This is a genomic window from Paenibacillus turicensis (assembly GCF_017873435.1).
Taxonomy (GTDB): domain Bacteria; phylum Bacillota; class Bacilli; order Paenibacillales; family Paenibacillaceae; genus Fontibacillus; species Fontibacillus turicensis.
Genome location: NZ_JAGGKG010000014.1, coordinates 1 through 57,671 on the forward strand (window position 1 = coordinate 1; position 57,671 = coordinate 57,671).

General features: G+C 38.8%; 54 protein-coding genes and 1 tRNA gene (1 of these 55 running past the window's edge). 37 read left to right on the plus strand and 18 right to left on the minus strand.

Annotation, left to right across the window (positions count from 1 at the left end):
• Positions 1-445 precede the first annotated feature (445 nt).
• Together J2Z32_RS14195 and gyrA are read right to left on the minus strand one after the other, a co-directional pair.
• Positions 446-1,534, minus strand: coding sequence for an HD-GYP domain-containing protein (locus tag J2Z32_RS14195; protein WP_210089844.1), 1,089 nt, complete (start codon positions 1,532-1,534; stop codon positions 446-448).
• Between the two features lie 241 nt (positions 1,535-1,775).
• Positions 1,776-4,331: a DNA gyrase subunit A gene (gene gyrA / locus J2Z32_RS14200; protein WP_210089845.1), complete on the minus strand. Its 2,556-nt coding sequence runs from the start codon at positions 4,329-4,331 to the stop codon at positions 1,776-1,778.
• A gap of 457 nt (positions 4,332-4,788) precedes the next feature.
• Here gyrA and J2Z32_RS14205 point away from each other — a divergent pair, with 457 nt between their 5' ends.
• Positions 4,789-5,574, plus strand: a complete 786-nt coding sequence (locus tag J2Z32_RS14205) for a YheC/YheD family protein (protein WP_210089846.1) — start codon at positions 4,789-4,791, stop codon at positions 5,572-5,574.
• A 10-nt stretch (positions 5,575-5,584) separates the two neighbouring features.
• Here J2Z32_RS14205 and J2Z32_RS14210 read toward each other — a convergent pair whose 3' ends face one another.
• Positions 5,585-6,226: a bifunctional 4-hydroxy-2-oxoglutarate aldolase/2-dehydro-3-deoxy-phosphogluconate aldolase gene (locus J2Z32_RS14210; protein ID WP_210089847.1), complete on the minus strand. Its 642-nt coding sequence runs from the start codon at positions 6,224-6,226 to the stop codon at positions 5,585-5,587.
• A 215-nt stretch (positions 6,227-6,441) separates the two neighbouring features.
• Here J2Z32_RS14210 and J2Z32_RS14215 point away from each other — a divergent pair, with 215 nt between their 5' ends.
• Positions 6,442-7,392, plus strand: a complete 951-nt coding sequence (locus J2Z32_RS14215; protein ID WP_210089848.1) for a sugar kinase — start codon at positions 6,442-6,444, stop codon at positions 7,390-7,392.
• Positions 7,393-7,522: 130 nt separating this feature from the next.
• Here the strand turns inward: J2Z32_RS14215 and J2Z32_RS14220 are convergent, their stop codons facing one another.
• Positions 7,523-8,329, minus strand: coding sequence for an MBL fold metallo-hydrolase (locus J2Z32_RS14220; protein WP_210089849.1), 807 nt, complete (start codon positions 8,327-8,329; stop codon positions 7,523-7,525).
• 71 nt (positions 8,330-8,400) lie between these two features.
• The gene (locus J2Z32_RS14225) at positions 8,401-9,423 is read right to left on the minus strand and encodes a LacI family DNA-binding transcriptional regulator (protein ID WP_210089850.1); all 1,023 of its coding nucleotides are present in this window, start codon (positions 9,421-9,423) and stop codon (positions 8,401-8,403) included.
• Positions 9,424-9,699: 276 nt separating this feature from the next.
• On the opposite strand from J2Z32_RS14225, the gene J2Z32_RS14230 reads away from it, so the two are divergent.
• Entirely contained in the window at positions 9,700-10,482 is a 783-nt protein-coding gene (locus tag J2Z32_RS14230; RefSeq protein WP_210089851.1) for a DeoR/GlpR family DNA-binding transcription regulator, read from the plus strand.
• A 133-nt stretch (positions 10,483-10,615) separates the two neighbouring features.
• Here J2Z32_RS14230 and J2Z32_RS14235 read toward each other — a convergent pair whose 3' ends face one another.
• From J2Z32_RS14235 to gntK, 10 genes are all read right to left on the minus strand, one after another.
• The gene (locus J2Z32_RS14235; protein ID WP_210089852.1) at positions 10,616-12,556 is read right to left on the minus strand and encodes a DUF2264 domain-containing protein; all 1,941 of its coding nucleotides are present in this window, start codon (positions 12,554-12,556) and stop codon (positions 10,616-10,618) included.
• Positions 12,549-13,721, minus strand: coding sequence for a glycoside hydrolase family 88 protein (locus J2Z32_RS14240; protein ID WP_210089956.1), 1,173 nt, complete (start codon positions 13,719-13,721; stop codon positions 12,549-12,551). The genes J2Z32_RS14235 and J2Z32_RS14240 overlap by 8 nt, the downstream gene beginning before the upstream one ends.
• Before the next feature lie 195 nt (positions 13,722-13,916).
• Positions 13,917-15,827 carry a DNA topoisomerase (ATP-hydrolyzing) subunit B gene (gene gyrB, locus J2Z32_RS14245; RefSeq protein ID WP_210089957.1) on the minus strand — a complete coding sequence of 637 codons (1,911 nt, stop codon included), beginning with the start codon at positions 15,825-15,827 and terminating at the stop codon, positions 13,917-13,919.
• Between the two features lie 50 nt (positions 15,828-15,877).
• Entirely contained in the window at positions 15,878-16,126 is a 249-nt protein-coding gene (gene remB / locus J2Z32_RS14250; protein ID WP_210089853.1) for an extracellular matrix regulator RemB, read from the minus strand.
• A gap of 15 nt (positions 16,127-16,141) precedes the next feature.
• Positions 16,142-17,254, minus strand: coding sequence for a DNA replication/repair protein RecF (gene recF, locus J2Z32_RS14255; protein ID WP_210089854.1), 1,113 nt, complete (start codon positions 17,252-17,254; stop codon positions 16,142-16,144).
• Between the two features lie 48 nt (positions 17,255-17,302).
• Positions 17,303-17,521, minus strand: coding sequence for a S4 domain-containing protein YaaA (yaaA, locus tag J2Z32_RS14260; protein ID WP_210089855.1), 219 nt, complete (start codon positions 17,519-17,521; stop codon positions 17,303-17,305).
• A 17-nt stretch (positions 17,522-17,538) separates the two neighbouring features.
• Positions 17,539-18,678 carry a DNA polymerase III subunit beta gene (gene dnaN, locus J2Z32_RS14265; protein ID WP_210089856.1) on the minus strand — a complete coding sequence of 380 codons (1,140 nt, stop codon included), beginning with the start codon at positions 18,676-18,678 and terminating at the stop codon, positions 17,539-17,541.
• A gap of 132 nt (positions 18,679-18,810) precedes the next feature.
• Entirely contained in the window at positions 18,811-18,936 is a 126-nt protein-coding gene (locus J2Z32_RS22575) for a hypothetical protein (protein WP_280921147.1), read from the minus strand.
• Between the two features lie 259 nt (positions 18,937-19,195).
• A complete protein-coding gene (dnaA, locus tag J2Z32_RS14270) occupies positions 19,196-20,542 on the minus strand; it encodes a chromosomal replication initiator protein DnaA (RefSeq protein ID WP_210089857.1) in 1,347 nt (448 codons plus the stop codon).
• A 449-nt stretch (positions 20,543-20,991) separates the two neighbouring features.
• Positions 20,992-22,518, minus strand: a complete 1,527-nt coding sequence (gntK, locus tag J2Z32_RS14275; protein WP_245251488.1) for a gluconokinase — start codon at positions 22,516-22,518, stop codon at positions 20,992-20,994.
• Positions 22,519-22,805: 287 nt separating this feature from the next.
• Here gntK and rpmH point away from each other — a divergent pair, with 287 nt between their 5' ends.
• The 12 genes from rpmH to J2Z32_RS14335 all read left to right on the plus strand — a co-directional run bounded on the left by rpmH (position 22,806) and on the right by J2Z32_RS14335 (position 34,777).
• The gene (gene rpmH, locus J2Z32_RS14280) at positions 22,806-22,940 is read left to right on the plus strand and encodes a 50S ribosomal protein L34 (protein WP_019914530.1); all 135 of its coding nucleotides are present in this window, start codon (positions 22,806-22,808) and stop codon (positions 22,938-22,940) included.
• A 223-nt stretch (positions 22,941-23,163) separates the two neighbouring features.
• The gene (gene rnpA, locus J2Z32_RS14285; RefSeq protein ID WP_210089859.1) at positions 23,164-23,505 is read left to right on the plus strand and encodes a ribonuclease P protein component; all 342 of its coding nucleotides are present in this window, start codon (positions 23,164-23,166) and stop codon (positions 23,503-23,505) included.
• A gap of 84 nt (positions 23,506-23,589) precedes the next feature.
• Entirely contained in the window at positions 23,590-24,474 is an 885-nt protein-coding gene (locus J2Z32_RS14290; protein WP_210089860.1) for a YidC/Oxa1 family membrane protein insertase, read from the plus strand.
• Complete coding sequence (gene jag / locus J2Z32_RS14295; protein ID WP_210089958.1) at positions 24,474-25,181, plus strand: RNA-binding cell elongation regulator Jag/EloR; 708 nt, start codon at positions 24,474-24,476, stop codon at positions 25,179-25,181. Before J2Z32_RS14290 ends, jag begins: the two co-directional genes overlap by 1 nt.
• A gap of 340 nt (positions 25,182-25,521) precedes the next feature.
• Positions 25,522-26,901 (plus strand): tRNA uridine-5-carboxymethylaminomethyl(34) synthesis GTPase MnmE, encoded by a 1,380-nt coding sequence (gene mnmE / locus J2Z32_RS14300; protein WP_210089861.1) that lies wholly within the window; start codon positions 25,522-25,524, stop codon positions 26,899-26,901.
• An 87-nt stretch (positions 26,902-26,988) separates the two neighbouring features.
• A complete protein-coding gene (gene mnmG, locus J2Z32_RS14305; RefSeq protein WP_210089862.1) occupies positions 26,989-28,875 on the plus strand; it encodes a tRNA uridine-5-carboxymethylaminomethyl(34) synthesis enzyme MnmG in 1,887 nt (628 codons plus the stop codon).
• Between the two features lie 15 nt (positions 28,876-28,890).
• Positions 28,891-29,604 (plus strand): 16S rRNA (guanine(527)-N(7))-methyltransferase RsmG, encoded by a 714-nt coding sequence (gene rsmG / locus J2Z32_RS14310; protein WP_425343008.1) that lies wholly within the window; start codon positions 28,891-28,893, stop codon positions 29,602-29,604.
• 527 nt (positions 29,605-30,131) lie between these two features.
• Positions 30,132-30,956 carry a nucleoid occlusion protein gene (noc, locus tag J2Z32_RS14315; protein WP_210089864.1) on the plus strand — a complete coding sequence of 275 codons (825 nt, stop codon included), beginning with the start codon at positions 30,132-30,134 and terminating at the stop codon, positions 30,954-30,956.
• A gap of 317 nt (positions 30,957-31,273) precedes the next feature.
• On the plus strand, positions 31,274-32,035 hold the full coding sequence (locus J2Z32_RS14320; RefSeq protein WP_210089865.1) for a ParA family protein: 762 nt from the start codon (positions 31,274-31,276) through the stop codon (positions 32,033-32,035).
• The gene (locus J2Z32_RS14325) at positions 32,028-32,870 is read left to right on the plus strand and encodes a ParB/RepB/Spo0J family partition protein (RefSeq protein WP_210089866.1); all 843 of its coding nucleotides are present in this window, start codon (positions 32,028-32,030) and stop codon (positions 32,868-32,870) included. The genes J2Z32_RS14320 and J2Z32_RS14325 overlap by 8 nt, the downstream gene beginning before the upstream one ends.
• A gap of 127 nt (positions 32,871-32,997) precedes the next feature.
• Positions 32,998-34,143, plus strand: coding sequence for an aminotransferase class V-fold PLP-dependent enzyme (locus tag J2Z32_RS14330; RefSeq protein WP_245251482.1), 1,146 nt, complete (start codon positions 32,998-33,000; stop codon positions 34,141-34,143).
• A 130-nt stretch (positions 34,144-34,273) separates the two neighbouring features.
• Positions 34,274-34,777 (plus strand): DUF4446 family protein, encoded by a 504-nt coding sequence (locus tag J2Z32_RS14335; RefSeq protein WP_210089867.1) that lies wholly within the window; start codon positions 34,274-34,276, stop codon positions 34,775-34,777.
• 18 nt (positions 34,778-34,795) lie between these two features.
• Here J2Z32_RS14335 and yyaC read toward each other — a convergent pair whose 3' ends face one another.
• Positions 34,796-35,395, minus strand: a complete 600-nt coding sequence (gene yyaC, locus J2Z32_RS14340) for a spore protease YyaC (RefSeq protein WP_210089868.1) — start codon at positions 35,393-35,395, stop codon at positions 34,796-34,798.
• A gap of 111 nt (positions 35,396-35,506) precedes the next feature.
• Here yyaC and J2Z32_RS14345 point away from each other — a divergent pair, with 111 nt between their 5' ends.
• From J2Z32_RS14345 to J2Z32_RS14360, 4 genes are all read left to right on the plus strand, one after another.
• Complete coding sequence (locus J2Z32_RS14345) at positions 35,507-35,755, plus strand: putative Se/S carrier protein (protein WP_210089960.1); 249 nt, start codon at positions 35,507-35,509, stop codon at positions 35,753-35,755.
• A gap of 89 nt (positions 35,756-35,844) precedes the next feature.
• Positions 35,845-36,714 carry a mechanosensitive ion channel family protein gene (locus J2Z32_RS14350; RefSeq protein ID WP_210089869.1) on the plus strand — a complete coding sequence of 290 codons (870 nt, stop codon included), beginning with the start codon at positions 35,845-35,847 and terminating at the stop codon, positions 36,712-36,714.
• A gap of 103 nt (positions 36,715-36,817) precedes the next feature.
• Positions 36,818-37,027, plus strand: a complete 210-nt coding sequence (locus J2Z32_RS14355; RefSeq protein WP_210089870.1) for a DUF951 domain-containing protein — start codon at positions 36,818-36,820, stop codon at positions 37,025-37,027.
• Positions 37,028-37,111: 84 nt separating this feature from the next.
• Positions 37,112-37,202, plus strand: a tRNA-Ser gene (locus J2Z32_RS14360).
• Between the two features lie 735 nt (positions 37,203-37,937).
• Here the strand turns inward: J2Z32_RS14360 and J2Z32_RS14365 are convergent.
• Complete coding sequence (locus tag J2Z32_RS14365) at positions 37,938-38,135, minus strand: YjzC family protein (RefSeq protein WP_210089871.1); 198 nt, start codon at positions 38,133-38,135, stop codon at positions 37,938-37,940.
• A gap of 353 nt (positions 38,136-38,488) precedes the next feature.
• On the opposite strand from J2Z32_RS14365, the gene rpsF reads away from it, so the two are divergent.
• The 16 genes from rpsF (at position 38,489) to J2Z32_RS14445 (ending at position 54,804) form a co-directional block, all read left to right on the plus strand.
• Positions 38,489-38,773 carry a 30S ribosomal protein S6 gene (gene rpsF / locus J2Z32_RS14370; protein ID WP_210089872.1) on the plus strand — a complete coding sequence of 95 codons (285 nt, stop codon included), beginning with the start codon at positions 38,489-38,491 and terminating at the stop codon, positions 38,771-38,773.
• A gap of 39 nt (positions 38,774-38,812) precedes the next feature.
• Positions 38,813-39,289, plus strand: coding sequence for a single-stranded DNA-binding protein (gene ssb / locus J2Z32_RS14375; protein WP_210089873.1), 477 nt, complete (start codon positions 38,813-38,815; stop codon positions 39,287-39,289).
• Positions 39,290-39,310: 21 nt separating this feature from the next.
• Positions 39,311-39,580, plus strand: a complete 270-nt coding sequence (gene rpsR, locus J2Z32_RS14380) for a 30S ribosomal protein S18 (RefSeq protein WP_210089874.1) — start codon at positions 39,311-39,313, stop codon at positions 39,578-39,580.
• A gap of 700 nt (positions 39,581-40,280) precedes the next feature.
• Entirely contained in the window at positions 40,281-42,029 is a 1,749-nt protein-coding gene (locus tag J2Z32_RS14385) for an ABC transporter substrate-binding protein (protein WP_210089875.1), read from the plus strand.
• Positions 42,030-42,098: 69 nt separating this feature from the next.
• Positions 42,099-43,061 carry an ABC transporter permease gene (locus J2Z32_RS14390; protein ID WP_210089876.1) on the plus strand — a complete coding sequence of 321 codons (963 nt, stop codon included), beginning with the start codon at positions 42,099-42,101 and terminating at the stop codon, positions 43,059-43,061.
• A 12-nt stretch (positions 43,062-43,073) separates the two neighbouring features.
• Positions 43,074-43,997 carry an oligopeptide ABC transporter permease gene (gene opp4C / locus J2Z32_RS14395; RefSeq protein WP_245251483.1) on the plus strand — a complete coding sequence of 308 codons (924 nt, stop codon included), beginning with the start codon at positions 43,074-43,076 and terminating at the stop codon, positions 43,995-43,997.
• A 33-nt stretch (positions 43,998-44,030) separates the two neighbouring features.
• Positions 44,031-45,020 carry an ABC transporter ATP-binding protein gene (locus J2Z32_RS14400; protein WP_210089877.1) on the plus strand — a complete coding sequence of 330 codons (990 nt, stop codon included), beginning with the start codon at positions 44,031-44,033 and terminating at the stop codon, positions 45,018-45,020.
• Entirely contained in the window at positions 45,017-45,982 is a 966-nt protein-coding gene (locus J2Z32_RS14405; protein ID WP_210089878.1) for an ABC transporter ATP-binding protein, read from the plus strand. The genes J2Z32_RS14400 and J2Z32_RS14405 overlap by 4 nt, the downstream gene beginning before the upstream one ends.
• Before the next feature lie 282 nt (positions 45,983-46,264).
• Positions 46,265-47,338, plus strand: coding sequence for an LCP family protein (locus J2Z32_RS14410; RefSeq protein ID WP_210089879.1), 1,074 nt, complete (start codon positions 46,265-46,267; stop codon positions 47,336-47,338).
• Between the two features lie 105 nt (positions 47,339-47,443).
• The gene (locus J2Z32_RS14415; RefSeq protein WP_210089880.1) at positions 47,444-47,869 is read left to right on the plus strand and encodes a CBS domain-containing protein; all 426 of its coding nucleotides are present in this window, start codon (positions 47,444-47,446) and stop codon (positions 47,867-47,869) included.
• Between the two features lie 97 nt (positions 47,870-47,966).
• Entirely contained in the window at positions 47,967-48,269 is a 303-nt protein-coding gene (locus J2Z32_RS14420; protein WP_210089881.1) for a MazG-like family protein, read from the plus strand.
• A 5-nt stretch (positions 48,270-48,274) separates the two neighbouring features.
• Complete coding sequence (locus J2Z32_RS14425) at positions 48,275-49,222, plus strand: DUF2232 domain-containing protein (protein ID WP_210089882.1); 948 nt, start codon at positions 48,275-48,277, stop codon at positions 49,220-49,222.
• Between the two features lie 11 nt (positions 49,223-49,233).
• On the plus strand, positions 49,234-51,213 hold the full coding sequence (locus J2Z32_RS14430) for a DHH family phosphoesterase (protein ID WP_210089883.1): 1,980 nt from the start codon (positions 49,234-49,236) through the stop codon (positions 51,211-51,213).
• Positions 51,210-51,653 (plus strand): 50S ribosomal protein L9, encoded by a 444-nt coding sequence (gene rplI, locus J2Z32_RS14435; RefSeq protein WP_210089884.1) that lies wholly within the window; start codon positions 51,210-51,212, stop codon positions 51,651-51,653. The genes J2Z32_RS14430 and rplI overlap by 4 nt, the downstream gene beginning before the upstream one ends.
• A gap of 1 nt (position 51,654) precedes the next feature.
• Positions 51,655-53,016 (plus strand): replicative DNA helicase, encoded by a 1,362-nt coding sequence (dnaB, locus tag J2Z32_RS14440; protein ID WP_210089885.1) that lies wholly within the window; start codon positions 51,655-51,657, stop codon positions 53,014-53,016.
• Positions 53,017-53,517: 501 nt separating this feature from the next.
• The gene (locus J2Z32_RS14445) at positions 53,518-54,804 is read left to right on the plus strand and encodes an adenylosuccinate synthase (RefSeq protein ID WP_210089886.1); all 1,287 of its coding nucleotides are present in this window, start codon (positions 53,518-53,520) and stop codon (positions 54,802-54,804) included.
• A gap of 62 nt (positions 54,805-54,866) precedes the next feature.
• Here J2Z32_RS14445 and J2Z32_RS14450 read toward each other — a convergent pair whose 3' ends face one another.
• Positions 54,867-55,076 (minus strand): hypothetical protein, encoded by a 210-nt coding sequence (locus tag J2Z32_RS14450; RefSeq protein WP_210089887.1) that lies wholly within the window; start codon positions 55,074-55,076, stop codon positions 54,867-54,869.
• Positions 55,077-55,265: 189 nt separating this feature from the next.
• On the opposite strand from J2Z32_RS14450, the gene J2Z32_RS14455 reads away from it, so the two are divergent.
• Together J2Z32_RS14455 and J2Z32_RS14460 are read left to right on the plus strand one after the other, a co-directional pair.
• Positions 55,266-55,856, plus strand: a complete 591-nt coding sequence (locus J2Z32_RS14455) for a hypothetical protein (RefSeq protein WP_210089888.1) — start codon at positions 55,266-55,268, stop codon at positions 55,854-55,856.
• A 575-nt stretch (positions 55,857-56,431) separates the two neighbouring features.
• On the plus strand, positions 56,432-57,671 hold the 5' portion of the coding sequence (locus J2Z32_RS14460; protein ID WP_210089889.1) for a M23 family metallopeptidase. Its footprint extends 212 nt past the window's final position; 1,240 of the gene's 1,452 nt are visible here — the first part of the coding sequence; its start codon is at positions 56,432-56,434; its stop codon lies off the right edge, out of view.

A 57,671-nucleotide genomic window follows, 5' to 3' on the forward strand; every position in this document is an offset into this window, starting at 1 on the left:
ACGCCGCCAGCGTTCGTCCTGAGCCAGGATCAAACTCTCCAATAAAGTTATTGAAAAGAGCGATAAGCTCATTTTGAATCTGACGAGATTAATTCATTGAAATTAATCTACTTATTTTTGAATTTCACTTTCGTGAAATTCACTCACTCGTTGTTTAGTTTTCAAAGATCAACTTTGTTGCTTTTTGTTGATTTGCTTACTTAAAAGCTTTGTTTCAGTGTTAACTGCGTTCTCAGCAGCAACTCTTATAATATATCACTTCCTGTTGAATAATGCAAGCCTTTTTTAAAAAACTTTTTTACTGAATGTAAAAGCAATGTTCAACAGTAAGCTTTATTATATACGATAATTCCACAAAAAGCAACATATTAAGAGATTATTTATTATTAGTATTATTAGTAAGTACTAACGTGTAAGGAAGCTAGCAATATTATTCAATTTTGAGTTACGATATGACTTCTTTTATATATAGCCCTTTTTGCACAACAAGATTTACAATGTTACCTCCAACTGAGACCATAGGGCGGGTTGGATGATCACGATCTGTAAATATAATCTCTCCTAGGCTATCATTACTCAAACGAACCTTCATTCCATTATGAAATTGTGTAACTTTGTCGATGAATGTCTGAACGATACTAGGATCAAGCTTACCAAATGCTTCTGACTTTATTTCCTCCAACACTAAGTACGGTGATTTAGCATCACGATATCTGCGTTGTAGTGTCATAGCATGAAAAATATCAGCTACCGCGACAATTTTAGCATAAATATGAATTTTCTCACCTGTCAATCTGAAGGGATATCCAGAACCATCTAACTTCTCATGATGCTGTAGCGCGGTTAGTCTAACTCCTTCATTAATTGCCGTTGTTTTACGTAGCTGCTGATAACCATAAGTGGTATGCATCTTCATTTCTTCAATTTCCTCAAGCTGAAGAGGACCTGGTTTGTATAAAATAGTAGGATCTACCTTTGTATTTCCGATATCATGAAGCAATCCAGCAAAAGCAACCTGCATCCAATCTTTTTGTGGCAGACCACACCACTGAGCTAAAGTGTAAGAGGTTAGTCCTGAAAGAATCGCGTTATGATATTGGTAGTCATACTCATTCATGTTTCGTGGGGTAAAGGTAAGAATATGATAATGCTTAATATGCTTGATTAAGGTTTCTAACTGATGGCGAAGCTCATATATAGGTAACTCTGCGGCAAATACAGATTGAAACGCACTTTTGGTTAAATGCAACATTCTATCATACTCCTGCTGAAACACAAGTGGAACATCCAGCGCTTCAGAACTACTTTGTACTGAACTAACTGGATTTTTACCTGACCGAATCGCAACACTATTAACTACTTCATCTTTACCATCATCAATATCAACAGCATGAATTAAAAAGGCTCTCAGTATATCCAAATCTCTTGGCAACAACACTTTACCTTTTTGAAGAAGTAATCCCCCAAGGGAAGTATGGACATGATTATATGTTTTCATTCCCGGCTTTAATTCAGCTAATGACAATGTAATCATAATGTGGCGCTCCTTCAATAAATTGAATTTTGTATACTCGATTCACTTTATATCATATTTTACAGGCTTTAAGAAGTATTCGTCACTTTAATTATTAATTTAAGAACAAATTAGCTTAACTATATTAGAAATAAACTCTAATGATTCAAAAAAAGCGACTAACTAAGAGAAAATCTCTTGTCAGTCGCTTCAATTATTAATTCATTTGTGTTCCTCATAGTAGAGGAGTAGGTTACTTAGATTACTCTATCTCGTCAGTACCCTCGTCAGAGCTTACATCGTTTACCTCTGTTGCATCGCTAGATACATTACCCTCGGTGACAACAGTGTTACCATCTGCTTCAATACTTTCGTCATCCAACTCTTCGGTTTCTTCTGTTTTGTCAGAACGGCACACCGTACCCACAGAATCATCCTCACGAATATTAATAAGCTTAACCCCTTGAGTATAACGACCCATTGTGGAGATTCCCTCCATGCTCATCCGAATCAAGGTGCCACTGCTTGTAATAATCATTAAGTCTTCATCATCTTTAACAACCTTCAGACTCACAACTGAACCATTTTTGTCCGTTACATTAATAGTTTTAATCCCTTTACCACCGCGGCTTTGAATACGATAGTCGGATACAGGCGTACGTTTACCATAACCTTTACTTGTAACGATCAAAATGTCTTGATCTGGTTGAACGATATCCATAGAAATGACTGAATCATCGCCACTCAGCGTAATCCCCTTCACTCCCGTCGCCGCTCTACCCATAGAACGCACATCACTTTCAGGGAATCGAATCGACAAGCCTTGGGAAGTACCCATAATTAATTCTTGGTTACCATCTGTCAGCTTAACATCAATTAAAATATCGTCTTCACGAAGGTTAACTGCAATTAATCCACCTTTGCGAATATTAATGTAGTCCTCGATTGGTGTTTTCTTAACAACGCCTTGACGTGTAGCAAAGAACAAATATTTATCCTCATCAAAGCGCTCAACAGGAATGACAGCATTTACCGTTTCCCCTTGCTCAATTTGAATCAAATTAATAATTGGAGTCCCTCGTGCGGTACGTCCAAGCTCAGGAATTTCATACGCTTTAAGACGGTAAGCCTTACCACGGTCAGTAAAGAACATAAGATAATGGTGAGAGTTCGTTACAAATAGATGCTCTACAAAGTCATTATCTTTGGTATCCATACCTACCACACCACGGCCACCACGTTTTTGACTGCGGTATGTCGTTACAGGCAAGCGTTTGATATATCCCGTATGGGTAATTGTGATAACAACTTCCTCTTGAGGGATTAAATCCTCATCTAAAATGCTATCTTCGCCCGCGATAATTTCTGTACGGCGATCATCTGCATAACGATCACTAATTTCTTGTAGCTCTTCACTAATAATATTCAATACAAGATGCTCATTAGCTAAAATTTCACGATACTCAGCTATTTTTTGCATCAATTCATTATATTCTGCTTCAATTTTTTCACGTTCCAAGCCGGTTAAGCGTTGTAGACGCATATCCAAAATAGCTTGTGCTTGTTCAAAAGATAAAGCAAATCGTTCAATTAAGCCATTACGAGCAATCTCTGCCGTCTGTGAGGCACGAATAAGTGCGATAACCTCATCGAGATTATCAAGTGCAATCCGTAAGCCTTCGAGAATATGAGCTCTTGCCTCTGCCTTCTTAAGATCATATTCAGTACGACGTCTAATGACTTCAATCTGGTGTTGTAAGTAATAATATAGTGCATCTCTTAGTGTTAAGATTTGCGGCTTTTTATTTACAATCGCCAGCATGTTTACACCAAACGTAGTTTGCATTGCAGTATGCTTGTACAAATTATTAAGCACAACGTTAGGATTCACGTCGCGTCGGAGTTCAATCACGATACGCATACCATTACGGTCAGATTCATCACGTAGATCCGTAATGCCCTCAATTCTTTTCTCACGTACTAGTTCAGCAATTTTCTCAACCAATCTAGCTTTATTTACTTGGTACGGAATTTCATTAACGATAATCCGTGCTTTGTTATTGTTTTCTTCAATAACGGCTCTAGCACGCATAGTTACAGAACCGCGGCCTGTTGTATATGCTTGACGAATACCTGAACGCCCAATAATAAATCCAGAGGTTGGGAAGTCAGGACCTTGAATATAATCCATCAATTCTAAGGAAGTAATGTCTGGATTTTCAATTAAAGCTTGTACCCCTCTAATCACTTCACCAAGATTGTGTGGAGGAATGTTAGTTGCCATCCCTACGGCGATACCAGAAACACCATTTACAAGCAAGTTTGGAAATCTTGAAGGTAATACCATGGGTTCTTTTTCTTCGCCATCATAGTTGGGTTCAAAGTCAACTGTTTCCTTGTTGATGTCGCGCAACATTTCCATCGCAATCTTAGAAAGTCTTGCTTCGGTATACCGCATTGCCGCTGCACCATCACCATCAATCGAACCAAAGTTACCATGACCGTCTATAAGCATATTACGCATTGAGAAATCCTGTGCCATACGAACCATCGTTTCATATACGGCGCTATCACCGTGTGGGTGATACTTACCGATAACCTCACCAACGATTCTAGCCGATTTCTTGTACGGCTTGTCTGGATACATCCCTAGCTCTGACATCGCAAACATAATGCGACGATGCACTGGCTTCATCCCGTCTCTGACATCTGGCAAAGCGCGACTAACAATAATACTCATTGCATAATCCATAAAGGATTCGCGCATTTCCTCACCAATATCTCGATCTATGATTTGCGGGTTCTTTTCTTCCGCCATGCTTCGAACCTCCTTCAAATATGTTTCATAAAAACTGACTTGAATCTATTTCACTAACTTGCATTAGTTTTTATTGAAATAACATTCATTGACTCTCATAAAAAACACACACTGAAGCTACGCAATTTATAATTGTCAGGTTATGTATGGAGAAATAAAAGATGATAATCTTTATGGTTAAGAATAAAACTCCACCTTTTATTATATTACTTTCACAAATCAAGCACAATTAAACGTAATGTGGTTACTCTTCTCCAATTAATGTAGCAAAAATGGGGATGTGTCCATTCCTATTTTGCTTTCTCCTCATACACTGCAATTATAGGCATTTGCGTTAATCACCAAAAAAGTAGGCAAATCACCATATCTTATAATTATATCATTGTTAATCTCTTCTGTCCTATGTTTTTCAAGTAGAAACTGTTCAAATTCATATTAGGAAAGGATGGAAACCTCATTGGCTATTCAAAGAATTGCGAGTAAATGGGAAAAAACAAAAGTACTGAAGCAAAATGATGACCTTGTCCCTTATATACCAGATACACGACGATATAATTTACAGCAGCTAGAGGATATGCTTCTAGAGCATAAGGTGGTATTTATCAAGCCAGATCATGGTACCTATGGGAATGGTGTGATGAGCGTTGAAGTGCACCAAGTAGAAGAAAATGATGAGCTCGCTATACAATATAAATTTAGACATGGCATACAAACTACTATTTTTCCATCTTTAGAGGAAACACATGCCGTCATTTCTGAGAAGATCGCAAACAAATTTTTTCTAATTCAAAAAGGGATTACAATGTTGACGTATGAGCGTCGTAAGTTTGATGTTCGTATTCTTGTACAAAAAAATCCCCAGAAAAACTGGGAATCTACAGGTTTTATAGGAAGAGTGGCTGCCCCGCAAAAAATAATAACAAATTATCATGGTGGTGGGACTACAAAAACGATTGAAGAACTATTAAAAGCGCATTTAACGCCTAATCAATATATAAAACTATATAAAGAATTGAAAATATTAGGTGTGGGTGTTGGGGAGCAGCTTAATCGTAAATTCCCAAGACTAAAAGAAATCGGTATCGATATTGCGATCGACGAGGATTTTCATCCATGGATTTTAGAAGTAAATACACTGCCCGCCCTTTTCCCATTTAAGCAACTAAAGGACAAAAATATTTATAAAAAGATTCGCAAATATGCTGTAGCTTATGGAAGATATAAGAGTGCTAGTAAAAGCTAAAACCTGAACCTTACTTATTCGTGAGCTGTTTAAATTTCTCCACATATTGACGTGCCAACTCAGTAATGAGATCATAACGCCCTTCTTTAGCTGGTGCAGTTAAGTTGCCACCAATTCCTACTGCAATTGCCCCGTTAGAAATCCACTGCTCCATGTTGTTCAAGTCTACACCACCAGTAGGCATAATGTTAACGTGGGGCAACGGTCCTTTCACAGCTTTAATAAAGTCAGGGCCAAATGCACTTCCAGGGAATAATTTTAATATATCTACCCCGTATTTCAAGGCTTCCTTCATCTCGTTTATGGTTAGACAACCAGGCATATAAGAGACACCATACAAATTACATATTTTTGCTGTTTCTTCATCAAACGTAGGGCTAACAACAAACTCAGCTCCAGCCAGTATCGCGATACGTGCAGTGATAGGCTCAAGTACAGTGCCAGCACCAATGACAGCAGTTTCTTTATATTTCTCTGTTAATTCTGCAATAACTTGATCCGCCTTTGGGGTTGTAAACGCAACTTCAATATTGTACAAGCCACCTTTGATACAAGCTTCTGACATTAAAATAGCTTCCTGAGCCGTATTTCCTCGGATTACCGCAACAACACCATTAGACGTAACTTTCCGCAACACATTTAACTTTTGCATTCTGAGCAGGCTCCTTTTAAAAAATATATTTAAAATATTTAATTAAAAAAGTTTAGTAAACTACTAATAACATTTATATATAAAATACTAATGTTGCCATGACAACAAGTCAATATGTTTATTAATTTATTGTAATAAACCGGTTTATGTGTTAAGTTCAAATTAATTATGTATATTTCATCTGAATCGACTTAATCAAGGAGGAAAGAAATGTGATGACAAAACAGAACAAGTTAGACGTTGTTACTTTTGGGGAGCCTCTAGTTATGTTTTATGCGAATGAAATTGGCGAACTTGATCAAATTAATTCTTTTTCTAAAGCATTAGCAGGGGCTGAAAGCAATGTAGCGATTGGCTTATCTCGGTTAAGCCATCGTACAGGATTAGTCGCTAAGCTAGGTAATGATAGCTTTGCATCATTTATTAAAGCTACGCTTCAGCATGAAGGTGTAGATATCAGTTCTATTTCGACCAGTGATGAACGACCAACAGGCATGCTAATTAAATCAAAGGTTGCCTCTGGTGACCCTAAGGTTGAATATTTCCGAAAATTCGCTGCGGCTTCTACGCTGAATTTGAGCGACTTTGATCATAGTTATTTCGAATCAGCTAGACATTTACATGCAACTAGCATCTCTGCTGCCTTATCTGACGAATGCTTTGAATTTGCAACCTTTGCGATGGAGCATATGAAGCGTCAAGGTAAAACAGTTTCCTTTGATCCCAATTTGCGTCCTGTGTTATGGAAAGATGAAAAAACGATGATTGAAGGCGTAAATAAGTTAGCGATTCTGAGTGATTGGTTTTTACCAGGGTTAGGAGAAGGTAAAAGACTTACTGGATACGATACGCCTGAAGCGATTGCAGACTTTTATTTAGAGCGAGGACCTTCGATTGTTGTCATTAAGCTTGGTCCAGAAGGTGCTTATTATAAAACAAAAGAAAGTCAAGGTATCGTTAATGGCTTTAAAGTAGAGCAGGTTATTGATACAGTAGGTGCAGGAGATGGTTTTGCAGTTGGTGTAATCAGTGGCTTGTTAGAAGGACTTACGCTTCCTGAAGCCGTAAAAAGAGGGAATGCCATTGGTGCTTTAGCCGTCATGTCGCCTGGAGATATGGATGGGTTGCCAGATCGAGCTAAACTAGAAGGATTTATGAAGATATAAGTTACGGGTCCAATATCGTATTATATAGAATAAAATAAAAAAGCCGATTAGAGCCTTACTACAAAAGTAAGAAGATCTGATCGGCCTTTAAATTTTTAAAAGTACCACACACTATACATGCGCCCCGCCCCTAAAATTGAAAGGAAATACGTCCATAATGATGTAGGCCTGTCCCCTGCTGAACAACCTCTCTTTTCCTCAAATCACGAACAGCCTCTCTAACATCATCAAAAATACTCACATCGATTCCAACCTCATTATGAGAGCCAAAAACGATAGATACTTGTTCAGAGATTGAACATATTTTTTCTAAAGAGTCTACTAGTCGCTTTGGATCCGTTGTCGGATAAAAAGCATAGATTGGTGTACCTACATATAACAAATCGCCCGTAAATAAATACTGAGTATGCTTATCGTAGATGCTAATATGTCCTGGTGAGTGACCTGGGGTATGATAAATAATTAATTCACGTTCCCCTAGCTCAATCCTGTCACCATCCTTTAAAGTATGGATATGCTCTGGATTCCCCCGATAAGGAACAAAGGTAGCGGAGTCAAACGTTTCTGGCGTAGGTTTAGTAATATCCCTGCCAATGTCTTTTCTAATTTGTGCCAACGGTAAGCCTGGCATTCCCTCCAACAGCCAATTAACCTCTGCTTCATGCACATAAATCTCATCAAATTGCCCATGGCTCCCAAAGTGATCCCAATGTACATGCGTTGTAATCACAACGATAGGCAAATCTGTTAGTTGATCTACTATTCTTTTAATATTATCGATCCCAAGTCCTGTATCAATCAAGGCAGCCTTTTTGTGTCCAATCAATAAAAACGAATGTACCTTCTCCCAGTGTCCATATTCACTAATCGCATAAGTAGAGTGATCAATTTGTTGAACTGTAAACCAATCGTCTTTTATAAATTCTAGTTGAGTCATTAGAAAGTCCCCCTATTATTTCTCAGGCAATAATTTGAAGTTTTAGCTCTCAGTTCAATTGCCAATGTCGTTTAATTTTCGATGCGTAAAACAGATTGTCCCTTTATGAGCTGAGGTGGAAAACGATACGTAATGGGTACAGATTGCCCTTGCTCAATACAAGACACGATAATTTGTGCTGCCTTCACCCCCATCTCATAAGCAGGCTGACAGACAGTAGTAATACAAGGGTTATAGATTTGGGCAAAGTCACCATGGTCGATCCCAATTACCGAAATATCTTGGGGGATACGAAGATGATGAACATTTACATATTTCAATATTTCTGCAAGCACAATATCGTTACTCGCTAATATTGCGGTAGGTGGCGTGGACAAAGAAATCAGCTGTGCGAGTGTATTCCCTAATTCCTCTTTTGCAGCATCCCGAATGTAATCTAAATGTACAGCAAGGCCTTCATTTTCCATTGCTCGTTTAAACCCACTTAATCTTTCCTTACGTGGAGTGATGCCATCCTTACCAATAGGGAGCGATAAGAAGGCTATTTTTTGGTGCCCATGCTGAACAAATTCCTGAATTGCAATTTTACAAGCCATCTCATTGTCCATAAGTAAGCTGTGCATTGCAATCCCATCCACTAACCGATCCAAAAATACAACGGGATAACCTTGTTCGATTAGCTTCGTATACATCGTAGGTGATTTACTGGTAGGAAAAATAATTAATCCATCCACTTGTCTTGCCTTTAGCATTTCAATATACTTTTGTTCCTTCTCAGGGCTTTCATCGGCATTACAAATAATAACGGCGATTCCATAGCTCTGAAGTTCATTTTCGATCGCCCGTATACAGGAAATAGACAAGGTGTAATTCAGATTAGCAACAATAATGCCGACCATATATGTTCTATTTTCCCTTAGTCCTAAGCCACGAGCTAAGCCACTTGGTTGATATTCCAATCGCTCTATGACCTCACTAATTTTCTGCTTTGTTGCTTCACTCATGTAGTGATAACGTTTGTTCAAAAACTGAGAGACGGTACTTTTAGAAACCCCTGCTTCTCTGGCAACATCTGCTATTGTTAACTTCTTCATCAAATTACTCCGATCTATCAGCAAAATATGTTATTTATTATAGACCGTCTAATGACAAAAGGCGATCTGCAAAGCCATCTTAAAAGTCATCCTATCAGCATACAATTATAAGTACAAAAGTACATATGTGAACTAAAATGAATGTATACAAACATAAATAATACAAAAAAAACATTTATAATATAGACCTAATTAGGTTATAAAGGATACAATAAAGCTACAATGTGTCTCTGGAAGTGAAATACTGATTGAACTATAAAGATGAGGGTGAGAAAAATGAATCCTATTCGACGTTATGAAAAAATCATGGAGGTCATGCTTCATCAGCGTGATGTCACTGTGGCAGAATTAAGTAAAAAGCTCCAAGTTACAGGAAAAACAATTCGAGAAGATTTGACGAAGCTTGAGGAGCAAGGCTTAATTCATCGTGTGCATGGTGGCGCGGTGTTAGCCCAAAGCAATCAACTCGGTATTTTGCCAACCCACGAATCCAAGCCAAAATTTTTAGAAGAAAAAGTAGAGATTGCCCAAATGGCATTAGCTCACATTCATCCTCATGATATTATCGCGCTTGACGGTGGAAGTACAACACTTGAGATTGCCAAGCTGCTCGATAATATTGAATTAACCGTAATCACCAATGATGTTCATATTATAAGCCAATTAGCACAAAAGGATCAAATTCGGCTCGTTGTACCAGGCGGTTCTCGTGTACGTAACATGTTAATCGGCCCTGAAGCGGTAACCTACATTCATAATCTTAATATTCAAAAGACATTTATATCTGCAACAGCAATTCACCCTGAGCATGGCCTGTCCATATACACTGGCGATCTTATTCCTTATAAACAAGCACTCATAACAACCGCTAGACAAGTATATACAGTCATTGATCATCATAAATTCGGCTCTACTGCACTACGGACGTTTGCTGCATTGGATCAAATTGATCTTATTTTAACCGATGGGGGTTTAACTGCTGAAAATGCTGAACTCTTTATAAAAACAGGAACAAAGCTAGAGATTGGCTTAAAGACGAATTTGAATTTAAAATCTTAATTTAGCCCTACCAAACTTAAATTAAAGCCTGAGCAATTAGACCTTGTTTATTTTAAATGCTATAGCATCAGGCTTTAATTTCCCCTCTTATTTTTAAATAGAGCCTCAATTCAACCTAAATCTATAACCCATTCTAAAGCTCAATCTTGTATTTCTCACCTTCATGTGTCTCAATCTTAATATGTTTATCGTTGATGATGACATTTAACTGATTTAACTGATTGTAGCTACTCCAAATGTCCTCGCTTTGACTACAATTTCGACTATCTCCAACGATCGCTGAAGCTAACCAGTGTATTCCTGGATCAAGTGTCGCTGTTAACGTAGGGATTACGGTTCTTGGATGGAGCAAATTCGTATTTGCTTGTGCATCTATCAGTTCAGTAGAGTCATATCCCAGTAAATTTAATACACCACTACTTCCTGAAGCACTTGATACTACAAGCATATGGATATCTTTCTCATGCAAATGAGATAGCATTGGCACAGCTAAACAGTGAGCGATAGCTTCTTTGCCTCCTACTATGTTTGTTGTCTCAAAGGGCTGCTCAATCGGAAAAGCATATCCTCCCTCAGCTACATCTAGACTCCGCTCATTCTCAATACGATGAATTCGAATATGACAAGGTAAACCCGCGATCACCCATGTCTGTATTTCAACATTACGCCAAGGTTGCCATTTTGAATATAAAATATTATCTTTAATCATCGATTGCTCATTTTTTCTTCGTACCCGATATAGTCGCTCACCTTGCTCAGACAAAGCTAACATCCCATCATACGCACCTTGAGCCAACCCCCATTCTCCACGTGGAACACTAAAGCCAAATGCAGTAGAATAGACAAATTTTTCGTATTTAGCTGAAGTATGTGTATGCTCATTCGTAGCGTGATGCCCACTATTAAATGCCACCACATGCCCTGTAGCTGGATCGGAACATAACACAAGGTGTGGTTGCTGCTGTACAGCATAAGGTTGTGATGGGGGTAAAGGTAACTCCTCTGCTTGCCAAAAGTGATGGGAAGCGGGCAACGCTGCAATTAAAAAAGTTTTTAATGCCCAATATGGAGAGCCAGGCGAGTTATAATTTTCCGCCATAACTAAATTCGGATAACGATACCCTACAGTCAAAATACCTTGATGATCAAAAATAGGCTGCTGGAACCACCAACGTAAATTACGCAACACAATCCCTTTTACAGCACCCCAAGGCAAAACCTCTAAAACCTCTACCTCTGCAAATGCAAGGGCACTCCAAAAAGCAGATTGTGAAAAGCGGTAACTCAAGCTACGACCATAAGGTAAAGCTTCTCCTTGTGGTGTAAACCAACAAATGAACTGCTGGGCAAACTCAGCCGCCCGCGCCTTCCATCTTCCTGCTCGCTCTGGATCCTCCTTCCCCATCAGCTTGGCATATAAGAGGGCATAATATTGGATCGCAAACGGAACATAATAATCGCTATGACCTTCGGGTCCATCACTATACCAGCCATCACCCAAATAAAAGTCGTCTAGCCGCTCCAAATTACGATGTAACTGACTTTGATCATAAGGCAACCCTCGCTTAGAAAAGCCGATGTTCACAAGCACATTAAAAAATAACCAGTTGCAGTCATAACAAGGATGTGAATTAATTTGATTAAGCCAATGATATAAATTTTGTTGTTGCTCCTGTGTTAGAGGCTCCCAGATCGCTTCAGGTATGAGCGCAAGGGCAAAACCAAACACCGCCATCTCAACCAGCCTCTGATCATAATCGCTCACTTCCCCGAAATATTCCTCATGTGTTGGATTCGTACCATTAATGATGCCTTGTAAGGTTGTTTCCCATAATGGATGATTAGTATCTGCTCCACCTGCAAGTAAAGGAACAAGTCCCCACATAACTCTAGAAAAGCCTTCAATCCCAGCTATGTTGGAGCCATAACCAACACCAGTCACACCTAACTCTAATCTTGCTTTTCCAGCAGAATAATACGGTTGCAGCGGCGTGATTAATTGCGTAATCGCTTTCATGATGTCTTGCTTGTCAACTAAAGGATTATTTTTAAGCTCAGCTAAGTAATTACTCATCTTGATCCCCCCTGACCGTTTTCTCCCAAAAGATCACTGGATAATCATGATGTAATCGATAGAGTGTCTCCACATAAAAGTAATCACCATATATTAAGGGTACATCAATATTTCGATTTTCAGGATAATGACTAGTGCCATGAAGTAGAAGGCCTTCCTCCTGAGGTAAATGCCAAGAGCCATAATGAGCATATAAGGATTCAGTAATTGCAACGCCAGATTGCCAATAACTGAAAGACTCCAACGGATTCACTAATTGACTTAGCAATATTAAGCCACTTGCCGCACAAGAAGCTGCTGACGTATCCTTGAGCCATCTCAAATCTTCAGGTACACGAAAATCAAAGCAAGGAACATAATCCTCTGGCAATTGGGACAAAAAGTAATGTGCAGCTTGCTTTGCTTTATCTAAATAAATTTGCTTACCTGTATGCTGAAAGGCTAACGCCAAGCCATAAATTGCCCATGCACTACCTCTAGACCAAGCAGACTCAGGGCCATAACCTTGCCCCCCTAACACCTCTAACTTCTCGCCAGTTTCAGGATCAAACACGACAACATGGTTGACGGAGCCATCGGGACGGATGAAATGCTCTACAACCGTATTCATATGAGCCTCAGCAATATGGCGATATCTTGGATCATTTGTAGCTTCACTTGCCCAAAATAAGAGTGGGACATTCATACAGCAATCAATAATCGCCCAACCTGCATTTTCATTTCCTTCATACCAAGGATTCCATGCGCGAATATAATTGCCTTTTATATTAAAACGTGCTGCCAAATAGTTTGCCGCCTTTAATGCTCTACGTTTGGATTGTAAATCCCCTGTACGCTTAAACGAGGCAACACTTGTTAAAATCCACATAAACCCGAGATCATGATCAAGCTTATCGTAACCATCTAACACTTTATCGAGTTCCTTTTCACATTGCTTTGCAATCTCTTGTAATTGATCTCCATCACCATCTTGATGATCGGATAACAGCCACAACATCCCAGGCCAAAACCCTGCCGTCCACCATGAAGGAGCCTCTAAAGTATACATACCCTCTTGACTTGCATGTGGAAATCTAGCACCGATACGCTTGGCATTTTGGATCGTTTTTTGAAAGGCAAGCTCCCACGCTTTAGGAACCCAATCTAATCTGAGGTCAGTCAATATGATCCCTACCTTTACAAATCATTTAGTAAACGTTTACATTACAATTTTACTCTCTTTGTATAGCTAGTAGCAACGATTAAAATTTATAGATTCTAAATTAGCATATGTATAAAAAGCATATGTACAAAAAATACCGCCATTTTAATGGCGGTATTTCTGTAACCTACTCCTTAGTAGCTTGGTAAGTTGGTTATATTAAACGTCTAAGTTCTTCACATACTCAGCATGTTCATGAATAAAGTCACGACGTGGCTCAACATTATCGCCCATCAGCGTGTCAAATATCGCATCTGCTTGCATCGCATCTGAAATTGATACCTGCTGCATAGTCCGGCTTTCAGGGTCCATCGTTGTTTCCCATAGCTGACCTGCGTTCATTTCACCAAGACCTTTATAACGCTGAATGTTGAATTTAGCATTTTCACCAAACTCAGCAATAATTTCATCACGCTCTCTCTCAGAGCCTGCGTAACGAATCGTTTTGTTACGTTCGATCTTAAACAAAGGTGGTTGGGCAATGTACACATACCCTGCCTCGATAATTTTACGCATATAGCGGAAAAAGAACGTCAGTAATAGTGTACGAATATGCGCACCATCGACATCGGCATCTGTCATTAAGATGACTTTATGATAACGTGCCTTCTCTATATCAAAATCCTCACCAATACCTGTACCAAGTGCAGTAATAATGGCGCGAATTTCCGCATTACCTAAGATGCGATCTAGACGTGCCTTCTCAACGTTAAGGATTTTACCACGAAGCGGTAGGATCGCTTGGAAATGACGATCACGCCCTTGCTTCGCTGATCCACCAGCGGAATCACCTTCGACGATATACAGCTCACTAATTGATGCGTCCTTAGACGAGCAGTCTGCTAGCTTCCCTGGCAGAGAGCTAACCTCCAAGGCACTTTTACGTCTAGTTAGCTCACGCGCCTTACGCGCCGCCTCACGCGCTCTGGAGGCCTGTAAGCCCTTGTCCAAAATTTTACGTGAAACAGCAGGATTTTCCTCCATAAATTCTTGAAGCTTCTCGGCAAACAAGGATTCAACAATACCACGAACCTCACTGTTACCTAACTTCGTTTTGGTCTGACCTTCAAACTGCGGTTCAGGAATTTTAACAGAAATAATCGCTGTTAAGCCTTCACGCACATCATCACCGGTCAAATTAGAGTCATTATCTTTAATTAGCCCATTTTTGCGAGCATAATCGTTAATAATACGTGTTAATGCACTCTTGAAGCCAGATTCGTGTGTACCACCCTCATGGGTATTGATATTATTCGCAAAAGAAAAAATATTTTCAGAATAACTATCGTTGTATTGCAATGCAATCTCAACCTGAATCATTTCACGTTGGCCTTCAACATAAATCGGGAATTCATGCATCACTTCGCGGTTTTGATTCAAATATTTGACGTATTCAATAATCCCACCCTCATAGTGGAATGAATCGTTAGCGCCTGTACGTTCATCTGTGATCGTAATATTAATTCCTTTGTTCAGGAACGCTAATTCACGAATACGTGTTAACAAAATGCTATAGTCAAACACAGTTGTTTCTGTAAAAATTTCTGGATCAGGATGGAACGTCGTTTTTGTTCCTGTTCCTTCGGTATTACCGATAATTCTTATATCGTATTGTGGGGCACCACGACGGTATTCTTGTTGATAAACGTGGCCATCACGACGCACCTCAACAACAACCTTTTCTGACAAAGCGTTTACAACAGAAACCCCTACGCCATGCAAACCACCAGAAACCTTATATCCACCGCCACCAAATTTACCACCTGCGTGTAATACGGTCATTACGACCTCAAGTGAAGATTTTTTCAGCTTAGGATGCTCACCAACTGGAATTCCCCGTCCATTATCAATGACGGTCACACTGTTATCTTCATGAACGATAACATCAATGGTATCCGCATAACCAGCTAACGCTTCGTCAATACTGTTGTCTACAACTTCCCATACTAGATGATGTAGACCTCTAGCGCTAGTTGAACCAATATACATCCCTGGACGTTTCCGAACAGCTTCAAGGCCTTCCAGTACCTGTATCTGGCTCTCATCATACGATTGTTCGTTCATCGACATGCCTTCACCTACTTCTATAGATTCCATTCCCTCATGATAGATCAGGGAGGTTACACCACAAAAATAATGTTAGCCTTCTTTTTGAGCGTTGCAGAGGAGATCGGAGAGTAATATACCTTGTCCTTCGTCACAACGATAGACTTAGGTGCTTCCTCACCAATGCGTACGACGATCTTTTGTTCTAGCGCTTGGCTAATAAACTGTTTGGAAATCTTCGAGGATTTCTCGATAGACACGTCAAAAATCGCAATCAATTCTGAAGAGAAAATAACCTTTTCCCCACCTAAATGAATGTACATTCTGCTCTCCCGCCCTTATAAGCTTACTTGTCCTTCTTGGACATGAAAAATGATGGCGTCCTTTAGCCGACTTTGATTAATGCTCTCGATGCCTGTCGCTGTTATGAACGTCTGTACTTTACTTTGAAAGGTCTCAATTAACTGGGTTTGACGGTCTTGATCAAGCTCTGACAAAACATCGTCCAGCAATAAAATTGGATATTCTCCTATTTCTTCGTTGATTAACTCGATTTCTGCAAGCTTAAGAGAAAGTGCTGTAGTACGTTGTTGCCCTTGAGATCCGTATACCTGAGCTTCATTTCCGTTAATATAAAACGACACATCATCACGATGTGGCCCAGATAACGTGAGTCCACGTCTAATCTCCTGATCTTTCATCTGTGATAACTTTATCATAAATTGGCGTAATAAGACAGCTTCATCTTCTTCCTCTGCTTCTCCAAACGTAGGAAGATAGGACAATTTTAGCTGTTCTTGCCCACCTGTAATTCCATGATGGATGTGCTGCGCCCATTTTTGCAGCTTCTTTATAAATTGTTTCCTTTTTATAACAATTTTAACACCATGCTCTGCTAATTGTTCATTCCATATTTCAAGCATGGTTGTCATATCGGAGGAAGCACCCCAGGATTGCTTTAATAGGTTATTTCGTTGAACGAGTATTTTCTGATATTGCTGAAGATGGTACAGGTAGCTAGGCTGTACTTGTCCAATCTCCATATCAAGAAATCGTCTTCTTATGCCAGGGGAACCTTTTACAATTTCTAGATCCTCAGGTGCAAACATCACTACGTTCAAGCAACCAATAAAGTTGCTTAGCTTTCGCTGCTCCATCCCGTTTATTTTCGCTCTTTTCCCTTGTCCAGATAAACGCAGCTCTAAACCTACATTCCCTAACCTTTTATCAACCTCTGCAGTAATGACCGCATGGTCTTGTCCAAATGCAATCAGCTCTTTATCCTTGGAGGTCCGATGAGATTTAGTTAATGCGAGCACAAACAATGCTTCTAGTAGATTTGTTTTTCCTTGCGCATTACGCCCAAGAATCAGGTTTACATTTCCAAAGGCATTCATAGAGAGCTTCTCATAATTACGGTAATGGCTTAAATGCATATTTTTGATATACATGGGTTCACCCTTGCCCCCTTAGCCTGTTGACACAGTCACTCACAACGGTTACTGCGCTGAAGTAACCTGAAAAGCACCATTGCCTTCTACTTCAACCCTATCACCAGCATATAACTTTCGTCCACGACGATCCTCATTTTCGCCATTTACTTTGACAGCCTGATCCTGTAATAATGCCTTTGCCATCCCACCTGTTGGGACACAGTCTGCAAGCTTAAGAAATTGATCAAGCTTAATATAAGGTGTTGAAATCGTAATTGTTTTCATGTGCATGAGCTTCCTCTCTAGTTACTTGTGCGATAAGGCAAAATTAAATACAAGCTTTGGCTATCATCCATTGGCTTAATAATGATTGGACTCATTGCCCCTGTGAAACCAATATGAAGCTGCTCGCTTTCGACCACTTTGAGAATATCCAGCATATAACGAGAGTTAAAAGAGATTTTTAATGGATCGCCTGAAAATTGAGATACAGCCAGCTGCTCAGTTACTTTACCAAGCTCAGATGAACTGGAGGAAATTTCGATACTTCCATCCTCTAATGTTTGAAGGCGAACGATATTTGTTTTTTCTTCTCTTGAAAGTAAATACGCACGGTCGATCGATTCACTCAGCTGTTTTGTATCAAGAACAAGTTCTGTTTTGAACGTAGTTGGAATAATTTTAGAAGTGTCTGGATAGGTGCCATCTAAAATTCTGGAATAAAACAATACACGATCAATTTTGAACAATACTTGGTTATCTGCAACAACAATATCGACGACTGTATTTTGATCAGGAATAATTTTGCTTAATTCATTCAGTGTTTTCCCTGAAATAACGATGTTGCTAAAACGTACATCCTCACTTTGCAAGGCGATAGCTCGACTTGCTAAACGATGTCGGTCTGTAGCTACAAATTTAAATTGCCCTTCACTCAAATTCCATAATACCCCTGTCAAAATAGGAGAGGTTTCGTTGGAGGAGATGGAAAAGGTAGTGCCCTTGATCATATTTTTAAGTAGATCTCCTGGCATCGAGATCATTTGATCCTCTTCAATCGCTGGTAAAATCGGGTATTCCTCTGGATCAAGGCCAACGATGACAATTTCTGTAGACCCGGAGCGGATTAAGGTTTGAAAACCTTCTTGAACTTCCATTTCGATTTCTTGAGAAGGTAGCTTTTTTATAATTTCCACAAAAAATTTAGCTGGTAACACCACACTGCCAGCACGCTCAACCTTCACAATTTGCTTATTGTTATCTTCAACAGGAATAAACGCTTGAATAGACACGTCTGTATCACTTGCAGTTAAGGTCATCCCTTGAAAGTTAACGTCTAATTTAATACCAGTCAAAATAGGGATGGTGGTTCTGCTGGAGATTGCTTTGGATACGTGTTGAATTGATTCATTAAGCTCATTTTTTAAAATACGGATTTTCATACCTTCCACTCCTAAAAATTTAATTTATAATTCACAATAACTTTTTCGCATATATAAATGATTATCCACATACAATAAATCATAAAAAATAAAGTTTAGTGATCCAACTTCATTATCCACATGTTTATAACTTTAATTTAAAAGTAAAATTGCTCCACTATCTATTTCGGATGAAAAAGCTTGTATTTTTACAGTCAATAAAATCGGTCTTCTCCCCTTATTATTTTCAATACATAAATGCAATATAACCTTATCCATTTTAAATCTTCTCCCCTATATTAAAAAACACATTAAAAATTGGCAGAAATTAAAGAGAAATCTCCTTAATACAGAAGCTACTGCCATTGGGGAATGTGTTGTGGGATGGATCATGGAAATGTTGGCTTTATGATGAAGATAATATCTTTTAAAAGATAGAAGTAGTAGTAGGGGCACTGAATATGTGGATAACAACCAAAAATAGATGAAATGAAGCCTATTCACATGTTGATAGAATGTGCATAGGCTTACACCTTATTCAGGATGAATTTTTAATTTTCTCACTAATCGTATTAATGACTTTATATAAATCTGGATCATCCTTTATCATCTGCGTAATTTTCTCATGAGCATGAATAACGGTAGTATGATCACGTCCACCAAAGGCATCGCCGATTTTTGGCAATGAAAAGTCCGTTAATTCCCTGGAAATATACATCGCAATTTGTCTAGGGAAAGCAATCGCCTTTGTACGTTTCCTCGCTTTGAAATCCTCCAACTTGAGATTGTAATACTCGCCAACCTTCTGCTGAATATCTTGAATCGTAATCATTTTAGGACGACTGGATGGGATAATATCCTTTAGTGCCTCGGCAGCTAAATGAGTGGTCACATCCTGATTAATTAAGGATGAATAGGCGACAACTCGAATGAGAGCACCCTCTAGCTCACGAATGTTGGAATCAATCTGATTCGCAATGTACATCATGGCTTCATTTGGTATATCTAGGTTCTCAGCCTTCGCTTTTTTACGTAAAATTGCAATTCTCGTCTCTAAATCCGGTGGCTGAATATCTGTAATAAGTCCCCATTCAAAGCGTGATCTAAGCCGTTCCTCAAGGGTTGGAATTTCCTTAGGCGGTCTATCACTCGAAATAATAATTTGCTTACGTTCTTCATGCAGCGCATTAAAAGTATGGAAAAATTCCTCTTGTGTTGATTCTTTTCCAGCCAAAAATTGAATATCATCAATAAGAAGAATGTCGATATTACGATATTTGTTACGGAAGCTCTCAGCTCGGTTATCACGAATAGAATTAATAAATTCATTTGTAAACTTTTCCGAGGAAATATAGACAACCTTGCTGCTTGGACTATGCTCCAAAATATAATGTCCAATGGCATGCATTAAGTGTGTTTTCCCAAGCCCAACTCCACCATACAAAAACAGAGGATTGTAAGCTCTAGCAGGTGCTTCAGCGACAGCTAAAGAAGCGGCATGTGCAAAGCGATTGCCGGAACCAATGACAAACGTATCAAAAGTATATTTTGGATTTAGCATATGGGAAACGTTTTCTTCGATTTGGACAGGTGCAGGGGGTTCCTTCTGCATTTGAATCTGTTCTGGTGGTTCAGCTTCCTCGATGACGAAGGATACATTAACTTGTTTGTCCAAATATTCGTAAACTGTAGTTGCAACAAGCTTGGTATAGCGGCTTTCGAGCCATTCTACAGCAAAGGTGGTAGGTGCTGAGATCACGATGGCATGATCGGTGAGCGAAACAATCTTCGTCGCCTTAAACCACGTGTCAAAGCTTGGTTTGCTTAATTTTGTATTAATGATAGATAAAATATGCTGCCATATTTCAGAGGTATGGCTGTCCACAGACTGTCACTCCTTTTAAATCTTCCAATTGTGGCTTGAGCCATGCAGAAAGAGTCGAAAAACATAAATAAAGGGGACAGGTATCCCCAATAGTAAGTTAAATAGAATCATTATAAACAGGTATAATTGAAAATTGTTCACAATCTTATCCACAGGCTGTGTATAATTATATTTATTGATTAACATATACACAACAAAAGCATTATTATCATAGCAAAATAAACCCCATATTTCAACGTACTCTTAGAAATTATCCACAAATTCAATAACTTGTGTATAAATTTCATCAACACCACTACATATTGTTTATAAAATGTTAAAAGTTCGACATAAAGATTAAAAATGATAAAAAAATATACACAGTTTATTGACGTTATTTACGAAAATATGCGTCATAAATCTGTGTATAACTTATTTGGCTACTTTTTATTAAACCTTGTTATGTTTTGTTAGCTGGAAGTAAATTGTCGTTGAAATTGGGAGATCGCTTCATATTCTGGACCTAGTTTGCTGGAAATCGATAAAAATATCGGTAATAGTTGTTTGTAGATTTGGGCTGATTCAGGATTTGGATCATATTGCTGTGATTGTTCGGTAATTAATGTAGCCTCCTGTAAATTTTCAATAAAACCTAAGGCGTATAAACCTAAAATACAGGCACCTACACAAGAGCTTTCATGATGAGCAGGAATGGAGACGGGCTGATCAAAAATATCTGCAAGCATTTGGCGCCATAAAGAGGAAGAGGCAAATCCACCTGTTGCTTTAATGATGGCAGGTGTGCCAATTTGTTCTTGAATCGCTAACATGACGGAATATAAGTTGAAAATTACGCCTTCCATTGCAGCTCTAAGCATATGTTCCTTGTGATGATGTAAGGCAAGCCCAAAAAAAGATCCACGTGCATTGCTGTTCCATAAAGGAGCTCTTTCTCCTGCTAAATAAGGGTGAAAAAGTAAGCCCTCTGAACCTGCAGGTACTTGCGAGCAAATTTGGGAGATCAAATCATAAGGATCAATGCCTAATCTTTTAGCTGTTTCAACCTCCGCGCCAGCTAATTCATCTCTCATCCAGCGAAGAATGTGTCCTCCATTGTTGACAGGTCCACCTATGACATAATGCTTATCCGTTAAGACATAACAAAAGGTTCGCCCTTTTTCATCAAGAACAGGTCGATCAACCACAGTACGAATTGCTCCACTTGTGCCGATTGTAACGGCAACTTCACCAGGTGACATGGCATTTAAACCTAAATTAGATAAAACCCCATCATTTGCACCAATCACAAAAATCGTTTCTGGCGTAAGTCCCATTACATTTGTGTATTGTAGCGCTGCACCCTTTCTATAGTAGGTTGTAGGTACAATCTTGGACAATTTGCTTTCATTAATTTCCGTTGCTGCAAGCGCTGCTGTATCCCATTTTAATTGCTGTAAATTCATGAGCCCTGTGCAGGAAGCGATGGAGTAATCCACCTCATAGGTTGAAAATAGCTTCGCCCAAATATATTCCTTAATCGAAATAAATTTATAAGCGGTACTAAAAATATGGCCACGCTCCGCACGAAGCCACATTAATTTGCCCAGTGGACTCATAGGATGGATTGGTGTTCCGGTCCGAAAATAAAGCTCATGCCCCTTTTGCTCTAGTAGTAGCTTCGTATAAGGCTCACTACGATTATCTGCCCATGTAAGGGCATTCATTAATGGGTTTCCGTTTGAATCAATCGGAATGATGCTATGCATCGCTGCACTAAAGGAAACAAATTTAATTTGCGTGGGTGAGCTGACATGTTCACGCATGAGTTGTGCTGTAGTTTCTAACACAGCCTGAAAAATTTCATCAGGATCTTGCTCCGCGGCTGCTACCTCTGGTGTATATAAAGGATAATGTACGTGTGCAGAGGACACTATACCTCCATTAATGTTATACAATACCGCTTTAGTGCTTGTTGTGCCAATATCAATGCCGATCATATAAGAAGTGAAATCCACGTTAGTCCTCCTTATGACTTTTTTATATATTATATAGTAATCCACATGTGAATAACTTTTTAAATATTTTTTTGAAAAGGGGAGCTGTGGAAAACTTTTAAAAGTGTTATTCAGTGTGTATAATGAAGGAAGGGAAAGCTTGATTATAAAAATTACAAAATTTTCGCTCATTGACTTTTAAAAGGGTTCATGGTTAAATGTAAAAAGGCATTTTCTGTGCGTAGTGAAAATGGTGAATATGTAGTTATTCCTGTAAGGGGGTGCAATAAATGAGACCAACTTTCAAACCAAATGTGAGCAAACGTAAAAAGGTTCACGGATTCCGTAAAAGAATGAGCACAAAAAACGGACGTAAGGTTCTCGCTGCTCGTCGTCTAAAAGGCAGAAAAGTACTAAGTGCTTAATGACTGCATAAGGCCACTGTCAGTGGTCTTTTTTTAACATAGATAAGGTTAAATGTTAATCTTACATTGTCGTCGTACATGTTCTTTACTTCACAAGGTGGAGATGTAACGATATTTAAAAATGGTAGGCCTGAACTCTTTAGATGCAGGGTTACCATTTTTGACGTTGCTTAAGACAAATTGGACAAAGTAGTTTGAACCAAAAGTTAGGGAGTTTGCGCCAGTGCAAAGAAAACTTCGATTAAGAAATCGTGCCGACTTTGGTCGAGTATATCGATCAGGTAAGTCCTTTGCAAATCGTCAATTAGTTGTGTATTGGTCCATAAGACCAGAGATTGAACGATTTAGACTTGGGATTTCGGCAAGTAAAAAAATTGGAAATGCTGTGGTCAGAAATCGAATGCGCCGCTTAATTAAGGAAATTGTACGTTCCCATGAGCCTAAAATTCGTGATCACGTTGACATAATTATAATTGTACGTAATGGAGCCGTTGGGATGAATTATCACGAGCTGGAGAAAAGTGTTCTCCATGTGCTGAAAAAATCCTCGCTTACTAAAGTGTAAAGGCTGTCATAAGCTTTGTTTCTTTGTATGTTTAATTATGGTATCATTTACAATGACGTATAAGGTTAAGAGAGGAGTTTTGAGGTGTCACGAATTAAAAACAATAGAATAAGATGGACTCTCCTCGCACTATCAATAGGTTTAATGACTATGTTAGCAGGTTGTGGAGTGCCAAATGCATCAGTAGCTACAACAACGGAGGATATGGCGAATAGTACGTCATTTTGGACACGTAATGTCGTCTATTATTTCTCTTATGCACTCGACACATTTGCTGATTGGTTTAATGGTGCATATGGAATCGCGATTTTGTTATTAGTGTTGATTGTCAGAACATTAATTTTGCCATTAACTTTGAAGCAGGTCAAGAGTACAAAGGCGATGCAAGCACTTCAGCCTGAGCTGCAAAAAATTAAAGAGCAATATAAAGATAATCCACAAATGCAGCAACAAGAAACAATGAAGATTTTCCAAGAAAACAAAGTTAATCCAATGGCGGGTTGCTTTCCTTTACTGATTCAAATGCCAGTGTTCATCGCTTTATATAACTCGATAACACATAACTCAGCGATTAGTGCACATTCATTTTTATGGTTGCAGTTAGGTGAGGCGGACAAGTACTTTATTTTGCCGATCGTCGCTGCAATTACAACGTATATTCAAACGAAAATGATGTCTACGATGAATTCTAATCCAAATGGTATGCAGGGACCAATGCAGTTCATGATGTATGTATATCCGATTTTGATCTTCGTCATGGCGTATCAGTTCCCAGCAGCATTACCGCTTTACTGGATTTACAGTAATATTTACACGATTGTACAAAACTATCTCATTTATCGTAAAAAAGATCCTGTAGCTGTCGTTGGTGGACAAGCAGCGAGCACATCGGGTTCTAAACGAGGCGGATCAAATTTAAAAGCCGGACATCCTGGTAAGGGTGCTAAGGAGGCCAAAAAGCGCAAATGATGAACAGTATAGTGACGTCGGGAAGAACTATTGAAGAAGCTGTAAGACAAGGATTGGCCATACTCGGGGTTACCGAGGATCAAGTCGATGTAAAAGTGTTAGAGCAGCCGTCAAAGGGATTTCTGGGGCTGATTGGCGTAAAGGCAGCTAAGGTTGAACTTACTTTAACCACTAATGCGCAATCAGAATCACCGCAAAGGACAAAAACCGAAACCAAACAGCTAGAGGTCGGTGATCATCCAAATCATTTGGTAGATCCTTATGAAGCGGCGGCGTCATTTGTTCGTGATGTTGCTCTTAGCATGGGGCTTGAAGTGGAAGTAGAGATTGTCACCAAACGTGACAATACGGTCTTAAATATTTCCGGTAGTGAGCTTGGTTTATTGATTGGGCGTCGGGGACAAACATTAGACGCTTTGCAATATTTAGTTAATATTATTGCGAATCGTCATTCAGATAGTTTTTTGCGTATTATTTTGGATGCAGAAAACTTCCGTGAACGCAGAAGAAAGACGTTAGAACAGCTAGCGATGCGATTAGCTAGCAAGGTGATTCGTTCTGGCAAGGAAATGGTGCTTGAGCCCATGTCTCCGCAGGAACGTAAAATCATTCATTCCCGCTTACAGGATCACCCTGAGGTGAAGACGTTTAGTAAAGGTGAGGAACCAAATCGCAGAGTAGTTATTGCGCTAAAGAATAATAAGTAGGCTCTTATAGCCTGAAGAGACGCTCGTGATGGTTTGCCTTAGCAAACGTTGCTGGCGTCTTGTTTTTATAAGAGTCAATTAAATATTTAGCTCTATATAAATCATTACTTGACAGCATCAGGAGGGTGGAAGCTACGATACAGAGAGTTCTTACGATTGTTGTTAAAACCAAATTTCCTTTTATTGAATTAAGTATATTGTTAGAATTTGATTTTAAAAGACAATCTTCAGAATCCCTCTGTTCCTCCGCTACTGTGGGTTGGTTGTTAATCTATGATTTCTAGATTGAGCTAAACATTTAAATATATTGGAAAAATATTAGAGTAGAGGTGAAGATAAAATGTTAAGTGACACAATTGCTGCAATCGCGACAGCAGTAGGAGAGAGTGGAATTGCAGTTATTCGTGTTAGTGGTCCGGAAGCAATAGCTGAGGTCGATGTCTTGTTTAAAGCTAAAACCAAGCTAAGGGATGCGGACAGTCATACTGTTCATTATGGATATATTGCTCATCCTGACACTGGAGAGAAGCTAGAAGAGGTACTGGTGTCCATTTTCCGCGCGCCTAGATCGTTTACAACAGAAGATGTGGTTGAGATCAGTACCCATGGCGGAATCATTTCTGTTAAGCGAGTGATGGATTTATTGTTAAGTGGACCATCTATACGAATTGCCGAACCAGGGGAATTTACGAAGCGTGCCTTTTTAAATGGTCGGATTGATTTGTCACAAGCAGAAGCTGTAATCGATCTAATTCGCTCAAAGTCAGATCATGCCTTTTCGCTTGCATTAAAGCAGGTCGAAGGTGTATTGTCTCATCAAATTAAAGAACTACGTCATAAAGTAATTGAAACCTTGGCTCATATTGAGGTGAATATCGATTATCCTGAGCATGATGTTGAGGATATGACGTTTTCCTATATAAAACAACAGTGTCACGATGTATGTATTGGGATTGATCGGTTGCTAACCCATGCGGAGCAAGGCAGGATTTTACGTGAGGGGATTACGACAGCGATTGTAGGTAGACCTAACGTTGGTAAATCGTCATTGCTTAATAGTCTTGCCCATGAAAATAAAGCGATTGTAACAGACATTCCAGGTACAACAAGAGACGTAATCGAGGAGTTTGTCACAATTCAGAACATCCCACTTAAGCTGTTAGATACTGCTGGAATTAGAGAAACGATGGATATCGTTGAACAAATTGGTGTAGAACGCTCCAAGGCTGCTGTGAATGAAGCTGATCTTATTTTACTTGTGTTAAATAGTGCAGAAGCTTTACATGAGGATGAAATTCAGTTGATGGAGCAATTAAAGGATCGCCAAGTATTGGTGTTGCTTAATAAGGTTGATTTACCGCGTCAGCTTGAATTGGATATGGTTACTAAGTACTTTAAGCAGGAATCTATAGTAGAATTATCGGTGGTGACACATCATGGTTTAGATCATTTAGAAGAGGCTATTGCGAAATTATTTTTTGGTGGTAAGCTTGAATCTGGTGATTTAACTTATGTGAGTAATGTAAGACATATTGCACTGCTGAAAAAGGCTAAGCAATCGCTAATTGATGCTTATGAGGCGGCGGATACAGGCATTCCAATCGATATTTTGCAAATTGATGTAAGACTTGCATGGGAACAGCTTGGTGAGGTCATCGGAGATGCTGCGCCAGATGCACTTATAGATCAGATTTTCTCTCAATTTTGTCTAGGAAAGTAAGTTGTGGACTTGGGAAAATAGTTAAAATATAAGCAATAATTTAGTTGTATAATTAGTTTAAAATTTAAATATTAGGAGGTTGAGTAAATGGGATACCTAGCAGGAAGCTATGACGTGATCGTTGTAGGTGCTGGACATGCGGGTAGTGAAGCTGCTTTGGCTGCTGCTCGTATGGGCTGTAATACGCTAATGGTCACGATCAATTTAGATATGATTGCCTTTATGCCATGTAATCCTTCGATCGGAGGACCGGCTAAAGGGCATGTAGTGCGGGAAATCGATGCGCTTGGAGGAGAAATGGGGCGCAATATCGATAAAACCTATATTCAGATGCGAATGCTGAACACAGGTAAGGGACCAGCGGTTCATGCATTACGTGCCCAAGCAGATAAATTTCTGTATCAACATACGATGAAGGAAACGATGGAGAAGGAGCCCAATCTAACACTTCAACAGGGGATGGTAGAACGCCTTCTCGTTGAGGGAGATCAATGTGTGGGTGTTGTTACGATGACAGGGGCAGAATATCGTGCAAAAGCCGTCGTATTGACAACAGGTACGTATTTGCGGGGGAAAGTGATTATGGGTGAGTTAACTTATGAGAGTGGCCCAAATAATCAACAGCCTTCTGTCCAATTGTCTCACCATTTGAAGGAGTTAGGCTTTGAGCTAGTACGCTTTAAGACGGGAACACCACCACGTGTTCATAAGGATACGATTGATTTTTCACAGACTGAGATCCAGCCTGGTGATGAAAAGGTGAAATTTTTCTCTTATGAAACTAGAGATTCAGATAATGAACAGTTACCTTGTTGGTTAACCTATACTTCAGAGTCAACGCACCAAGTTATTAATGAAAACTTACATCGTGCGCCGATGTTTACGGGAATTATAGAGGGGACAGGGCCCCGTTATTGCCCATCTATTGAAGATAAAATTGTAAGATTTGCAGATAAACCTAAGCACCAAATTTTCCTAGAGCCTGAGGGTAAAAATACTTCTGAATATTATGTACAAGGCTTATCAACAAGTATGCCTGAGGATGTACAATTAAAAATGCTACGGTCCATTCCTGGCTTACAAAATGTAAAAATGATGCGAAATGGCTATGCAATCGAATATGATGCGATGGTTCCAACACAGCTATGGCCAACATTGGAGACAAAACGTCTTCCTGGCTTATTTACAGCTGGGCAAATTAATGGCACAAGTGGATATGAGGAAGCAGCAGGACAAGGCATTATGGCCGGTATTAATGCAGCCCGTAAAGTGTTAGGGAAAGAGCCGGTTATATTAGATCGTTCCCAAGGTTATATTGGCGTTTTGATCGATGACCTTGTAACAAAAGGAACCAATGAGCCTTACCGACTATTAACATCACGTGCAGAATATCGTTTGCTACTTCGTCATGACAATGCAGATATGCGTTTAACTCCGATTGGCTATGAAATTGGGCTGATTAAAGAGGATCGTTACCAACGCTTTATAAATAAAAAAGAGATGGTTGAGCAGGAAATTGAGCGCTTGCGTAAAACTTCTGTATCACCATCAGATATTAATCCTTTACTAGAAGAGATTGGATCATCCAAAATTCAGGATGGCAGTCATTTAATTTCTATTTTGCGTAGACCAGAGGTAAGTTACGAGCATATTCATAGTTATTTCCCTTCTGAGTTAGAATTAGATGAATTCATGATGGAGCAAGTTGAAATTCAGGTAAAATATGCTGGATATATAGAAAAACAACTAATTCATGTGAATAAGCTTCAAAAAATGGAAAAGAAGAAGATTCCAGATTCTATTCAATACGAAGATGTACATGGTCTGGCGATTGAGGCGAAGCAAAAGCTAATGAAGATTCGTCCGATTTCTATCGGCCAAGCTTCTCGTATTTCAGGGGTTACACCAGCTGACATTTCAATTTTGCTTGTATATCTTGAGCATTATAACCGTGTTACTGCGGCAGGAGGGTAAACAGCTTTGGATCAAATTAAGGATAATTTTCAAGCATTATGCTTAGCTCGTAATATTGAATTATCAGAGAAGCAGCTGGAGCAATATGAGTTGTATTTTAAGGAATTAGTATCATGGAATGAAAAGATGAACTTAACGGGAATTACTGAACGAAGTGAAGTATATTTAAAGCATTTTTATGACTCGCTTACTTTATCCCAATATGTAGATTTCACCAAAGTGGAAAGTATAGCAGATATTGGATCGGGGGCGGGATTTCCTGGTATTCCATTAAAAATTTGTTTTCCACATCTTAAGCTTATGATTGTTGATTCCTTAAATAAGCGGATTCAGTTTCTTCAGCATGTTGTAGATACATTAGAGTTACAGGATGTGCAGCTTATTCATGGTAGAGCAGAGGATGTGGCCCGCCAAGCTGGTATTCGTGACTCCTTTGATTTAGTGACAGCAAGAGCAGTAGCGAGATTGGCAGTACTCAATGAGTTTTGTTTACCTTTTGTAAAAACAGGTGGGATTTTTGCTGCGATGAAGGGGACTGACCTTAAAGAGGAAGTTAAGGAAGCTGCACGTAGCTTAAAGGAGCTAAAGGGAAAAATGAAGGCTTCTTATCATTTTCAGCTTCCTCAAGAAAATGCGGATCGGCATATTATTATAATAGAAAAAGTAGGGGATACACCTAAAAAGTATCCACGAAAAGCAGGTACACCATTAAAGTCACCAATAATGTAGTAATATTTTTCCTTCCAGTATTGTTTCACGTGAAACAATAACTGGGAGGTTTTTTTATGCCTTTTTTGTACATAGAATTATTTACTAAATTTCTTTTAATATTTTTATGGTTAATTCATGCAATTAGTGGTTGAGAGGAAGCCCAAATAGCGAAGGGGTAGAGGGATGGTGGAGAAGTGAACACGTCCGCCTTTACAGCCTGTTTTTCAACCGATAACGATCTCATTCAAGAAAATCAGGCTGTAACAGGGGTCGAAGCCACCCTCTGCACCGTAGCTGCTTTCCTTGGAAGTTAGCAACCACTAATTTTTGTATTGAGCCATGAAAATCAAAAACATTTTCATAATGTAAAAGATAGGATTATAGTCAGAAAAGTGGTAGAATAAATTATAGTAGAATCAATTTTCAGTAGAGTGCTAGTTTAGACATATGTTAATTGATTCAGTTTGAAATGACATTTTCTGTTTGGCTGGATAGCCCATAAGGAATTCCTTATGTCACTATGAAACTAGGTGGTAATCTACGGAATGAAAGAACAATTTTCTAAATTGTTTGGTTTAACCGAACGAAGCAGTGGAGACGAAGTGAAACAAATTTCCGTTGAAGAGGTTGTCAGCAGCCCATATCAACCGCGGACTATTTTTGATGAAGAAAAAATTGATGAGTTATGCCAAACGATTAAAACGTTAGGTGTAATCCAACCTATCGTTGTGCGACAACGTAATGGAAAGTATGAAATCATTGCAGGCGAAAGACGTTGGCGAGCAGTTAAAAAACTAGGGAATGATACAATTCCTGCTATTGTTAAAGATTTTAATGATTCTCAAGCAGCTTCGATTGCATTGATTGAAAATCTCCAGCGTGAAGGCTTAACTTCAATTGAAGAGGCAGTAGCGTATCAGAATCTGATTGACTTACATCAGCTTACGCAAGAAAGTCTTGCTCAGCGATTAGGTAAAAGTCAATCTACGATTGCAAATAAGATTCGCTTGCTCCAACTTCCTGATGTAGTGAAAACTGCATTAATGGAACGTAAAATTACAGAACGCCATGCAAGAGCGTTATTGTCTTTAGATACCGAAGAATTGCAGTTAAAGGTTTTAAACGAAATTATTGCTAAAGACTTAAATGTTAAACAAAGTGAAGCAAGGATCGCTTTTTATAAACAATTGTCTCAAAATAAAAATAAAAAGAAACGCATTTCTTTTACTAAGGATGTTCGTTTAGCATTAAATACGATTAGACAATCGATAGATATGGTATCAGATTCAGGGCTGGAAATTAAAACGGCAGAAAGTGATCATGAGGATCACTATGAAATTGTGATTAAAATTCCTAAAAATAAATCATAACTATTTTCAATTTTGAGCGTTAATTATATGTAATGACTATTTTCATTAATGAATATTTTCATTTATATGTGCAGAGTAGTAGGAGCATAGCTGTTTATCATCAGGCGCTTGTTTAATGAAGTGACATATGCCATCCCCAAAGCGAGCGTGATTGATGATATTACGCTTGTGTCTTTTTGTAGCGACAGCTTAAGAGGATGGGAGAAGCCCTCTTTGTTTGACAACTTGATTATAAGAACTACAAAAAGATTTCTAACGAAGGTAGAGCAGTTATAATTTTATGATTGTGTTACCGGAATTATATTGAGGTGAAAAGTTTGTCTAAGATTATTGCGATTGCAAATCAAAAGGGAGGCGTCGGTAAAACGACAACTTCTGTAAATTTAAGTGCGGGGTTGGCATCAATAGGTAAACGTGTTTTACTGATTGATATTGATCCGCAAGGGAACACAACAAGTGGGGTTGGCGTTAATAAAGCAGACGTTGAGAATTGTATTTATGATGTTTTAATTAATGAAGTTGATCCTAGGGAAGCGATCGTACCCACGATGGTTGATGGCCTATCGATTATTCCTGCAACAATTCAATTAGCAGGTGCAGAAATTGAGCTTGTCCCAACAATTTCAAGAGAGGTACGCTTAAAAAGGGCAATTTCACAGGTGAAAGCTCAATTTGATTATGTCATTATTGATTGTCCACCATCATTAGGTATATTAACCATTAATTCATTAACTGCTGCTGATTCAGTCCTTATTCCTATTCAATGTGAATATTATGCGTTGGAGGGATTAAGTCAGTTATTGAATACAGTACGCTTAGTCCAGAAGCATTTAAATACTTCGTTGCAAATTGAAGGTGTTTTATTAACAATGTTTGATGCACGGACAAACCTTGGTATTCAAGTTATTGAAGAGGTTAAGAAGTACTTCCAACAAAAGGTATATAAAACAGTTATTCCTCGTAATGTAAGATTGAGCGAAGCGCCTTCACATGGACAATCCATTATTACGTATGATCCAAAATCTAAAGGTGCTGAAGTTTATTTAGAGTTGGCAAAGGAAGTGGTTTCCTATGAATAAGCGTTTAGGTAAGGGATTAGATGCATTAATTCCGTCACTTTCTGTTAAAGAAGATGACAAGGTAATAGAAATACCTTTGAATCAATTGCGTGCCAACCCATACCAACCTCGTAAATCTTTTGAAGAAGATGCTATTCGAGAATTGGCTGAGTCGATTCGTGAGCATGGGGTAGTTCAACCAATTATTGTTCGAAGTGTATTGAAGGGTTACGAAATTATTGCAGGTGAACGGAGATTCCGTGCATCACAATATTGTGGAAATACAACAATACCTGCAGTGGTTCGCACATACTCAGATCAGCAAGTGATGGAAATTGCACTAATTGAAAATTTACAACGTGAAAATTTAAATGCAATGGAAATTGCGGTTGCATACCAAGGATTAATGGATCAATTCAAATTAACTCAAGAAGAATTATCTTTAAAGGTTGGGAAATCACGTTCTCATATTGCTAATTTTTTACGTCTACTGTCTTTACCTGAAGAGGTGAAGGATAATGTTTCACGTGGAACACTATCAATGGGACATGCACGTGCATTAGCTGGTTTAAAGGATACTGAGATCATAAAAGATTTAGCAACACAATGTATAGATCATGAATGGAGCGTTCGTCAGTTAGAGGATGCTGTGGGGCAGTTAGATCGTAATAAAAAACAGAAGACAAAGGTTCAAAATAAAAAACGTGATCCATATATTGATGAAGTAGAGGAATATTTGAGAGAGCGTTACAAAACAACAGTCAAGATTAAACCAAATAAAGATAAGGGTAAAATTGAAATTTCCTATTATAACCAACAGGATTTACAAAGATTATTAGATCTATTGAACGGATAAGTTTATTATAATGACATAGCTATCTTGGTTATAGTATTTTTTTCCAAGAGGTTATGTCATTCTTATCTCGAAAAGAAGTAAAATTTTTTGGAGGTGAAACTTCCTGAATAAGCAATCCGTTATATATTTGGATCATGCTGCAACCTCTTGGCCAAAACCTCCGACTGTAATTCAAGCAATTACTGCAGCGATGGAAGCACCAATCACAAGTTCGGGAAGAGGGAGCCATAGTATGGCGTTAAGTGCTGGTAGAATATTGCTGGAAGCACGAATGAAAATAGCGCAATTATTTCATGTAAAAAATGAAAACCAAATTGTGTTTACAGCAAATACTACAGAAGCACTAAATTTGGCCATTAAAGGATTTTTAAAGCCGGGTGACCATGTTGTTACTACGATGTTGGAGCATAATTCAGTACGGAGACCGCTAGAGTTTTTGCATAGAACACAAGGGGTTATAGTGGACTATGTTGAGGTGGATGAAGAGGGACATCTAGATTTGGAGAAGGTTAATGCGGCCTTTAAACCAAATACAAAGATGTTAATTTGTTGCCATAGTTCTAATCTGCTAGGAAGCATTTTGCCGATAGGCGATTTGGCACAGATTGCACACCAACATGGTGCAGTAATTGCAGTAGATGCTGCTCAAACAGCTGGAATTTATCCTATTGATGTACAGCAGTTAGGGATTGATTTGCTTGCTTTTCCTGGACATAAAGGATTGTTGGGTCCACAAGGTACAGGGGGATTATATATTGCACCACAAATCGAGCTTCAGCCACTCATCCATGGGGGGACAGGGAGTCAGTCAGAGGAGCTTGAGCAACCAAAGGTATTGCCTGATCGTTATGAAGCAGGGACAATCAATACAGCTGGAATTGCAGGATTAAAGGCAGGTATAGAGTTTGTTTTAAGCTATGGAGTAGACAATATATATGACCATGAATGGAAACTAACACAATCTCTTATGGAAAAACTGATAGAAATACCTAATATTTCCTTAATTGGCCCTCGAATAGGAAAACCAAGAACAGGCATTGTTTCTTTTAACCTATTAAAAAGGGATGCGTCAGAGGTTGCTTTTCAATTAGATCGATATCATCAGATTGCAGTGAGAGCGGGTTATCATTGTACTCCATTAGCGCATCAATCTGCACATACTACTCATGCAGGTGCTGTACGTGTTAGTGTAGGTTATAATACTACAGAAGATGATATTTCTAGACTTGTTCAGGCTGTCAAATGTATTGAAGCAGGGGAACAATTTTACTAAAGAATCTCATAAAAGAATTGTATATAATAGTTGTATGAAAATAGTGATATAAAAATAGTGATATAAAAAGTTGTATGGAATATCGTATGAGCAGCATAACCACCTTAATGCTAGAGGAGAAGAAGTTGGAATGTCAGATTTGAATCAATTAATTTCAGAGCAGTTGTTTTTGATACTTGGTGGTTTAGTTGTTGTTGTATTTTTAATGTTGATATGGAATTTTGTACAGGGTCATAAGCTTCGTAAATTGAGAAGAAAATATGAGGCAATGATGAAAGGTACAGGCGTTGAAAACTTAGAGGATTTACTTGTGGATCTGAAGATACAACAGGATAAAATTGAAGATCGACAGGAAGAGCAGGGTAATCAGCTTCGTTCTATATTTAATTGGATTCCGAAACAGCACACTAAGGTTGGGATAAAGCGTTACAATGCATACGGTGAACGTGGAAATGACTTGAGTTTTTCGATTGCATTGTTAAGTGAAGAACAGGATGGCTTTGTAATTACTGGTTTATATAATCGTGATGGTAGTTATGTATATGCCAAAGCAATAGCTAACGGTGAATCAAGTCATACGTTGTCACCAGAAGAGAAGGAAGCAATTACTTTGGCTCAAACGAGTGGGAAATAATTGTAGGCTTCATTTATTCTACAATGCAGATTTACGCAAATTATAATTCCATTGCTTCATTGCTGAATGAAGGCTAGCTGCGATAATTTCGGAAAGTGTCATAACGAGGCTAAGCCTTGTATTTTGCAAAACAAAATACTCCATAAAACCGCCGACATTAACGATGCCTGTAAGATGGATATCGCCAACCGGCGGTAATTGTTTATTTACACCTGCTCCAGGTTTAAGCGGGCCTTTAACCACTTGGATTGAACCGACACTGCTGCTTTGTCCAAGGCAGGCATCAATTCCAATTATAAATGGATTAGTGAATTTTTGTTCAATTTCATTTATTGTTTCACCCAAATTTACGGCATGGACGGGTTGATCAAGCGTACCGTATAAATGGAAAAATGAGCTATTGTGTTTTGCTAATGAGGTGCCAACTAATGGACCAAGACAATCTCCAGTGGAGCGGTCTGTTCCAATACAAACGACGACAACCTGTTGTCCAGGTGTAACTTGTGATAGATGGAGTAGTAGTCGATGTGCAACAATAGAATGAACGTCTGGTTCAGTATGTGGAACTTTTAAGCAGCTTAATTCAGATGGATTATTTCTAGGGAATATTGGTGACAATGTGATCACTCCTCTTCTTTGGACAATTGTTTATGGATTATTAGTATATGGAAAAAATATGAATTATATACTGTGACTAAAGGAGTGGGACTTGTGGAAGAGTGGTTAGTCATGGCATTTGACTCTACACAACAGGCGCTCAGGGCTGAAATGCTACTAGAGTTTGCAGAGATTGAAATAGATTTATGTCCAACACCAAAGGAAATAACTGCTGCATGTGCATTATCAATTAATTTTCCAGCTCATTATTTAAGTAAGGTAAGGCAAATTATAGAGGAGCAGGAAGTAGAGATTCGGGGTATTTTTATAAAGCAGGCTATAGATACAGATAATATAGACAATATGTATGCTGAACTATAAACGATGTTCACATAGATTTATGATGGAATTATGATGAAATCTAAATCGATAAATACACCTTAATGTGGATGTGGAGTGAGGAGGGGAGTATGTATAAGCTACTTAGTAGTGGGACAGACGGGGCAGACCCGTTAAATGAAGTTACAAAATGGTCTGATACCTTATTTAAATCCTTCACGAATGCGGAGATGTGGGAGAGAATAATGTTCTCAAGCCTTCGCATTGTTCTCATCTTTATTTTGACACGGATCGCGATTCGTATTATTTATAAAGTGATTGATCGCTCTTTAAAGCGAAAGGATAAGAGTCGGTTGAAAATGAACCGTAGGCGGTTCGTGACTCTAGGTAAATTACTTAAAAACGTAACCTCGATCGTAAGTAATCTAATTATGGTTATGCTCATTTTTGGCGAGTTTGGGTTTGATGTCAGACCACTTTTGGCGGGGGCAAGTGTGCTTGGCTTAGCAATTGGTTTTGGTGCACAAAGCTTAGTGAAGGATGTAATGACTGGATTTTTTATCATTTTAGAGGATCAATTTGCAGTTGGCGATGTTATCCAGACAGGTACCTTAAGAGGAACGGTAGAAATGATTGGATTACGCTCTACACGACTTGTAAGCTCAACAGGGGAAGTGCACATCATTCCTAACGGAATATTTACGAATGTCACTAATTATTCTGTGGGTAATTCGGTAGCGATTGTTGATGTTCCTTTTAGCACTGATAAACAATATGAAGAAACTACAGCTTTAATGAAGAAAGCTATGCAAAAGTTAGCGGAGGAAAATGAATATATTACTGAAATGCCGACGGTATTGGGAATTCAGACGTTAAGCACAACCGAATTTATGCTACGTATTATGTGCAAGTGCCCAGTGGGTGCAAAATCAGAGATTGAGCGGTTAATTCATAAATATGTAAAGCAAGCGTTGGAGCAGCAAGCAGAGGTTAGCGTATAAAGGTTAGTATTTAGAAATACTAAAAATTATGCTGTTAAGTTAAGGCTTGAATATTAATCTAAAATGTGAGTTTAATTTGAACGTTGAATGGTGGGGGATTAAAATGGAACGGAAGCAGTTTCAATTAGGTGATATTGTACAAATGAAAAAAAACCATCCTTGTGGCAGTAATGAGATGGAGATCATTCGGATGGGAATGGATATTAGAATTAAATGTGTAGGCTGTAAACATAGTGTCCTTGTACCGAGGGCAAAATTTGAAAAAAATATGCGTAAGGTACTGCGTTCGGCTCCACCAGAAAATGATGCTTAGAGAATAAATGAAGTCGTTAAATTATTGCATTGAAATATTGGAGATGATATAATTTTAGTTACGTGTTTAAGTAAATAATTAGCTGGAGAAGTACCCAAGAGGCTGAAGGGACCGCACTCGAAATGCGGCAGGTCGGGCAACCGGCGCATGGGTTCAAATCCCATCTTCTCCGCCAGCATGAGGTCGTTAATTTAACAGATTAACGGCTTCTTTCTTTTTATCTTTGCCAAGAAGGAAAAGTCTTAATTTTCTAACTTAAAATTTTGATGCAGAGTAGCTACATATATAATAGAAGAAACTCGTTTTAACTTTAGTAAAAAGCACTACATTTGTGACCAAATATAATATGCTAGAAGCTGAATGCAGCAATTAGGTCATTACAATATTATGTGATTATTTATCATGTTACATAAGCTTAGCTTATCTAAAACAATAAATGAGAAAAATGACCTTTTTTAAGGGTCCTTTTTTTCAACGTAAAAGATAATCTTTTACGATTTATAAAGTAAAGTGTACACTCCAGGGAGACACACTCCACTTGTACGAGACGACGGAACTGATTTGGATGATAACACTGATTTGAAACATCTGAGATTAAACACGTCTTAAAGGAAGAGGGGTCTTCTTTTTGAAACGCAAGTAGTTATTGACCATTTGCATGGCTAAAGCTACTTACGATTTAACGTGCTTCATTTTCTTTAGCTTCGAAATTTGAGTGAATAACAATCCTGATCTTGATGGCGTTTCGCTACGTTGTCCAACGGAACCACACCTCTCTTGTCCGTCGTCTCTAAAGGTATTATGCTACAGGCTTATGCCTTTTATGCATGAAAAAAATAATAAAATTAGTTTTGACTTAAATTATAAATGCGACTCTAATATAGAGCGAAGGTAGGCACACTTAGGCACATTAATGAACACGTGCTTTCTCTGCCTTTTTCCACTTCCGATCTTTATTGCTTGTTTCAGGGAACTTTTCACCACGTTCAAGTTTTATCCGTTTTGGATTTTGAATTTCAGTGTGGAAGCTTCTTGCTTCACCCACTTCCGTATATATACCTGGGTTAGGAGCTTTGTCACCTGGTTCAAATTCTGTTTGTTCACCCATATAAATCCCCTTTCTTGTCATTGTTAATTTGTAAAACCTAATTTAGTGTTTCTATTATGAAGAAGCTTCATGTACGATTATTTTTAACTGGAAAGCAAGATACTGTTAATGAAAGTATTTAAAAATTTAAGATTGGATTTATTTAACGAATTTATGTTGAAGCTTGAAGTCAATACTTTAACGCACATTGGCTTATAGAAATATGTCATAATCGATTGTATTGGAAGAGAACATTTGCTTGCATTCACTAATAAAATTTGATATATTTATATAGTTCGAGTGTTTATAAACCCTCGATCCTTGCTCCCAGGCTTTACAGATTGGGGGCCATAGTCCATAAGGAGGTGAAAATTATGCGCAAATATGAATTGATGTACATTATTCGTCCAGAGCTAGAGCAAGAAGCTCTTCAAGCTGTAGTCGATAAGTTCCAAGGCATCATCCAAAACGGCGGTGAAATCACTAAACATGATGTTATGGGTAAGCGCCGACTTGCGTATGAGATTAACAAGATCCGTGATGGAGTTTATGTATTGGTAAACTTCACTGCAACACCTGATGTTGTTGCTGAGCTTGAGCGGATTCTTAAGATTTCCGATGAGGTTATCCGTTATCTCATTACAAGAGACGAAGCCTAAGTTTAGGTGATTAACACGTAACCGAAGGAGGGGAATACCTTGTTGAACCGTGTCATTCTTATTGGACGTCTCACTCGTGATCCTGAGTTGCGTTATACACCTTCTGGTGTTGCAGTAACTCAATTCACTATCGCAGTGGACAGACCGTTTACATCGCAAGGTGGAGAACGTGAAGCTGATTTTATTCCTGTCGTGACATGGAGACAGTTGGCTGAGACTTGTGCAAATTATTTGCGTAAGGGTCGTTTGACTGCAGTGGAAGGACGTATTCAAGTACGGAATTACGAAAATAACGAAGGCAAACGTGTATACGTAACCGAAGTCATTGCCGATAATGTCCGTTTCTTGGAATCCAATCGCGAAAGCGGTGGAGCTGGCAACGGACCAAGAGAAGAGCAAAGCTTTGGTGGTGGCAACACCAACCGTAGCAATAATAACTTCTCTAAGGGCAATCAAGATCCATTCTCTGACGACGGTAAGCCGATTGATATATCGGATGATGATTTGCCATTTTAAATATGGAAAGGACTGAATCGAATGAGCTTTAAACCAAGAGAAGGCGGAGACGATAAAAGACCGGCTCGCCGTGGCGGACGTAATAAACGTCGTAAAGTTTGTTACTTCACAGTAAACAAAATTACTCACATTGACTATAAAGACACTGAGCTTTTGAAGAAATTCATTAGCGAGCGTGGTAAAATTTTACCTCGTCGTGTTACTGGTACAAGTGCGAAGTATCAACGCCTTTTGACAATTGCAATCAAACGCTCTCGTCAAATCGCATTGCTACCGTACACTACTGAATAATAAGTATCAAAAAGCTGACTAAGCAGGGTAACCTGTGAAGTCAGCTTTTTTTATGTTTATGTTATGCTTCTTTAATCTTGCTAGAATGTCATTACAAGTATTCAATAAGCAGTAGGAAATAGACTATTTTACGGCTTAAAATAAAGAAAGCGCTTTTGCTATGAATAAAAAAAACATCAAATATACATTACACTCAAATTACAATTCATGTGATATATAAAATAGATGTTAAAAAATATATCATGCATATATCAAAAAGTACTTGGAATATTGATGGATATGGGTTATATTATTAAATAATTCAGAATCGCACCTAGGAATACTTGAAAGTCAAGGTATTTTATTTTTTTAAATTAATTTGACCCTTGGTTATTTATACGAAATTGTGAATAAAATAATCATTTTGTTGCATTTACAAATTTATATAAATTGATAGTAGTCCGATAGTAGTCAAGGAGCAACTAATTTTATTTATTTTTACACTTTATGTAATATGTATGAAAAATTAATATGTTTTGTAAATTGCAAGTGGAGTTGGTTCAAAGTTAGCGTCATAATTATGTAATATATTATTTATTTATAATATATATTTCTGCTAAACAAAGAAGTAAAAAGCTTTGAGGGGGTCTTACCTAATTTAGCAGGCAAAGTAACACAGGATTAGGTCTTGAGAGAACATTAAAAATGAGGAGGATTATGAATGAAGAAAAAAGGTACAGCATTACTAGCTCTAGTACTCATGATGTCAATGGTATTAGCTGCATGTGGTGGTAAAGCAGAGACAAAAACTGAAGGAAGTACACCAAGCAATACCAGCACAAATGCAGAAAAAGGAAATGCAGGAAATGAAAGTGAAGCTGAATCAGGACTTATTAAAGCTACTGATCCAACCAAAGTTCCAGATGCTGCTAAGGCACGTAAAGATACTTTAATCATTGCAACAGTTGACCCTAAAGGTGTATTTAACCCAATGTATCAACAAACCGCTTATGACTTCTTCATTAACTATACCTTGTTTGATACTTTCGTAGAGGTAAAAGCAGACGGTACTTATACTGAAAGTTTAGCTTCTAAAGTAGATGTATCCGAGGATGGCTTGAAATACACTTTCCATTTGAAACCAGACGTTAAATTTACTGATGGTACACCAATGACAGTTAAAGACTATGTCTTTACTTTGAAAATGTATTTAGATAAAAGCTATGATGGTGATTCGGATTTGATGGCTTACAACATCGTTGGTGCTAAAGAATACAACGAAGGTAAAGCTACTGATATCTCAGGTGTTAAGGTCCTTGATGATCAAACGGTTGAAGTTACTGTAAGTGAAGCTACCGCATTAACTTACTCTACATTAGGAACTGTTCCTATTTTACCTGAGCATTACTATGGTAAAGCTTATAAACAAGGTAATTTAGATGGAGTTAAAGCACTTAACGCAAAACCACTTGGTAGTGGACAATATGTACTTAAAACCTTCAAGCCTGGTCAAGAAGTAGACCTTGAAGCAAATGCATCATATTTCAGAGGCGCACCTAAAATTAAAAATGTTATTTTCAAAACAGGCACTGATACTACTCATTTAACAAATATGACAACTGGTGCAACTGACCTTAATGGAGATATCGCTGTTACAGAAGATAATGTAGAGGAGTTAAAAGCTTTAGGTTTTGCTAACATCAACCTATTGCCAAACAATGGTTATGGTTATATTGCATTTAACCACAAGCTGGATAAATTTAAAGATGTAAAAGTACGTCAAGCGTTAACCTATGGTCTTAATCGTGCTGAAATCGTAAGTGCAATTTATGGTCCTTATGCTAAAGTAATCAACATTCCGCAATCTAACGTATCTTGGTCTTATACAGATGAAAATATTGAAAAGTATGACTTTGATATGGAGAAAGCAAAACAATTGTTGGATGAAGCTGGCTGGAAGGTTGGCTCAAATGGTATTCGTGAAAAAGATGGTAAACAATTCTCTATCAACTTTACGGCTACAGCGGATAACCCAGTTGTAGATGCCTTGCTTCCTGTAATGACACAAAACTATCAAGAGCTTGGTATTAAGCTTGAAAAAGAAACACTTGATTTCAACGCTATTATTGATAAGCAACAAACTGGTGATTTTGAAATGTTCTTCGCAGCTTGGGGCTTAACTCCTGATCCAGATACAACTACCTTAATTACAGATGGTGCTCAAAATAGAATTGGCTACTCTAATCCTAAAGTCGATGAGTTGACTAAAAAAGGTAAATATGAGTTAGATTTAGAAAAACGTAAAGAAATTTATAAAGAGCTTTACCAAGAAATCAATAAAGATGTACCTACGATCTTGATGTACCAAAGAAGTAACATGGTAACTTATAGTGCCCGTGTTGATGGCTTTGATATTTCACCGTATAAAGATTACCCATATAGTTTGTTCCAAGCACAATTGCAACAATAAACAAGTGAGGGTGTGCCCAGTTGATATAGGCTGGGTACACCCGTATTTTGAGCCAGGAGGAAGTTTATAATGAAGCAGTATATTATTAGACGGCTGCTGCAAATGATTCCAACAATGATAGGAATATCTATCGTTGTATTTGCAATTTCTGCGATGGTCCCTGGAGATTACATTACCGCAAAGCAAAGTCCAAATATGACTCAGGAAAAAATCGATCATTTGCGTAGTGTATATGGACTTGATCAACCTGAATATTTACGTTATTTTACTTGGGCAGGTAATATGATTACAGGGAATATGGGTGATTCCTTTCAACATCAGAAGCCAGTTACTGAAGTTATTTCATCTTATGTATGGAATTCATTTGTTATCGCCTTTGCGAGCTTAGTATTAAGTTGGATGATTGCAATTGTAACAGGTGTTTTCTCAGCGAAGTTTCAGTATTCATTATTTGATCGAATAATCACGATGATTGTTTTTATATGTATGTCATTACCATCCTTTTTTATAGGACTTTTATTAGTTAAAGTATTTGCACTTAACCTAGGCATTTTACCAGTCAGTGGGATGACCACTGCCGGCTCTACAGCGACAGGACTAGATTATGTCCTAGATGTCGCGAAGCATAGCGTACTTCCTGTTGCAGTGTTAACGATGATTAGTACAGGTAGCTTAACCCGTTATTTCCGTACAAGTATGTTAGAGGTAATTAGACAGGATTATATCCGAACTGCAAGGGCAAAAGGGTTAAAGGAACGTACCGTTATTTTCAAGCATGCATTGCGTAATGCGATGATTCCAGCTATTACTTTGCTTGGCTTTGAGCTTCCTGCTTTATTTGGTGGCGCAATGATTTTAGAGCAAATTTTTGTATGGCCAGGGATTGGTCACATTTATCTAGGTTCCATTAATATGCGTGACTATCCATTTATGTTAGGTTTCACTGTATTTATCGCTGGATTAACATTAATAGGCAATCTGATCTCGGATGTATTGTATGGTATAGCTGATCCGAGAATACGCTTGAAGTAGGGGGAGATTATTTTGTCCGCAGAAGTAGCCTCTGTGAATAAGAAAGCAATGACTAAGCCACCAGCACCAGATTCCATGTTGAAAATCACTTTAAGACGTTTTGCTAAAAATCGGTTAGCTGTGGTTGGTTTTATTATAATTATATTCATGTTTTTACTTTGCTTTATTGGTCCCATGTTATCACCATATAACTTGTATGATGTCACCGTAAAGGATAAAAATTTGGCACCTTCCATGGAGCATTGGCTGGGGACTGATAAGTTAGGCCGTGACATTCTGTTACGTGTAATGTTAGCAGGTCGTATATCTTTATTAGTAGGTTTAGTAGCTACTGTAGTTACAGTGGTCATTGGATCCACTCTAGGAGCATTAGCTGGTTTTTATCGTAAATGGGTAGATGCAGTTATTATGCGTATTTGTGATATTTTTATGGCATTACCATCACTGCCTATTTTAATTATTTTAGGTGCCGTGCTATCTGACTTGAAAGTTTCTTCAGATTATCGTATTTACTATCTTATGTTGATTATTGGTATACTCGGTTGGACTGGATTAGCTCGTTTGGTTCGTGGACAAATACTTACGTTACGTGAGCAGGAGTTTATGCAAGCAACAGAAGCGCTTGGTTTAAAGGATAGACGCAAAATATTTCGTCATTTATTGCCAAACACAATTCCAATTATTATTGTGTCCGCAACGTTGTCTGTTGCAGGTGCAATTTTATATGAATCTGCAATGAGCTTCTTAGGAATTGGTGTTGTTCCTCCAACGCCTTCATGGGGTAACATGATTTCCGCAGCTAATAATTTAGTGGATTTTAACAAACGACCATGGCTTTGGATTCCACCAGGTATGTGTATTTTGTTAACGACAGTGTCCATTAACTTTATTGGTGACGGATTACGTGATGCGTTAGATCCGAAGATGAAGATGTAATAACAAGGATCGGATGGATAAGGAGAGTTTAAAATGGCTAAAGATCTGGTAGAATTCAGAAATTTAAAAACTCATTTTCATACCTCAGCAGGGGTTGTTAAGGCTGTAGATGATGTGAGCTTTAAAATACGTGAAGGTGAAACTCTTTGTGTCGTAGGAGAATCTGGCTGTGGTAAAAGTGTTACTGCCATGTCACTGATGCAATTAATTGAAACTCCCCCAGGCAAAATTGCAGGAGGCGAGATTTTCTTTGAAGGTAAGGATTTATTGAAGATGAGCAAGAGGGAAATGTCGAGCATTCGAGGGAACGAAATTTCGATGATATTCCAAGAGCCAATGTCTTCTTTAAACCCTGTCTTGACCATTGGTCAACAAATTGTGGAGCCGATCTTGCTTCATACGTTATTAGATCGTAAGGCAGCAAAGAAAAAGGCAATCGAACTCATTAATCTCGTAGGTATTCCTCGTGCCGAAAGTATTTTTGACAGCTATCCACATGAGCTTAGTGGTGGAATGCGTCAACGGATTATGATTGCTATTGCGCTAAGCTGCGACCCTAAACTATTAATTGCAGATGAGCCTACAACCGCACTTGATGTAACGATTCAAGCGCAGATTCTTGATCTTATGCGTGATATTAAGAAAAAATTGAATACCTCCATTATGTTGATTACACATGATTTAGGTGTAGTTGCAGAAATGGCGGATTATGTTGTTGTTATGTACGCAGGCAAGGTAATTGAAGAGGGTCCTGTACATGAAATCTTTAAAAACCCACAACATCCTTATACACAAGGGTTACTAAAGGCAAGACCTGTAATGGGACAAAGACAAGAAAGACTATATTCGATTCCAGGGCAAGTGCCAAACCCAATCGAGCTTGGTGTCAATTGTCACTTCCATGATCGTTGTGCTTCTTGTATGGATGTGTGTACAGTGAAGCAGCCTTCCCTTCGGGCCTATGAAGTATCAGAACATAAAGTATCCTGTTGGTTATATGAGGAAGAGAGGGGAGCACAGTGACACAACCTTTGATACAGGTAGAAAACCTCAAGAAGTATTTTCCAGTAACTGGTGGTGTTTTTCAACGTACAGTTGCTCATGTGAAGGCAGTAGATGATGTGTCCTTTAACATCCATAAGGGTGAAGCTTTTGGTTTAGTTGGTGAGTCTGGTTGTGGCAAAAGTACAATTGGGCGTACTATTTTACGACTACATGAGAAAACTTCTGGTAACGTATTATATCAAGGTAAAGATATTTATGCGTTGCCTAAAGAAGAAATGCGTCGACTGCGTCCTAAGCTACAAATTGTATTTCAGGACCCATTTAGCTCCCTAAACCCTCGGATTAAGGTGGGGCATGCAATTGGCGAGGCTTTATATGATCATGGGGTTAAAGATCCTAAAGAAGTGAAACGTCGTGTGTTAGAAACGCTGGAGATATGTGGACTTGCAAGCTACCATTATGATCGATATCCTCATGAATTTTCAGGGGGACAACGTCAACGGATTGGTATCGCTCGTGCACTGATTCTAAATCCTGACTTTGTCGTTGCTGATGAGCCCGTTTCAGCATTGGATGTATCCATTCAAGCCCAAATTATTAACTTATTAAGTGACCTAAGACGAGATAAGCAATTAACTTACTTATTCATCTCACACGATCTTGGTGTTGTGGAGCATTTATGTGATACTGTAGGTGTAATGTACCTCGGCTCTATGGTTGAAATGGCTAGCAAGGATGAGTTGTTTGCAAACCCATTACATCCCTATACAAAAGCACTGATGTCTGCAATTCCAATTCCTGATCCTACAGCTACAAGAGAACGAATTGTATTGCAAGGGGATATTCCAAGCCCGGTAAATCCACCGTCTGGATGCAAGTTCCATACTAGATGCCCGCTAGCGACAGATATTTGTAAACAACAGGTTCCGGAATATCGTAATGTAGGTAATAATCACTCTGTAGCATGTCATTTGGTATAATACTGTATTAAGCTACACATTTGTAATTCCGCAAATTTCTATTATTAGCCGTTCTTATCGTTTTTTAGCGATAGGAGCGGTTTTTGTAAATTATATGCTATTGTTGTATTCAAAATCCTCAATGTGGTATAGTCGAAAAGGTAGAGCTTCGAAATTAAGATCAATAGGTTCGTTACCTTTTTGTAAATTTTATTGATCCTATAGCGATTACAATAACAGTAATTGTAATTCATACTTTTTTTGATGCTATCATTCACTTATATTTCCAGATGGAGGAAAACAATGTTAGAACGGAAAAGTCGTAAAAATAGTAAACCAGCAAAGAAAAAAAAGAATAAGGTCAAAATTGCTAGTATCTCCTTGATTATTATCATCTTAATCGGGGCAGGAGCATATATATATCGTAAGGAAATGGCTGTACTTGCATTTGATTTATTTTTATCGGGTCAAGTTGAAGAAACGTTGGAGAAATCATATGCTCCAATTGAAGGTGATGAGCCTAAGCCTGTAGTAGAGGCTAATCAAGAGATCAAACCTTTCAGTGTATTGTTGTTAGGTGTTGACCAACGTGAAAATGAGCCTGCACGCTCAGATACGATGATTTATTCGATTATACGCCCAACTGATTCTAAAGTCCTGTTGCTATCTATCCCACGTGATACGTATACCGAAATTGTTGGAAGAGATAAAGAGGATAAAATTAATCATGCCTATGCCTTTGGTGGAGAAAAAATGGCGATCGATACGGTTGAGCATTTTTTAGGTCATGATGTTGGTTATTATGCAGCGATTAATTTTGAGGGATTGCGTGAGGTAGTAGATGCACTTGGTGGTGTAGAGCTTCCAATCACTAAGGATATTGTTAATAAAGAGAAGGCGCATGAAAAGTTTACGATTAAAGCAAATAAGCCACTATATGATGGACAGGAAGCGCTAAATTTTGTTCGTTATCGTGAAGATGGCGCAGATAATCGTACAAAACGCCATTCAGTATTTTTAAATGCAATGGTAGACAGAATGCTTAAATTAGATCAGGTTGGGAAAATTCCAGAGTTAATTAGTATGTTAGGCAACAACTTTAAGACAGATATGACGCCAAGCTTTATTATTCAGTTATCAAAGCAGGTATTATTAAATCAACGACCTGAGATAAATGGATTCACAATTGCAGCAGAGGGTAAAAGAATGCATGGGATTTATTATGATATTGTTAAAGAGGATGACCTAAATTACGCAAAACAATTAATAGAAAATTGGTCTGATCCCAATACTAAAGCGACAGAGCTCCTTAATCCGCTAGACAGAGATAAGCATGAGAAAAATGATGGTAGCACAACTTCAAAAACAAAGTCTTAATAGACCTCATTAGATATATTTATTAATTCCTCGGCAGTCCGGATTTCGGCTGCCGATTTGTTGCCTATGGCAAATCATAGATCAATTTTAGGAGGATTTGTTTTTATGAATATTGCATTTTTTTTACTTCCTAAGCATGATGTTGTAGCTGTAACCTTAGATTCTACATTGAGGCAAACATTAGAGCGTATGGAATTCCATCGTTATACTGCCATCCCGATTATAGGAGAAGATGGGGTGTACGTAGGGACTGTGACAGAAGGCGACTTGTTATGGTACATGAAAAGTTCAGAGGGCAAAGTGAACTTTGATACAGCTTCAAAATATTTATTAAAGGATGTCCCATTAAAGGTGGACAATAAGTCTGTTCGAATTGATGCCGATATGGAGGATTTAATTTCGCTAGCTAAGGTACAAAACTTCGTGCCTGTTGTGGATGATATGGGACGTTTTATCGGGATTGTACGTCGCAGTCAAATTATTGAGTATTGTGAAAAGTTTGTTACTGTGGCTCCTTCTAATAAAAAATAGGATAATATGTTGCCATTTTGTGCAATCGGTTTCCTGTTTTATTTTGTGTTATAATCAAAAATAAAGCACTTTTTAAGAAGGGTGGAAGCTGTCTACCATGCATAAAGAAATGGATGTGGCTAAACGCGCCAAGGTGATTGAATGGCTTAAAACCGAAGTAATTGATCACGTATCTCGTTTGTTTAAAGGTTTATGGGAAGGCAGCACAACGCGAGTAAGCGATAGTTTAGCGAGCTTAATTGTTAGTAGTTATATTCTTGGTCGCAGACTAGGCATATCTTATCGTGATTTGGATGATACCGTTCTGGAGAAGCTAAAAAAACATAAGCAGGAAGGTCACCAGTTAGAAGACTGGTATCAGGATATTTCTACTTTGGAAGAACATATGCGTAAGAGGTGAATAATTTGAAGTCACGTTTTTCATCGGTGGCATGGAGTTTTGTATATTTGTTGTTGTTGTTATCTTTGCCCACTACGCTAAATGTAGTTACCATTTTCTTTATTACGGTTCCTGCATTGATTATGTATACTACACTATCAAAGGCAAAATTTATTAGCTTTGTGATTGGTGTATGGATCATTGCAGGTGTGGTGAGTACGTTAATCTACAATCATTTACACATTGGGCTGTTTGTTATTTTGCAAGCGATCTTTTTCATTATCCCTGCTTTAGTTATGGGACATTTGTACAAGACTAGAGTTTCTGCAATAAAAGTTATTTTAGGTGGAACCGTTTCGATATTATTAGCAAGCTTGGGTATATTAGTCATTGGTGCTTCATTTTTTAATTTTAATTTAGCTACTAACATTCAAGAGATAATAAGCATAGCGATGGCTAATGTTAAAAATGTAGCGGACTCTCCAATTGCTGGTAGCGCCTTGTTAGCAGAGGATCTGCCTGAACAGTTGTCTGCGTATGCGATGCATATGCTTCCGTTTACATTAATTATTTGCTCGTTCCTCATTGCTGCAGTTGCTCATACCGTGAGTAGGCCAACTCTAAGCAGTATGGGTGTAATCGTGCCCAAATTACCTAAGTTGCGTGAGTGGAAATTACCACGCTCCCTCGTATTTTATTATTTAATTAGTGTAATTGTTACTATCGTCGTTGGACCTGAGCATAATCTCGGCTTTGTTAGCATGATTTTTGATAACCTCATTCCATTGCTTCGGTTCTTGTTCATTCTTCAGGCGGCAAGCTTTATATTTTTCTTGTCTCATTTCAAAAGGTGGGATCCTGCACTTGCGGTCGTATTGCTTGTAGTCATGTTATTCGTTCCACTTGGATGGTTAATAGGGGTTCTAGATGTCGCCTTACCACTACGTGAGTCCATTACTAGATCAAGACGATAGGGTGAGAATGCATGTCTAATTTATTACAAAAACGTTGGCATGGGTACCATTCGGTATGGGTATTTTTGCTACAGCTTCTACTTGTTATCGTCGTTTCTTATTACAATTGGATAATAGGCTTAGTTTTACTGTGTCTAGTGCTGATTCTTAACTATGGCTTAATTCAAGCTGAGCGCCGTTTTAATAAAGAGCTGACGATGTATGTTACGAACTTAACTTATCGTGTGAAGCGTGTTGAGGGTGAAGCATTACAGCACTTACCCTTTGGCATTGTTTTGTATAGTCCTGAGCATACGGTGGAATGGCATAATCATTTTGTCTGCGCCATGTATGACAAGGAAACATTAATCGGTGAGTCCTTGTCCGAGTTATTTCCTTCTATAACGTTATCCTCTAAGGATAAAAAAAATGAGGAAGCAAAATCACCGATTGAAGTAACATTAAATGGACGTTACTACGAGCTAGTTATGAATGAAGTAGAACGTTTAATTTATATTCATGATGTAACAGAGCTTGCAATTATGCGTGAGCAATATGAGGGAGGCAAGGCGGCCCTAGGTATTGTCATGCTGGATAACTTAGATGAAGCAACCCAAGGAATGGACGATCAACAACGTACAGCAATTATTGCTAGAGTCACAACGGTATTAACCGATTGGGCGAAGCAAAATAACGTTTATCTAAGAAGATTATCCTCTGAGCGTTCCTTAATGATTTTAAACCAACGTACACTTGCTTTGTTAGAACAAACTAGGTTTATTATTTTGGATGAGGTCAGAGAAATGACTGCTGATTTAAAGGTACCTATGACTTTAAGTATTGGTCTTGCCACAGGCGTTGATAGCTATAGTGAGCTAGGGGAGTTAGCAGGCTCCAGTTTGGATATGGCATTAGGTCGAGGTGGAGATCAGGCGGCTGTGAAAGTGGGGCAACGCTTGTCCTTTTATGGCGGCAAAACAAATGCCATTGAGAAGCGTACACGTGTAAGGGCTAGAGTGATCGCTCATGCTTTACGTGATTTGATGCAGGAAAGTGACCGTGTCATTATTATGGGCCATCGTATTCCTGATCTGGATGCGATTGGTGCTTCTATTGGTGTGCTTAAGGCAGCCGATATGTTTAAGGTAGAGGCACATGTGGTGCTTGATGGGCCAAATCCGAGTATAGAGCGGTTATTGGAACGGATCGAGAAGGACGAGGCACTTGCAAAAAGGTTTATCACGCCTGAGCAAGCATTAAGCATGATGACGGAGCATACATTGCTGGTGTTAGTGGATAACCACAAGGCTTCAATAACAATGGAGCCTAAGCTAGCTGAAAGAGCACGCCGTGTTGTGATCGTGGATCATCATCGACGTGGCGAAGAGTTTATAAATGATGCCGTGCTTGTATATTTAGAGCCGTATGCCTCCTCGGCTTCTGAGCTTGTGACGGAGCTCCTGCAATATATCCATGAGAAGGTCGTATTAAGCCCACTAGAGGCAACTACGTTACTTGCCGGGATTACGGTAGATACGAAGCATTTTGCACTGCACACTGGCTCTAGAACGTTTGAAGCTGCTGCATTTTTAAGACGAATTGGTGCAGATACGGTGATGGTTCAACGGTTATTAAAAGAAGATTTACAAGAATATATTGCGAAAGCAGATATTATTAAACATGCTCGTATTATTCATGGGCATATTGCGCTTGCGGTTACAGAGAGCAATACTAAAATTCCACAGTTACTAATTGCTCAAGCTGCGGATACTTTGCTGAATATGACAAATATTTTGGCTTCCTTTGTGATCAGTGAACGCCCAGACGGCTTGATAGGGATTAGCGCACGTTCTTTAGGCAGTATGAACGTACAGGTTGTCATGGAGCGACTAGGCGGAGGTGGGCATTTGACCAATGCTGCGGTACAATTAGAGGGAACCCAAGCTGAAGCGGAGAAAAAACTGCTTGAGGTACTGGATGAAATAGATCAGGAAGAGGGGTTATTCGAATGAAAGTAATATTTTTGAAGGATGTTAAAGGACAAGGTAAAAAAGGGGAAGTTAAAAACGTATCTGAAGGTTACGCACAAAATTTCCTAATTCCACGTGGGTTAGTTTCTGTGGCAACTGAAGGGAACATGAAGACGTTAGATAATCAGACTGCGGCTGAGGAGCGTCGTAAGGCGCAAGAGAAGGCAGATGCAGAGGCACTTGGTAAAAAGCTTGAAGAAACGACAGTAAACCTAAAAGCTAAGGCTGGAGAGGGTGGACGTTTGTTTGGGGCAATTACAAGTAAGCAAGTAGCAGAAGCGCTTCAAAAAACAGGTGTCAAAATCGATAAGCGGAAAATTGAGCTTTCAGAGCCAATTCGTACCCTTGGTGTAACTAAGGTAACAGTGAAGTTGCATCCAGAAGTGAAGGCAACGTTATCGGTACAAGTAACGGAGGAATAAGATGAGCGGAGATCCCTTTTTCGATCGGGTCCCACCTCAGAATCTTGAGGCTGAACAAGCAGTGCTTGGGGCGATATTGCTTCACTCTGAGGCACTGATCACCGCGATGGAGCGTGTCCGTACTGAAGATTTTTATGACAAGCCCCATCAGATGATTTATGATGCTATGGTTCAGCTTGGTGAGGAGGGCCAACCCATTGACCTTGTTACGTTGACCTCACGCCTTCAAGATAAGGGTGAGCTAGACGATATTGGCGGGGTCAGCTATTTGGCAAAATTGGCACATGCGGTTCCTACCGCAGCCAATGTGGATTATTATGCGCAGATTATTGAAGAGAAATCTATGCTGCGTCGTTTGATTCGTACAGCAACACAAATTGTAAGCGATGGATATACTGGCGGCGAAGATGTCTCAGGTATGCTGAGTGATGCAGAGCGTCGTATTTTGGAAATTTCCAATCGCCGTTCTGGCAGTGGTTTTGTCGCTGTACGTGATGTGCTGATGGAAGTATTTGACCGTGTGGAGATGTTGCATCAGAATCGTGGCAATACAACAGGTATTCCATCGGGTTTTGTTGATTTGGATAAAATGACAGCTGGCTTTCAGCGGAATGATCTCATTATTGTTGCTGCTCGTCCTTCTGTAGGGAAGACGGCATTTGCACTAAATATTGCGCAAAATGTAGCAGTACGTGCGAAGGAAACGGTAGCGATCTTTAGTCTGGAAATGTCCGCACCACAGCTTGTACAGCGGATGATTTGCGCAGAGGCAAATCTTGATGCAAGTATTATGCGTACGGGAGACTTTAAAACGGACGATGATTGGTCCAAGCTCACGATGGGTATTGCTGCTTTATCTGAGGCTGAAATATATATTGACGATACGCCAGGTGTAACAGTGGCGGACATTCGTGCGAAATGCCGACGACTAAAAAAGGAAAAAGGGCTAGGCATGATTCTGATTGACTATTTACAGTTGATCCATGGTCGTGGCAAGGCTGGCGAGAACCGGCAGCAGGAGGTATCTGAAATTTCCCGTACGTTAAAGCAAATTGCAAGGGAATTGGAAGTACCCGTGATCGCCTTATCTCAGTTAAGTCGGGGTGTAGAGCAACGTCAGGACAAGCGTCCAATGATGTCTGACCTTCGTGAATCGGGTTCCATTGAGCAGGATGCTGATATTGTTGCATTTTTGTATCGTGATGATTACTATAATCAGGAAACTGAGAAGAAAAATATTATTGAAATTATTATTGCCAAGCAACGGAATGGGCCTGTGGGCACTGTCGAGCTTGTGTTTTTGAAAAATTTTAATAAGTTTGCGAACTATGAACGAGCACATCAAGATGCATTTGCGGGTTGACCTTAGGGTCAATCCGTTTTTGATTGTTTCCGAACATTTCATATAAAAGCTGTATAATTGTTCGGATTTGGATTTGACTTTAAAAATATAGACTGGTAAACTTAAATTGCTGTTTTGTTTAAACATTAAAAAGCTTAAATAAAAATTATAGTGGTACTTTGGAGATGGAGGCTACGTTCCAGAGGGTGGCTTCAACCGCTGTTAAAGTCTTATTTTTTCAATTAGATAATATGTTGATGAAAATACTACTTTAAAGGCGGCCGCTTGCGCTTTTCCACCATCCCTCTGTCTCTTCGAATGTTAGCAGATAGAACCACTAATTTTGAGATTAAACAATTAAAGAAAAATAGAACCCAAGTATAGAATAAAGAAAAAGAAGATAAATAAATTTCGTGATTTTAGAGCTTGAAAATTAGAAATTTTAAACATGTTAAAAACTTTGCATTTATATATAATGCGTATCAAATTATGATGCGACAACATCCAAGCGGGGGTATTCATATGTCAACGGTAGTCGTTGTGGGAACACAATGGGGAGACGAAGGTAAAGGCAAAATTACCGATTATTTAGCTGAAAGTGCAGAAGTCGTAGCACGTTATCAAGGTGGAAATAATGCTGGACACACCATTTTAATTGATGGGAAAAAATATAAGCTAAGCTTAATTCCTTCTGGTGTATTTTATGAAGATAAAAAATGTGTTATCGGGAATGGGATGGTTATTAACCCAGTTGCCCTAATGGAGGAAATTAATTATATCCACGAAAATGGCTTCTCAACTAAAAATTTAGTCATTAGTGATCGTGCACATGTCATTATGCCATACCACATCACACTTGATGTGTTAGAGGAAGATCGTAAGGGACCTAACAAAATTGGAACAACCCGTAAAGGGATTGGTCCTGCTTATATGGATAAAGCGGCACGTAATGGTATTCGTATTGCTGACTTATTGGATGCGGAGGAATTTGAAACTAAGCTTCGCCATTTGGTGAAGGAGAAAAACCATATTATTGAGCAAGTGTATGGCGCTGAGCCATTAGACGTTGAGGAAATCTTGACGAAGTATTTGGAATATGCAGAATTTATTCGTCCTTATGTAACGGATACTTCTGTTGTTTTAAATGATGCGATTGATGATAATCAAAAGGTGTTATTTGAAGGTGCACAAGGCGTAATGCTTGATATTGACCAAGGTACGTATCCGTTCGTTACGTCCTCCAATCCGTCTGCAGGTGGGGTATGTATCGGTTCTGGCGTGGGTCCTTCGAAGATTCAACAGGTCATTGGGGTTGCGAAGGCATATACAACGCGTGTTGGTGATGGACCGTTCCCAACTGAGCTATTTGATGAAGTAGGCGATACGATTCGTGAAACAGGTCATGAGTATGGTACTGTAACTGGTCGTCCACGTCGTGTGGGTTGGTTCGATAGTGTGGTTGTTCGTCATGCTCGTCGTGTAAGTGGGTTAACTGGTCTTTCCTTGAATTCACTTGATGTATTAACAGGGCTAGAAACCGTTAAAATCTGCACAGGCTACAAATACCGCGGGGAAATTATTACACACTACCCTGCGAGCTTGAAAATGCTTGCTGAATGTGAAGCGGTGTATGAAGAAATGCCAGGTTGGTCTGAGGATATCACTGGTGCAAAAACATTAGAAGACCTACCAGAAACAACTCGCAATTATGTGACTAGAGTTTCTGAGCTAACAGGCATTCCAATTGCGATTTTCTCTGTAGGACGGAATCGTAATCAGACAAACCAAGTGTTACCGATCTATTTGTAATTAGTATGCTGACTATTATACAAGAGGCTATCCTTCTCAAGTGAAAAGGGTAGCCTCTTTTCTTATGAAAAACTAAGGGTTTCGCCGTCTTCAGGAATTAGAATCGAATCTTCTAAGTGTAGCTCATGTACAAGCTTGGTAAGTTCTGTTCTACTTAATTTACAATGATTTATAGCATCCATATGTACAGCAAGGATTTTACTTTGAGGTAACAGCTTAGCTATCGAAATGATATCATTACGAGTCATTGTGATTACTGATCCCCAAAGCATCTGGGCTTCTCCTGTATTAATAATACAAATGTCTGGAGTATACTTGCGACAGGTGTGCAGAGTTTTTTTATAATTAGACTATATCATACTCATTTCTTTTTAGTTTCTGCTTATGATTGAATACTCCATTTTCCGTCCATACTGATAGAAATGAAGTGAACTGGGATCAGGATAGGAGGAAACATGGAGATGAAATGGCTAAGCTGGATAGGACGTTTAATCATCACGATTGTTGTAGTGTGTCTATTAACGGTGGTGACGACAGGTTATGTCGTGAACTATTATATTGAGCGTATGCTGAGTCGCTATCATATTTCAATGACAGATGGTGGGCCTAGCGTTACGGATATTATGAAAGGCTTAGTTGGTGTACAGTCATCAACAACATCGCCAACGGATGAGGAATCCAGTAGCAAGGGGAAGGATCAAGACAAAGATAATATGAGTCTTCCAAACATGCCGCCCGCAACTGGCGGTGCCAATGCAGGTAATGGCGAAGCTAGTGGTAATAGTAGCGGAAATCAAACATCAAATCAGAAGGAGAACGTCGTTGTTACACCGGATGATTTAATTGCTAAAAAAGAAGGCATAGAGTCGAAGGATAAAGAGGCGATTTTTACGATATTAATGTCTAAGCTTCCTCAAGAGGAAATGCAAAAGCTGACAGAGTACATGGAAGGTGGGCTAACCGAAGCTGAAGTATTAGCAATTGAGCAGATGTTATCTAAATATTTGGATAAAACGGAGTATGCGAAGGTGATGGAGGTTTTGAAAAAGTAGTATTTTACGTAAAATTTATGGCTCAACACAGAAATCGGTTATTGACAATCTATGAAGTAAGAGGCTACGTAGCAGGGAGTGGCTTCAACGATTGAACCAAATTTATTATTGTAAATATTGTAAGTTGAATTCAAAATACTAAAAAACCCTTAACTTTTAAGGGTTTTTTGTCATGTTTACCTATGGTTGAAATGTAGGGCTTGGTTATGTTAAAGTAAACATTGGCGGCAAAAGGTTAAAATTTTGACACTATTTCAATACGAAAAATAACATTTTTCTACAATTTAAGATATGAATAAGGCTCAATCTTGAAATCAGTACTTGACCGCTAACTTAAACTAGCGAAGAGACAGAGAGATTCTGAAGGTTGTCTCTTAAAAATATATTCTATCCATAAATGTACTTCAATAAAAGGAATATGATTTTAACAACAATCGTAAGAACTCTCTGGATCGTAGCTACCAGCCTCTATTCGAGGTCAAGTACTAATTTCTAAATAGAGCCTTAATTAAGAATGAAATTCACGAAAACAAGAGAGACTAAAAGCTCAATGGATAGCGATAAAGGAGATTGATATGAAAGGATTCATGGCTTGGGTACAATTTAGTAAAGCACGAATGATTACAATGTGTGTCATTGCAGCAATCGTAATAACAGGTTCGGGTATTCTTACGTATAGCTTATATCGAAGCAGTCATACCGTTTCCTATTTCGTTGTACAAGTTGATGGCAAGGAGATTGGAACACTCGATAATGAGCAACAGCTTCAGGATTTGATGGAGCGTAAGAAGGCACAATTTAAAACGAAATATCCTAATGCAAATATCGAGATTAAAGATGCAGGCATTGTGTTGACCGCGGCGAAGGCATTTAAGGCGGTTACGAATGCAGAGGAAACTTTACAGAAGCTAGATCAGCGATTAGAGGTAGAGTCAACTGGAGTTAAGCTGATTGTGGACGGGAAGGTGTTAGGCATCTTACCATCTGAAGCAGATGTATCCAAAGTACTGGAGCAACTTAAAGACCAATACACACCTGAGACGATGGCGATTGAAGCTTTATCCGCTAAAACAACGACAAGTGAAGCCAAGGCAGACGCTAACAAAAAAGCGACAAAGGCTAGCTCTGAGGTTAAGGTGGAATCGGTAGAGTTTGGCGAAAAAATTGATCAAAGTAAGGCTGTAGTGTCACCAGACAAAATTGTAGATGCAGACACGATGCTGGCGCAAATTCAGCAGGGAATGGAAGCAGTGATCCAATATGAGGTCAGAGAAGGCGACACCATCTCTTCTATTGCCAAACGTTTTAGCATTAGTCAGAAGGATATTTTCAAAAGTAACCCTGATGTAAAAGAGCGTAGCATGCAAATTGGTACGATTCTGAATATAAAAGCGACAAAGGCACCACTTACGGTCAGAACAGTGGAGAAGTTATCTGAGGAAATTATTACAGCACCTCAGGTGATTACACGCAAAAGCGAGAACATGAAGGCTGGTACATCCAAGGTCATCGATGAGGGCAGCTCAGGGCTAAAAGTAATGCATTATCGGATTACGAAGGATAACGGCGAAGTTGTTGCTGAAGAATGGCTAGGTCAAAATGTAATCACGCCGTCCAAACCAAAAATTGTGATGCAGGGTACTAAAATTATGGGACAAGGTACAGGAGATTTTGCTTGGCCAGTCTCAAGTGCTTCAATTACAAGTAGCTATGGTAAACGCTGGGGTAGAATGCACCAAGGTACTGATATTGTTTCTTCTAATAGAACAATTATGGCAGCAGATGAAGGCATTGTATCGTTTGCAGGTACCAAGT

What these genes read in the sequence shown, in the direction of transcription:
- J2Z32_RS14195 (WP_210089844.1), bottom strand. Translation starts at nt 1,534, where the DNA reads ATGATTACATTGTCATTAGCTGAATTAAAGCCGGGAATGAAAACATAT.
- gyrA (WP_210089845.1), bottom strand. Translation starts at nt 4,331, where the DNA reads ATGGCGGAAGAAAAGAACCCGCAAATCATAGATCGAGATATTGGTGAG.
- J2Z32_RS14210 (WP_210089847.1), bottom strand. Translation starts at nt 6,226, where the DNA reads ATGCAAAAGTTAAATGTGTTGCGGAAAGTTACGTCTAATGGTGTTGTT.
- J2Z32_RS14215 (WP_210089848.1), top strand. Translation starts at nt 6,442, where the DNA reads ATGACAAAACAGAACAAGTTAGACGTTGTTACTTTTGGGGAGCCTCTA.
- J2Z32_RS14220 (WP_210089849.1), bottom strand. Translation starts at nt 8,329, where the DNA reads ATGACTCAACTAGAATTTATAAAAGACGATTGGTTTACAGTTCAACAA.
- J2Z32_RS14225 (WP_210089850.1), bottom strand. Translation starts at nt 9,423, where the DNA reads ATGAAGAAGTTAACAATAGCAGATGTTGCCAGAGAAGCAGGGGTTTCT.
- J2Z32_RS14230 (WP_210089851.1), top strand. Translation starts at nt 9,700, where the DNA reads ATGAATCCTATTCGACGTTATGAAAAAATCATGGAGGTCATGCTTCAT.
- J2Z32_RS14235 (WP_210089852.1), bottom strand. Translation starts at nt 12,556, where the DNA reads ATGAGTAATTACTTAGCTGAGCTTAAAAATAATCCTTTAGTTGACAAG.
- gyrB (WP_210089957.1), bottom strand. Translation starts at nt 15,827, where the DNA reads ATGTCGATGAACGAACAATCGTATGATGAGAGCCAGATACAGGTACTG.
- remB (WP_210089853.1), bottom strand. Translation starts at nt 16,126, where the DNA reads ATGTACATTCATTTAGGTGGGGAAAAGGTTATTTTCTCTTCAGAATTG.
- recF (WP_210089854.1), bottom strand. Translation starts at nt 17,254, where the DNA reads ATGTATATCAAAAATATGCATTTAAGCCATTACCGTAATTATGAGAAG.
- yaaA (WP_210089855.1), bottom strand. Translation starts at nt 17,521, where the DNA reads ATGAAAACAATTACGATTTCAACACCTTATATTAAGCTTGATCAATTT.
- dnaN (WP_210089856.1), bottom strand. Translation starts at nt 18,678, where the DNA reads ATGAAAATCCGTATTTTAAAAAATGAGCTTAATGAATCAATTCAACAC.
- J2Z32_RS22575 (WP_280921147.1), bottom strand. Translation starts at nt 18,936, where the DNA reads ATGGATAAGGTTATATTGCATTTATGTATTGAAAATAATAAGGGGAGA.
- gntK (WP_245251488.1), bottom strand. Translation starts at nt 22,518, where the DNA reads ATGATCGGCATTGATATTGGCACAACAAGCACTAAAGCGGTATTGTAT.
- rpmH (WP_019914530.1), top strand. Translation starts at nt 22,806, where the DNA reads ATGAGACCAACTTTCAAACCAAATGTGAGCAAACGTAAAAAGGTTCAC.
- jag (WP_210089958.1), top strand. Translation starts at nt 24,474, where the DNA reads ATGAACAGTATAGTGACGTCGGGAAGAACTATTGAAGAAGCTGTAAGA.
- mnmE (WP_210089861.1), top strand. Translation starts at nt 25,522, where the DNA reads ATGTTAAGTGACACAATTGCTGCAATCGCGACAGCAGTAGGAGAGAGT.
- mnmG (WP_210089862.1), top strand. Translation starts at nt 26,989, where the DNA reads ATGGGATACCTAGCAGGAAGCTATGACGTGATCGTTGTAGGTGCTGGA.
- noc (WP_210089864.1), top strand. Translation starts at nt 30,132, where the DNA reads ATGAAAGAACAATTTTCTAAATTGTTTGGTTTAACCGAACGAAGCAGT.
- J2Z32_RS14325 (WP_210089866.1), top strand. Translation starts at nt 32,028, where the DNA reads ATGAATAAGCGTTTAGGTAAGGGATTAGATGCATTAATTCCGTCACTT.
- J2Z32_RS14335 (WP_210089867.1), top strand. Translation starts at nt 34,274, where the DNA reads ATGTCAGATTTGAATCAATTAATTTCAGAGCAGTTGTTTTTGATACTT.
- J2Z32_RS14345 (WP_210089960.1), top strand. Translation starts at nt 35,507, where the DNA reads ATGGCATTTGACTCTACACAACAGGCGCTCAGGGCTGAAATGCTACTA.
- J2Z32_RS14350 (WP_210089869.1), top strand. Translation starts at nt 35,845, where the DNA reads ATGTATAAGCTACTTAGTAGTGGGACAGACGGGGCAGACCCGTTAAAT.
- J2Z32_RS14355 (WP_210089870.1), top strand. Translation starts at nt 36,818, where the DNA reads ATGGAACGGAAGCAGTTTCAATTAGGTGATATTGTACAAATGAAAAAA.
- J2Z32_RS14365 (WP_210089871.1), bottom strand. Translation starts at nt 38,135, where the DNA reads ATGGGTGAACAAACAGAATTTGAACCAGGTGACAAAGCTCCTAACCCA.
- rpsF (WP_210089872.1), top strand. Translation starts at nt 38,489, where the DNA reads ATGCGCAAATATGAATTGATGTACATTATTCGTCCAGAGCTAGAGCAA.
- rpsR (WP_210089874.1), top strand. Translation starts at nt 39,311, where the DNA reads ATGAGCTTTAAACCAAGAGAAGGCGGAGACGATAAAAGACCGGCTCGC.
- J2Z32_RS14385 (WP_210089875.1), top strand. Translation starts at nt 40,281, where the DNA reads ATGAAGAAAAAAGGTACAGCATTACTAGCTCTAGTACTCATGATGTCA.
- J2Z32_RS14390 (WP_210089876.1), top strand. Translation starts at nt 42,099, where the DNA reads ATGAAGCAGTATATTATTAGACGGCTGCTGCAAATGATTCCAACAATG.
- J2Z32_RS14400 (WP_210089877.1), top strand. Translation starts at nt 44,031, where the DNA reads ATGGCTAAAGATCTGGTAGAATTCAGAAATTTAAAAACTCATTTTCAT.
- J2Z32_RS14410 (WP_210089879.1), top strand. Translation starts at nt 46,265, where the DNA reads ATGTTAGAACGGAAAAGTCGTAAAAATAGTAAACCAGCAAAGAAAAAA.
- J2Z32_RS14415 (WP_210089880.1), top strand. Translation starts at nt 47,444, where the DNA reads ATGAATATTGCATTTTTTTTACTTCCTAAGCATGATGTTGTAGCTGTA.
- J2Z32_RS14420 (WP_210089881.1), top strand. Translation starts at nt 47,967, where the DNA reads ATGCATAAAGAAATGGATGTGGCTAAACGCGCCAAGGTGATTGAATGG.
- J2Z32_RS14430 (WP_210089883.1), top strand. Translation starts at nt 49,234, where the DNA reads ATGTCTAATTTATTACAAAAACGTTGGCATGGGTACCATTCGGTATGG.
- rplI (WP_210089884.1), top strand. Translation starts at nt 51,210, where the DNA reads ATGAAAGTAATATTTTTGAAGGATGTTAAAGGACAAGGTAAAAAAGGG.
- dnaB (WP_210089885.1), top strand. Translation starts at nt 51,655, where the DNA reads ATGAGCGGAGATCCCTTTTTCGATCGGGTCCCACCTCAGAATCTTGAG.
- J2Z32_RS14445 (WP_210089886.1), top strand. Translation starts at nt 53,518, where the DNA reads ATGTCAACGGTAGTCGTTGTGGGAACACAATGGGGAGACGAAGGTAAA.
- J2Z32_RS14450 (WP_210089887.1), bottom strand. Translation starts at nt 55,076, where the DNA reads ATGCTTTGGGGATCAGTAATCACAATGACTCGTAATGATATCATTTCG.
- J2Z32_RS14455 (WP_210089888.1), top strand. Translation starts at nt 55,266, where the DNA reads ATGAAATGGCTAAGCTGGATAGGACGTTTAATCATCACGATTGTTGTA.